Source organism: Hwanghaeella sp. LZ110 (assembly GCF_048892525.1).
In the GTDB taxonomy this organism is placed as follows: Bacteria; Pseudomonadota; Alphaproteobacteria; order UBA8366; family Aestuariispiraceae; genus Pacificispira.
In genome coordinates, this window is record NZ_JBLZHT010000004.1 from 1 (window position 1) to 57671 (window position 57671).

Below are 57671 nucleotides of genomic sequence, written 5' to 3' on the forward strand. Positions count from 1 at the left end.
CGACCGATGGTGAGAGTGGCGATACCAGCACCGTCACCGACACACTGAATGTCACTGTTGAGGCCGTTGCGGATGCGCCGACGCTCTCTGTCGATGCGGCAAGCGGCAGTGAAGACACAGCCATTGCGCTGGATATCTCCTCTGCCCTCACCGACACCGATGGCTCGGAGACTCTGTCTGTTGAGATCAGAGGCATTCCCGACGGGGCTATTCTGACCGCCGATGGTGAAGCGGTTACTGTCACCGATGGCGTTGCGACGCTGACGCCTGATCAGCTTGCCAATCTCTCCATCACGCCGCCGGCCAACAGCAGTGATGACTTCGATCTCACGGTCACCGCGACCAGCACTGATGGCAGTGACACCGCGACGACGACCGCGACCCTGCCGGTCTCTGTGACCGGTGTTGCCGATGCGGCGACTGTTGCGACAGTGGATGCGGCTGGATCAGAAGACACCGCCATTGCACTCGATATCGATGTCACCGGTGTTCAGGATGGCGATAGTGCGTCGATCACGATCAGCGATATCCCAGCTGGGGCAACCCTGTCTGCGGGGACCGTCCATGAGGATGGGTCTGTCACCCTGACACCTGCTGAACTCGAGGGGCTGACGATCACGCCGGCGGCTGACAGTGATGCAGACTTCACCCTCTCTGTTGCGGTCACCACGACCGATGGCGAGAGTGGCGATACCAGCACCGTTACCGATACGCTGGATGTCACCGTCGATGCCGTTGCCGATGCACCGACGCTCTCTGTCGATGCAGCAAGCGGCAGTGAAGATACAGCCATTGCCCTGGATATCAGTTCAGCCCTCACCGACACCGATGGGTCCGAGACTCTGTCTGTTGAGATCAGCGGCATTCCAGACGGCGCGGTTCTGACGGCGGATGGTGAAGCCGTCACGGTGACCGATGGCGTTGCGACGCTAACACCGGCGCAACTGGCGAACCTGACGATCACGCCGCCTGCCAACAGCAGCGATGATTTTGATCTGACTGTTACCGCGACCAGCACTGATGGTTCAGATACAGCCACCACGACGGCCACCCTTCCCGTCTCCGTGACCGGCGTCGCTGATGCGCCGACCCTCTCTACTGAAGCAGCAAGTGGTTCTGAAGATATAGCCATTGCCCTGGACATCTCCTCGGCACTGACCGATGACAGCGAGACCCTGTCTGTTGAGATCAGCGGCATTCCAGACGGCGCGGTTCTGACTGCAGATGGTGAAGCTGTCACGGTGACCGATGGTGTCGCGACGCTGACGCCGGCGCAACTGGCGAACCTGACGATCACGCCGCCTGCCAACAGCAGCAATGACTTTGACCTGACTGTTACCGCAACCAGCACTGATGGAACAGACACCGCGACGACAACAGCGACCCTGCCGGTTGCCGTCACGGGTGTTGCGGATGCGGCGACTGTTGCGACAGCGGATGCGGCGGGCAGTGAAGACACCGCCATTGCACTCGATATCGATGTCACCGGTGTTCAAGACGGTGATAGTGCCTCCATCACGATCAGCGATATCCCGGCCGGGGCAACCTTGTCTGCGGGGACCGTCAATGAGGATGGCTCTGTCACGCTAACACCGGCTGAGCTGGAAGGTCTAACGATTACCCCTGCGGCGGACAGTGATGCAGACTTCACGCTCTCTGTCGCGGTGACCACGACCGATGGCGAGAGTGGCGATACCAGCACTGTTACCGATACGTTGGATGTCACCGTCGACGCCGTTGCCGATACACCGACGCTCAGTGTTGATGCAGCAAGCGGGGCAGAAGATACAGCCATTGCCCTGGATATCAGCTCTGCCCTCACCGACACTGATGGGTCCGAGACTTTGTCTGTTGAGATCAGCGGCATTCCAGACGGCGCGGTTCTGACCGCCGATGGTGAGGCTGTCACGGTGACCGATGGCGTTGCGACGCTGACGCCGGCTCAGCTTGCCAATCTCTCCATCACCCCGCCGGCGAACAGCAGCAATGATTTTGACCTCACGGTTACTGCCACATCGACCGATGGCAGCGACACGGCGACGACAACGGCCACCCTGCCCGTCTCCGTAACCGGCGTCGCCGATGCGCCGACCCTCTCTGCTGAGGCAGCAAGCGGCAGTGAAGATACAGCCATTGCCCTGGACATCTCCTCGGCACTGACCGATGACAGCGAGACCCTATCTGTTGAGATCAGCGGTATTCCCGACGGCGCGGTTCTGACTGCGGATGGTGAGGCTGTCACGGTCACCGATGGCGTTGCGACACTGACACCAGCGCAATTGGCGAACCTGACCATCACGCCCCCTGCCAACAGCAGCGATGATTTTGACCTGACCGTGACCGCGACCAGCACCGATGGCAGTGACACGGCGACGACGACAGCGACCCTGCCGGTCTCTGTCACCGGTGTGGCCGATGCGGCGACTGTTGCGACAGCGGATGCCTCTGGCAATGAAGATACAGCCATTGCACTCGATATCGATGTCACCGGTGTTCAAGACGGTGACAGCGCGTCGATCACGATCAGTGATATTCCGACGGGGGCAACCCTATCGGCTGGTACCGTCAATGAGGATGGCTCTGTCACCCTGACGCCTGCTGAACTCGAGGGGCTGACGATTACCCCTGCGGCGGACAGCGATGCAGACTTCACCCTCTCTGTTGCCGTCACCACGACCGATGGTGAGAGTGGCGATACCAGCACCGTCACCGACACACTGGATGTCACCGTTGATGCTGTTGCTGATGCGCCGACGCTCTCTGTCGATGCGGCAAGCGGCAGTGAAGATACAGCCATTGCCCTGGATATCAGTTCAGCCCTCACCGACACCGATGGGTCCGAGACCCTGTCTGTTGAGATCAGCGGCATTCCCGACGGGGCTATTCTGACCGCCGATGGTGAAGCGGTTACTGTCACCGATGGCGTTGCCACACTGACGCCGGCGCAGCTGGCCAATCTGACCATCACGCCGCCTGCGAATAGCAGTGATGACTTCGATCTCACGGTCACCGCCACATCGACCGATGGCACGGACACCGCGACGACAACAGCGACCCTGCCTGTGTCGGTTACCGGTGTGGCCGATGCGCCGACGCTCTCTGTTGAAGCGGCTTCGGGAGTGGAGGATTCGGCGATTGAACTGGATCTTTCGGCAGCCTTAACTGATGACAGCGAGACACTGTCTGTTGAGATCAGCGGCATTCCCGACGGGGCTATTCTGAAATCTGGTGAGACAGTTATCACTGTGAATGATGGCGTCGCCGACTTAACACCGGCGCAACTGGCCAATCTGACCATCACGCCGCCCGAAAACAGCAGCGACGATTTCACCCTGACCGTAACAGCCACCAGCACCGATGGGACTGATACCGCAACTACGGTTGGCAGCATTCCGATCACGGTGACCGGTGTTGCCGATGCGCCGGAATTGGATGTTCACGCTGCCAGCGGGGATGAAGACAGCGCAATTGATCTGGATATCAGCGCCGCATTGTCTGATTCCGATGAGACCCTGACTGTTGAGATATCCGGCATTCCCAATGGGGCGACGCTGACAGCCAATGGTGTCGCCATTGCAGTCACAGCAGGTGTTGCCACCTTGACGGCGGGCCAGTTGGAGGCCTTGGCCATCACACCGCCCGCCAACAGTTCTGATGATTTCATCCTGACTGTAACCGCGACCAGCACCGATGGCACCAGCACGGCAACCACCGAAGGCACCATTCCGGTCACGGTCAATGCGGTTGCAGATACACCCAATATGACCGTGAGTGCAGCCAGTGGTACCGAGGACCACGCGATTGCCTTGAATATCACGGCCAACAGCGATGATTCCGGAGAGACACTGAGTATTACGATCGGGGATATTCCTGACGGGGCCGTCTTGATGTCTGGCACCACCGAGATTTCCATCACGGATGGCGAGGCAACTCTAACGCCCGCACAATTGGCCGATCTATCCATCACGCCGCCGAGCAATTCCGATGAGGACTTTGATCTATCCGTCACGGTCACCTCAACGGATGGCAGCAGCACGGCGACACAGTCTGGAACCCTGTCGGTATCTGTTGACCCCGATGCAGACACACCCAGCCTGACCCTGTCGGGCAGCACTGCCGTTATCGACTCCGTCACTGTTGCGCTAACTCTACCTGATAGCCTTTCGGATAGCCTTACCAACGCGACAGGACCTTATGACCTGCCAGCGGGTAGCGGCTTGTCTGGACAGATATTTGATACCAATGGTTCAATGAATTCCCTGTCCGCCGCCGATGCCCTGATCGCAGCGGGGGGACCAGACGTTTCCTTCACGGCAACAACCGTTGACTATGATGGCGGCAGCACCGTTGGAGGGTTCCTGGGATCAGATGGCAGCGGCGCAACAGGCACCACTGGTGCCACTGCAGACACCTTTGTTGTTAAGATTGTGGGCTATATCAAAATTGAAGCCGGCAGTCATAATTTCAGCGTCACCAGCGATGATGGATTCCGCCTAAAAATTGGTGGCGAAACCGTCACAGAATTTGTCAGCGACCGCAGCCCTGAAACAAGCAATGGCAGCTTTAACGCCCCGGAAGACGGCCTGTACCCAATTGAAATCGTCTATTGGGAAAATGGCGGCGGACAGGAACTGAACGTTCAGATGGATGGGACAACGCTGGGCGGCAATATTCTGTATAGCACCCTGCCTGAAGGCGTGATTGCCAATGGGGATGGGTCCTACAGCATTCCGGAGACTGTTGACACTTCGACCAGCCTGACAATTTCTGATCTGCCCGATAATGCGGTCCTTTCGGCTGGCACCAAGAATGCTGACGGCACATGGACAGTAACACCAGAACAAGCTGAAGGTCTGACCGTAACCTATCCCGATGGTGCCATTCACACCGTCACGGCAACCGTTACCGACAGCTATGGGGCAGAACTGGCAAGCGCCGACATCATGACCGGCGCATTACAGACATTCACCGCAGAACTGAATATTCAGTCCGCTCTGGTTGATATTGATGGATCTGAAACGCTGAGTATTCAAATCAGCGCGGATAGTATTCCGGATGGGGCCATCTTCTCCGCCGGTGACGTTCAGGCGGATGGATCGGTCATTCTGACAGCAGATGAACTGGATGGCCTAACCGTTCAATTCCCCGTTGGGACCGAAGATTTCAGCCTGTCTATAACAGCGACATCGACGGACGGATCCGACACGGCAAGCATTACGCAAAGTCTGACCGTTACGGTGCCGGATGTACAAGGTGGCACTTACATTGGCACCGAAGGCGCAGATACGATTGTAGGTTCGGCGGGCAACGACGTGATCTATGGCGATGGCGATCCCAATGCCCCCCCTGAAATTGTCGAGACCCCCGTCAATGGAATCTTCCATTTTGCGATGGAGGACACGACCTGGGGCAGCAATGAAACGGTCACGGACTCCCTGAATGGCATTACCGGTACGGCTAAAGGTGACACGGGAAGCAGTACCGGGAAAAATGGCAATTCGGCACAGTTTGACGGCAGTGGCGACTATGTTGTTGTGCCTCATTCCGAGGCCATGGAACTGACCAAGGGCACATTTTCGATTGATTTCATCGCCTGGAATAATGGTACGTTGGCGTCTAAGGACTCGTCAGGATTTGATGATGGCGGGCATTTCGACCTGAACATCAATTCCAATCATGTTGTTGAATTGCGCGTTCAGACGGAAGATGAATCCTTTACGTTGAGCGGCGGCAGTATCAATTACGAAGACTGGCAAAATGCCAGCGTCACCTGGGATGGCGAAACCGTCACGCTTTACGTTAATGGAACCGCCGTGGATTCCGTCGCCTCCGACTGGAACCTGTCGGAAAATGAAAATCCATGGACCTTTGGGGCATCGCAAATCAACAGTGGCGATAATGTCGCCAACAATCTGACGGATTATCTGAACGGCAGGATTGATAACCCGACCCTTCTGGATCAACCGCTGTCTGCGGAGCAGATTGCGGCGATGCATACCAATGGAATACCCGCCACATTGGCATCCGGATTGACCGTTTCCTCCGAAGGCGATGACACAACGGGGTCCACCACGCTTCTGTCTGAAGATTTCAGCAATGGCAGCGGGTCCTTCACTTATTCAGACGGTGTGTTTGGAACCAGCAACGGATATTATGAATCCGGTGCCAGCGGCGCATCAAATGGGGAAACCGGCGGTGGGCTTTCTGTGACCCTGGGGGGCCAGAACAACAATTCTGTGTCCGATATGTCCGGTGGTTGGACGACAACAATCAATGTTGACGATGCGACAGAAAATACGACCCTGACATTCAAGGTCAGAATGGTTTACCCCGCCGATTCCGAATCCGACGAGGCTGCAGAAGTACGGGTTGCGGTGGACGGGCAATTGGTAGGCGCAGGCGGCCAAGATTATGTCATGCGATATGAAGGCGATGGCGATGGCGGCAGCGATTATGACAGCGGCTGGCAGACGATAACCCTGGATCTGGGCAGCCTGCCTGCCGGGGAACACACGATCACGCTGGGCGGTTACTACGAAGGCAAGACGACGTCGGATGAAGAAGTAAACATCTTCTTCGATACCGTGTCTGTTACTGGTGACTCTGTATTTTCTGGAACCACACAAGTCGCCGATAGAACGGAGATGTTCCATACGACCTTTGAAGATAAGAATGATGGCTTCCATGACTCTTCAGATGGTTGGCAGACAAATTCCGATAAAATTGAGGTTCGTTCGGATACATCCGATAATTTTGGTGCGGCAACAGACGGCCATAACTACATCGAATTGAATACAGATCCTGATGACATCTATGCGGATGCTGCCAGCATTTATCGGGATATTCAGACCGAAGCCGGGCGCGTCTATGAACTGACATTCAGCTATTCCGGTCGTCCCGGCTATGATGACTCTGTAAATTCAATGCTGGTCTCGGCAAATGGGACATCACTGGGCACCTTTACGCATGATATGGAGAACAACTCCTCGCTGGACTGGCAGACAGTGACGGTTCGGTTTACCGGCACGGGTGAGAGCATGCGGCTGGAGTTCGCTGAGAACTCAAATGCCGATGTAGATGGCGGCCGTGGTATGATGCTGGACGACATCACATTGGTTGATACTGGATACGGCCCCAGCATGGCAGATACCATCGACGGCGGTGCAGGATCTGACACGATCTTTGGCGGCGTGGGTGATGATGTCATAGATGGCGGCACAGGCGACGATGTCATCAATGGTGGGACTGGCGCCGACACGATTGATGGTGGTGCCGGATCCGATACCATTGATTACTCCAGCAGCGACGAAGGCGTTATCATCGACTTCCAGAACGGTATTGTTTCGGGCGGCGACGCAGAAGGTGATTCCCTGACCGGTATAGAAAACATCACTGGGTCCGCCCATGATGATACTCTGACCGGCGATGCAGGCGATAACCGCATCCAAGGGGGCGCAGGCGCAGACACCCTGGACGGTGGTGCCGGCAACGACACATTGGATTATTCTGATAGCGATGAGGCCGTCACGATCAATTTCGAAAGTGGTACGGTCACCGGCGGCGATGCCACTGGCGATCAGATCGCCAACTTTGAAAACATGCTGGGGTCCGACTTCAACGATACATTGGTTGGAGATGACGGCGACAATCGCATCGATGGCGGCAAAGGCAGCGATCTGCTGAGCGGCGGGGATGGTGCGGATATCTTCGTGCTGGGCAGCCCTGGCGATGGAATAGACACCATCACCGACTTCAACATTGCCGAGGGTGATCGGCTGGACGTTTCCAGCGTGGTCAACATGAATGACGTGGATGATATCGCCAACTATCTGAAGATAGAAGACGATGGCGCAGGCAACAGCACCGTCATGGTCAATACCAGCGGAGACGGAGAAGCCGCGCACTTCACCGCCGTCGCCAGCCTGGAAGGTGTGACCAACATCGATATCAACAGCATTCTGCAGGACCAGAACCAGAATGGGGAAAATGTCTGATCTTTAGGATCAGGCCTTTTCCCCTAACCCTCTGGAGGGCGGTTCACGGCATCCAGGGCCTTTAGCACATCCTGAAGGCGCAGGACCATTTCCGGATTGGCGACATTTTGTTCCAGCCCACTGCGCACAGTGTCCAGGGCGGCCTGACTTTTGGTTGCCTGGGCATTGAACCACTCCGTTGTGACGCTGGACATTGGGACTTCTTTCGCGCCGGGCTGGGTCGAGACCGCAACCTCAATCTCGCCCGGACGCAAGGCCGCCCCTATCGGGGGGGAAACCTTGTCTTCTGCCCTGATTTCCGTCTCTGACAGGATAAAGCGGCGCAAAACATCGGTCAGTCCCTGAACCCCGGCCCAGATCTGCTTATCGCTGGCACTGCCATCCTGGATATGACCAATCAGATCTTGCGTTAGGGTTTTGACGGATTGCAAGGCGCGATCGCGGCTATCCGCCTGTGCCTGTTGAGAAATCAGACCAGAAGACATCAATATGAATGCCAAAATCATCAATGGACGCAGCAGTTTACACACCCTGTGACTTCCTTTCATGAAGATCGAACCCAATCCATAACCAGGCCAATCTGATAGGCATCCATCAATGCGGGGGCATGGCCGCATCCGGAAACTTCGATCAAATCCGCCTTTGGACCGGTTCTGGTCATTTGTTCTGCCGTCTCACGACTCAGTAAATCAGAGTCTTCCCCTCTCAGCACCAAAGTGGGTGTGGAAATCTGTGCCCAGAACGGCCACAGATCGATATCGGTGATTTCTGTATTCTTAAAGGCGTCGGCGATGCGCGTATCATAGGCCATTACCCATTTACCATCGGCCTCCTGCTTCAGGGACAATTCCGCCAGATACCGCCAGTCTTCTTCCGTTTTCAGACCAAAGGGCGCATAGGCCTGGCGCACATGATTCAGGGCCAGATCAAAACTGTCGAATCGCCAGGGAACCCCGACATAATCTCCGATACGCTGCAGCGCCTCTTTAGGCACATGTGGCCCAACATCATTCAGCAGCAACCGCTTTATGGGATGTCCGGTCATAACGGCTATGCTCATTCCAATCAGCCCCCCCATGGAGGTCCCGATCCAATCCACATTGCGCAGGCCTTCGGCCGCCAGCATGACGGTTATATCGTTGATATACTGCGCAATCTCATAGGAGGCCAACGGCCCCAGATGATCGGATCTGCCCCGTCCGACAATATCAGGGGCCAGAACACGATACCCGGTCCGCGCCAGTTCCATCGCCAGTCGATCAAAATCACGGCCATTCCGGGTCAAGCCATGGACGCAAACAATTGCATAGGCGCCCGTCCGAGGACCCCAATCAGAATACACCATGTCATGAAATCCACCGACATGGGCGCAACGCACTGATTTTTCGGCAAAAGCAGGGGCTTTCGTGGTCACAGGGGCGGTTCCTTTTCCAGAGCATTCCCACGCAAACTGAATCCTCCATGACGACGCAGCCGCCAGATGACCATGCCGAAACCGAAGGCTGCATTCAATCGCTCAATAGGCTAAAACAATACAACAGGATGAAAATCATCACGCTATGGGGCAGTCGATGCGTTTGGTAAAATGGTTCATTATTTTTCTGACCGGCGGCCTTTTAGTCACCGGTGCGATCCTTGCTGCCATTCTGTGGGTGGCTGGATTGCGCAGCGTGCCGAGTGACAATGACAGCGCCCGGTTGCCTGACCTGTCCGCCCCGGTGGATATCCTGTTCGACACAAGGGGCATTCCAACAATTCGCGCCAAGACCATGCGGGATGCCTATCGCTCACTTGGATATCTGCATGCCCGGGACCGGCTATGGCAAATGGAGTCGATGCGCAGGATTGGCGCAGGCCGAATGGCTGAAATTGTGGGAAGCCCAATGCTCCCCTATGACACTTTGATGCGCCAATTGGGGCTGTACCGCCAGGCAGAGGCGCAACTGGTCCTGATGGACGAGGAGGAGCGCCAGGACCTGCAGGCCTATGCCGATGGGGTGAATGCCTACCTGACGCAGCACAGGCACCCCTTTCCCATCGAGTTTCAACTGACCCAGTTTCAGCCGGAACCCTGGACAGTGGCCGACAGTCTGGTATGGGGACGCCTGATGTCCCTGCAATTATCCGGCGATGCATTCAAAGAAGCCCAGACCGCAGCCCTTATCGGCCTGCTGGGCAAGGAGAAAGCACAGCAACTGATGCCCCGCCATAGAAATTCCCTGGCAACCATGAATGACGAAAACAGGGATGGGTGGATTTCCCAATACGACGCCTCAAATGCCTGGGTTCTGAGCGGCGCTAGAACCGAAAGCGGCAAGCCCATTCTGGCCAACGACCCGCATTTGGGTCTTCAGATTCCGGGCCAATGGTACCTGGCCCGCGTTGAAACTCCGGACCTTACCCTGGTCGGTGCAACCGCCGCAGGTGTCCCGATCCATATTCTTGGGCATAATGGAAAAATCGCCTGGGGCATGACAACAACCCATGCCGATACGCAAGACACCATAACCCTGGACCAGCGCAGCCTCAGTTCCGCTATCACCCGCACGGAAACCATTCACGTCCGCTTCGGTGACCCAGTTCATATCATTGTTCGGGAAACAGATTTCGGGCCAGTCATCACCAGACTGGGGGAAACGCCTAAAGCCATGATCTGGACCGGATTTTCCGATCGGCAACGTGCGGCGACAGCACTCTATCAACTGAACCGGGCCAAAAATTGGCAGGATTTTCTGGACGCGCTTTCACAATTCGACGATCCGGCACAGAATATATTTTACGCAGATATCGACGGCCATATTGGAATGAAGGTGGTTGGCAGCCTGCCAATCCGCGCACCGGGTCAGGACGGAACGGTCCCTCTTTCGCTGTTTGATGATCCCTGGCATGGCGTTGTCCCCCCATCCGAATTGCCTGGCTTGTATGACCCCGATAACGGCCTGATTTTCAACGCAAACAATCGCATCATCACAGAGTCTTATCCCTATCTGATTGCCGACCGGTTTCCGGCTGAGTATCGCGCCCTGCGCCTGCAAGAACGTCTGGCTGAAACCCCGACAAATCACCGATTGGAAGACAGTATGTCTATCCAGACCGATAGTGTCTCCATTGCGGCGCAACGGCTGGTTCCTTTGTTTCTGAAAGCGGAACCAAATACCGAACAGGCAGCAGAAGCCCTGCAACTGCTGCGGGACTGGGATTTTTCGATGGATCGCAAGCGGGCAGCGCCTGCCATATACATGTCCATGCTGAATGAAGTTGTTCGTGTCCTGGCGGAGGATGATCTGGGTTCGGACGCCTTCATGGATTTTTGGCGGGCGGATGCGGATTTCACGGAACTGGCCCTCGGTCAGGTGCCACACTGGTGTGACGATATTCGAACAACCCCGGTCGAAAGCTGTAAATGGGCGTTATCGACTGCATTGGATCGTGCTGTTTTTAAGCTTTCTCAAGATCAGGGCAGCGCCGTTGCGGACTGGCATTGGGGTGATATGCATACCGCCCCTATGAAACATCAATTGCTGTCGCTGGTTCCGGGTCTCGCCTTATTGGGGAACCGCCCGATTGAAACATCCGGTGGGGACCACACGCTGAACCGGGGTCAAAGTCGCGGCGGAGATGGCGACACCCCCTTTTCCCATGTTCACGGGGCAGGATTTCGCGCGATCTATGATCTCAGCAATCTGGACAACAGCTTGTTTGCTCTGGCCGGGGGGCAATCGGGCAATCCATTCTCCGATCATTATGCAGATTTGTTGAAAGATTGGCGCGACGGTCGTTATTTCAGGATTCCCGGGCGCGCGGAAGATATCCCGCAAGAGGGCGGAGCCCTACTAAGGTTATCCCCTTAACACATTTGTATTTTATCATAAGGAGCCGACCCCACCATGTTTCTGAGCGTCTTCGACCTCTTCAAAATCGGGATCGGTCCATCTAGTTCACATACTGTCGGCCCCATGGTTGCCGCCGCCCGGTTTGTCGAGCGATTGCGCCAGCAAGGAAGTCTGGATCGTGTGATCAGTGTCCGGTGCAGCCTGCATGGATCCCTGGCCTGGACCGGAAAAGGCCATGCCTCGGACCGGGCCGTGCTATTGGGCCTGGCAGGCGCGCAACCTGACACCATCGACCCGGAAACCGTCCTGACACTGGTCCATAAAATCGATGCGGAAGAGCAATTGTCCCTTGGCGGCACGCATCCCATACAGTTTAAGCGAGACGACCATCTGGTATTTGATTTCGGTCCTCCCCTGCCCGGACATGCCAATGGCATGATTTTTGTCGCCTTCGATGCCCAGGGCGATATGCTGATCGAAGAAACTTATTATTCCATCGGGGGCGGATTTGTTTCTACTGCAGACGAATTGGCCAACCGCGCGGGCGCGGGCTCCCTGCCACAGGATGATGTTCCCTTCCCCTTTAACTCAGCCAAGGAAATGCTGGAAATGGGGGGGAAAAGCGGTCTGACCATTGCTGAGATGAAGCGACAGAATGAATGCGCCGTGCGCCCCGAAGCAGAGGTCATTGGCGGGCTGGACAATCTGTGGCGCGTCATGAGGGCCTGTATCAATCGCGGATTGGGTCAGGATGGGCGCCTTCCCGGCGGGCTGGACGTAAAGCGACGGGCCAAGGCGATCCTGCAGGAACTGGAAAAAAACCGGCAATCAAACCGGCGCTACTATCACGACATTATGGACTGGATCAGCCTGTATGCCATTGCGGTGAATGAAGAAAACGCCGCGGGGGGAACCGTTGTGACGGCCCCGACCAATGGTGCCGCAGGCATTATTCCAGCCACGATGCGATATTATGAGGCTTTCATTCCAGATGCGAACCAGGAAGGCATTCGCACCTTCCTGCTGGCAGCCTCTGCGGTCGGGGGCATTATAAAGCACAATGCGTCGATTTCCGGTGCGGAAGTCGGATGTCAGGGAGAGGTTGGATCAGCCTCCGCTATGGCCGCTGCAGGCTTGGCTGCCGCCCTGGGTGCCACGAATATGCAGATTGAAAATGCCGCTGAAATCGCCCTGGAACATCATCTGGGCATGACCTGTGACCCAATTGGCGGGCTGGTTCAGATCCCCTGTATCGAACGCAATGCGATGGGCGCGGTTAAGGCGGTGAATGCCTGTTCCCTGGCGATGAAGGGCGATGGAACGCATTTCGTGCCCCTGGATGCCGCCATCAAAACCATGAAAAAGACCGGTGAAGACATGCGTTCCGAATATAAGGAAACCAGCCAGGGCGGGCTGGCCGTCAATGTCGTTGAATGTTGATCTGTCAGACCTTTAATCCGGCATAGCACCCGGCATAATATAGCAGGGGCCGGGCGGTCTTATCTTCAGTCACCACAATGCGCCGCACCCGTCCGATCAAAATCGTGTGATCGCCGCCGGGAACCGTATTGTCGCGATCACAAATGATTGTGCACAGACAACCTTTCAGCAGCGGGGGCTCCCCCGCCTCCCCGGTCAGCAAGGGAACATCTTTGAACCGATCCTCATCCTTAACAAAGGAGAACCGATCCGATATGGTCTGTTGTTCCGCTGACAGGACATTGATCGCAAACCGGTCGGCGGCAGTAATCGCCGCATAGGAATTTGCCCCCAGATCAATCGAAAACAGCACCAGCGGCGGGTCCAACGACACTGAGGAGAACGAATTGACGGTCAGCCCCCAGCGCTTCCCAGACTCCTCCTGGACTGTGACCACCGTCACCCCGGTGGCGAACCGCCCACAGGCGAAACGAAAGGCGGCGGAAGTTATGTTTTCGGTCCCGGTCATGGCTTTGTAATTTCCTAGAATTAATTCGTCTGCGCGGGCATAACATGGCGCGCTATTGAGGGAAAGCGAGAGCCGTAATGGATTTTAAAGGGCGTCGCCGACTGATCATTGCATTTCTGTCTGAATTCGTCGCGGCAGCAGTGACTGTTGGCGCCGTTCAAATCTATTTTTCATTGTTTGGCAGTGACATGCCGCTGGTTATTAAACTCGTGATCGCGGGGACAGTTGCCGGCGGTGTTGCCTATAGCCTGCGGGCGACTTTGATATGGTGTGTTTTTCTTGCCCTGCTGCCCATCCTTCTTGTGGGGGCGTTAAATCTACAACTTCCATTTTGGGTGCCATTGCTGGTTCTGGCTGCCCTGTTCCTTGCAATGCGCAACAGCTTTAGGGAACGGGTGCCACTGTATCTTAGCAATCAGAAGACTCTGGACCTGCTCTGTGGGTTGATTCCCAAGGATACCCCCGTCTCCATGATCGATCTCGGTTGCGGATTTGCCGCAGTCCCGGTGGCGCTGGCACGGCGCAACACCCATCCAGACAGTCAATTTATCGGGGTTGAAAATGCGCCCCTACCCTATCTTGTTGCCAAGATTCGGGCCTGGCGAACAGGCGATACCCGCATTCAAATTCAATGGCAAAGCCTATGGGCTGTTGATCTGGGCCGCTATGATCTTGTCTATGCCTTTCTCAGCCCTCACCCTATGCCACGCCTGTTTGAAAAGGCCCAAAAGGAAATGCGATCTGGCGCACAATTTATCAGCAATTCCTTTTCGGTACCCAATCATCTACCAGACCAAACCATCCCGATTGGTGTTGGTCGCGCAACAGAGTTGTTGATTTGGACAATGACCGTGCAAGAACATATTCCAAGTGATAGACATGCCTAGGCGATTCCGACTAGGATTGGACGAGTTTAGAGGCGCACAATAACTTTTGGATCAATCGCTTCTAGCGGCTGGCATCAATCAGACAGAAGGTCGATCTTCTTCTATGTTCGTTCTTATTGGAATTATCTTAGTCATTGTTGCAGTTCTTGGGTCGTACATGGCGATGGGTGGAAAGCTCGGCGTCCTTAATCAGCCATTTGAATTCACGCTAATTTTTGGGTCCGGTGCAGCCGCTTTCTTGATCGCTAACCCCATACGCGTTGTCAAAAGCGCGGTCGGACGTCTGGGCGGGATTTTCAAAGGGCCGAAATACAAGAAAGCCGATTACCTGGAATTGCTGACAATGCAGTATCAGGTCTTTAAGCTGATCAAACAGAAGGGCGCTCTGGCGGTGGAGCAACATGTGGAGAACCCCCATGATTCCACGCTGTTTCAGCCCTTCACGAAATTCCATAAAGATCATCACGCTACGGAATTCTTCTGCGATTATCTGCGACTGATGACTCTAGGAACCGACAACCCGCATGAGGTTGAAGCCCTGATGGATGCCGATCTTGAAGCGCATCACGTTCACGACCACCAGGTCGCCCATGCACTGACAGCTCTGGCAGAAGGTTTTCCTGCCTTGGGGATTGTGGCCGCCGTGTTGGGGGTCATTAAGACCATGGGCTCGATCAATGAGCCGCCGGAAATCCTGGGTAAACTGATCGGTGGCGCGTTGGTCGGGACATTCCTGGGGATTTTGCTGTGTTATGGCTTCTTCGCCCCCTTTGCTTCGAATGCGAAGGCGATTATGGAAGAGGAAGCGACCTATTTTAACTGCATGAAGGCCGGGATTCTGGCGCATCTGGCCGGTTATGCACCGTCGGTTTCCACTGAATTTGCGCGAAAGAGTTTGGCGCCGCATAACCGACCGACCTTTGCTGAGGTCGAAACAGCGGTTGAGTCTCTGCCGCCTGTTTCCGGATAAGTCTGGGCGCGGTTGAGGACCATTCACCACTCCGTGTGACGGAACCGAGAATAGCCGTGAATGCGACGCGAACGGGTAAGGGATTTTAAGACGGCATGGCAGACGGGCTGCAGGGAGAAGCGGTTAAACCGCTGATTCTGAAAAAGAAGATAAAAATTGCAGCGGGAGCCCATGGCGGTGCCTGGAAGGTAGCCTATGCCGATTTCGTGACTGCGATGATGGCTTTTTTCCTTTTGCTGTGGCTTTTGAATGCAACGACAGAAGAACAAATGACCGGCCTGTCAGATTACTTCGCCCCTCCCAATGCCGGCGCGGAAGATCAGGGGATCGGGGAAGCGTTGGCCGGCATGGTCGCCTCTGCGGAAGGCGCGATGCGATCTGCGTCTTCGCCGCCCAGCACCACGATTGTCATTCCCAGCTATGGGTCTGAGGCAGCCGGTCAGGAGACCGGCGAGCAACGCGAAGCAATACAGGAAACAGAAATAAACAAGGGCAAAGCCAGTGAGGTTCAGCAGGAACAGGAAATGCTGGATGACGCGCTGAACAAGCTGAAACAATCGATCCAGGAAGACCCGCTTGTGCGGGATCTGCAGGACAGCATTCTGTTTGATGTCACAGAAGACGGCTTGCTGATTCAATTGCTGGATTATCAGAAGCGGGAGATGTTCGAACCAGGCACGGATATCCTGACCCGTCGCGCCATTCGATTGCTGGCCCTGATCAGTGGCATTACGGTCGAACTGCCAAATGATGTCGCCATTACCGGCCATACCGATTCCGGAGCACAGCCAAATGCGACCCCGGACTATACCAACTGGGAGCTATCCGGTGACCGCGCCGCTGCCAGTCGTCGGTGGATGCAGGAAAATGGCTTCCCGGCAGGCCGATTGGTTCGGGTTGAGGGTAAAGCCGATACCGAATTACTGGACCCGCGCAATCCGGAGGATGAGCGCAACCGGCGCATTTCCATTCTCCTGTTACGCGATCACCCCCCGGAAACGCCCAGCCCTGCGGTCCCTGGCGCAACTCCACGCGATGGGAATGTCCCGGACACCATGGCTGGTCCCGCCCCAGCCCTAGACAACAGCGGGGCCGCACCGCCGCCCCTGCCGAAATTCTAGGGGCGGCACCATGGCGGACCTTGAGCAACAGATCATTGTCAAGAAAGTGAAGGTGAACCAGGAAGGGGCCCATGGGGGCGCCTGGAAAGTCGCCTATGCAGATTTTGTGACCGCCATGATGGCGTTCTTTCTGTTGCTGTGGCTGTTGAATGCGTCAGAGCAGGAAGTTCTGGACGGGCTTTCAAACTATTTCACGCCAACCACCCTCACCTCTTCCTCTCCCTCAGGATCGGGCAATGTGTTTGGCGGTTCAACGCCCAATGATCCCGGCCCGTCCGACAGTAAAATTGCGCAGGCCGCCAATGCGACAGGGGGAACATCCCAGGGTGACCTGAATGCACAGGATCAAGGCAGCGGCGCTAAGGATGAAGACAGCACCGGTACTGTTGGAGAAGTAAATTCGGAAGAAGAGGAGAACCGGTTCAACGTCGCGCGCCGGAATTTGGAAACCCAAATCAATGAGTTGCCCCCCGAACTGAAGGCGCTGAAAGATACGATCAAAATAGATGTGACCGATGAAGGTCTGCGCATTCAGTTGATTGATAATAACAATGAAGCGATTTTTAAACGCGGTACGGACGAATTGACGGATCATGCAAAGCTGGCACTGCAGCTTCTGGCTGATATCGCCATCAATCTTCCAAATCCGGTTTCAGTTACGGGTCACACTGGCGCTACCGAAGGCGTCGAGAATGTCTGGGAATTGTCCGTTAATCGGGCCAATGCAATTCGCCGTGGTTTAACCCGCAATGGATTACCCGGCCAAAGATTTGAAGCCGTGGTGGGGGTGGCCAACACAGAACCCCTAATTCCGGACAATCTGGACTCCCCCCAGAACAGGCGCATGACCATTGTCCTGTTGCGTCAGGCCCCGTTACGATAAAATCCGGTTTGATAGACCCCGGCTTGCAATCTGATCCAAAATTCCCATTTGAAATCAAAGCAAATGCGGAAGGAAATTGATTTTAAATGAACCAGTCGAATGAAAAGCCAATTGATGCAGGATTCACCCTGCGCCCACAGGATGATGCCCGCTTTGATGACCCGGTTTACTGGGAAGGAAGCGTCCTAAAGCGCCTGTTTGGATACATTGTCGATGTGATGGTATTGGCCGGTCTTTCAATGGGGATATGGATCATTACCGCCTTGACGCTGGGTTTGTTGGCCCCGCTTGCCGCCGCGGCAACCACAATCCTGCCCTTCGTTTATCACACAATGTTGATTTCCATGCGCGGACAGACCATCGGTCAAAAGCTGGCGGGTATAAGGGTTGTCGACGCGCCAACAGGAAGCAATCCCAGCCTGATTCAGGCCTTTTTGCTGACCGTCCTGTTCTATATCAGCCTGTCACTGGCCTTTATTCCGCTGCTGTATATCCTGTTCGATCCCCGGGATCGTTTCCTGCACGATATCCTCAGCAACACCCGGGCCTTGAACGCTGAAACGCTAAACAAGGCAGTTTGAATTCCCAATTCATTGGTTTGCTGTTGTATTCCTTAGATTACCTCGCATACTACCTGTAACAAGAATGATATGAACAGGTTAGGTGCGGGGTCTCACTAGGGGCGCTTCCACGGTAAAAAACCGGGTTGCGAGACAAAGGTAAATGGGAGACATCATCGAAGGCTCGATGGGATTATCAGGCTACGATTCACAAGGGTTCTTTTGCGAAATCGTCAGCGCAGCAAATAAGGGCATGATCCCACAATCCGTTGTGGAGCGGCTGCAGGGTCTGGATGCGGTCGAATTAATGGCGCGGTCCGACGCCGCATCGCGTGAACTGTATAATCTGGGCATAACCTTCACGGTCTATAGCGACCGGATGATGATTGATCGCATCCTTCCCTTCGATGTGCTGCCCCGTGTCATTGGGGCCGATGAATGGGTCGATGTCGAACGCGGGGTGACACAACGTGTTGAAACCCTGAACAAATTCATCTGGGACATCTATCACGATCAGAAATGCATCAAGGACGGTATAATTCCGGCCGAACTGGTCCTGGGGAATAAGAATTACCGACCCCAAATGGAAGGTGTGTCGGTGCCCGGTGGAACCTATGTTCATGTTTGCGGCATTGATCTGGTCCGGGATGGCGATGGCGTTTTCCGTGTTCTGGAAGACAATGCGCGCACCCCCTCTGGCGTGTCCTATGTCGTTGAAAACCGCCACATGATGCAGCGTGCCTTTCCGGATCTGGTGGATGCCTTCGGGATTCGATCCGTTGATGATTATGGCCCGCGTTTGCTGAAGGCGATGCTGGATGTCGCCCCAGAACATGTCGGGGACCCCCAAGTCTGTCTGCTGTCCCCCGGCGCGTATAATTCTGCTTATTTCGAACATATCTTTCTGGCGCGCGAAATGGGCATCCCCCTGGTGGAAGGGCGCGATCTGGTGGTCGAAAATGATCGCGTCTATATGCGCACGACGGAAGGGAATGAAGAAGTCCATTGCCTGTATCGCCGCATTGACGATGATTTCCTGGATCCGCGGGCCTTCCGGGAAGACAGCCTTTTGGGTGTACCGGGCATTTTTGATGCCTATCGCAAGGGCAATGTCACATTGGCCAACGCGATTGGGACCGGCGTTGCCGATGACAAGGCGGTCTATGCCTATATGCCGCGCCTGATTGAATATTACCTTGGGGAAGAAGCCATCCTGCCTAATGTTCCGACCCATATCTGCCGCGAACCGGACGGTTTGAAATATACCCTGGATCACCTGGAAGAACTGGTGGTCAAGCCGGTCGGGGAATCGGGAGGATATGGCATCTTGATTGGTCCCCGCGCCAGCAAGGCGGAACTGGCGGAATTTCGCGCCAAACTGCGCGATGATCCGGCCAATTTTATCAGCCAGCCAATGATCGATCTATCGGTCTGTCCCACCCTGCTGGAGGGCAGGATCGTGCCACGCCATGTCGACTTGCGGCCGTTCTGTGTGACCGGTAAATCCAGTTGGGTCCTGCCAGGTGGCCTGACACGGGTCGCCCTGCGGGAAGGGTCTTTGGTTGTGAATTCCAGTCAGGGGGGTGGATCCAAAGATACCTGGGTCCTGATGGATTGATATGAGGAAAGTCGCAAAATGACACAGCTCACTCTATTGGCCCGCTTCGCCGAAGAAATTTCCTGGATGGCCCGATACATGGAACGCGCGGACAATCTGGCGCGCCTGCTGGAAGTGAATGAAGTCTTTGCCAGGGACCGTCGTGGCGAACACAATTGGGACGCCATTATCGACCTGAATGCGGATCGGGAGCTGTTTGAAAAACAGCATGGCGCGACAAGCCCGTCCAAAACCGCCTATTTCTACATGCTGGACAGGGACAACCCGAACTCGATTATCTCTTCTGTCCGTTCGGCCCGCGAAAATGCCAGGTCGTTGCGTCCGCTGATCTCAACCGAGATGTGGACCCATCTGAATGTCTTTTTCAACGAATTGCAGGCGATTAGCGCGACGCCCGATAACATTCCCAATATCGCCCGTTTTTGTGAACGTGTCCGCACCGCCTGCCAGGCCCATACCGGCATAACCGAAGGGACATTTTATCGGGATCAGGGCTGGTATTTTTATCAATTGGGGAAATATCTGGAACGGGCCGACCAGACGACGCGATTGGTGGATGTCAAATATCACACACTCTTGCCCAGACCCGATGATGTCGGGTCGATCCTGGATCTCAGCCAATGGAATGCATTGTTGCGATCAGCGGCGGGCTATCACGCCTATCGACGGGTGCATCCACGGGGCATTGACCCGATCGGCGTTGCGGAGTTTCTGGTTCTGAATAACCGTTTTCCCCGTTCCGTCCGATACTGTATCGGCGAAGTGTCAAACCTGTTGTCCCAATTGATCTACACATTCCAACTTAACCGGGGTGATCGCGTCGCCGAGGCTGTGGATGTCATTCACAAGCGACTGGAAGACACCGACATGCAATCCATTATTGATTTTGGCATGCACGAGTTTCTGGATGCGATTCAATTGGATTTGATTGCCGTGGCGAAGGCGATGGATGTAGCATATTTTGGTCAGCTTGAAGAGGATGATGTCGCCGCATAGGCCGCTACATTGATCGCATAACTAACAGCGTGGCTGCATCCCCCTGCTGTATGGCCTGTATAAGGATTTGGATGATATGAGCCATCAACGCCCCTTGGGGCCCATTGTTTTTCATCGCTCTGGCCCGATGTCCTGCCCTTACCTGGATGGTCTGGTGGAACAACAGCTTTTCATGGAGCTGGGCGGCCCGAATGCACAGGAAACTTTTGAACATTTAAGTCTGTATGGGTTTCGCCGGTCGCATCACATTGTATATCGTCCCACCTGCAATGCCTGCCAATCGTGCATTCCTGTTCGAATCCGCGTCGCTGATTTTCAGACCAAACGCCGGTATCGCAAAATCTGGAACAGAAATGCCGACCTGACGGAGGAAGATGTCGGTCAAAAAGCCACTGAAGAACAATATAAGTTGTTCAGTCGCTACGTTAAATCCCGCCATGGCGATGGCGATATGGCAGGCATGTCGATTCGCGATTATTCAAATTTGGTGGTCGCAAGCCCTGTTGACACAGGATTATTGGAATGGCGGACGCCATCAGGATATTTGATGGCGACCTGTATAACCGACCGGTTGGGGGATGGTTATTCTGCCGTATACAGTTTTTTCGATCCCACAGAAGAGCGTCGCAGCCTTGGCGTATTTATGATTCTAAGCTTGATCGAACTTGCGATTAAAGCCGATAAACCATTCGTATATTTGGGTTTTTGGGTTCCTGGCAGCCCAAAAATGGATTACAAGGCATCCTTTGAACCCATCGAAGGATTCTATCGTGGCGCCTGGAGTGAAATTCGTGACAAAGAATCCTGGGGACCTGTGACAACCAGTCCCTGTGGCAAAACACTTTGAACCTATTGCAGGGTAATAAATTTACGGTATAAACAAGGTAAGCGATTTTGTTAACAAGATCGAATAACAAAGCCGATCACATAACGGGCAATTCTTGGATTGTACCGAGGTGGGAGGTCTAAACTTCGTGGTTGTCAGAATTTGGCGCGAGGCCGAAGAAAGCAACCCCGAGAGGGAAGCCAAGAAAAGGGAGAATTATGAAACGTCGCGATTTTCTTAAAGCTGGAACTGTTGCCGCAGGCGCGGCTGCCGTAACTGCAGCATCAAACTTTGCTAAGCCTGCCATTGCGCAGCAACGCATTGAAATGAACATCGTCTCCACCTGGCCACGGGATTTCCCGGGTCTGGGTACCGGGGCACAGCGTTTTGCACAGCGCGTTCAGGACATCACTGATGGCCGCATCCAGGTGCAATACTTTGCCGCTGGCGAGCGCGTCGGCGCGTTCGACGCCTTCGATGAAGTAGCCTCTGGGAATGCACAGGCCTATCACGGCGCAGATTACTACTGGAAGGGCAAGCATCCGGCATGGGCGTATTTCACGACCGTTCCGTTTGGTCTGACCTATACCGAAATCAACGCCTGGATCCGCTTCATGGGCGGCCAGCAACTGTGGGATGAGCTGGGCGCAGAATTCGGCCTTAAAGGCCTGATGTGCGGGAACACCGGCGGTCAGATGGGCGGTTGGTTCAACAAAGAAATCAACAGCGCCGATGACCTGCGTGGCCTGAAAATGCGTATGCCAGGCCTTGGCGGTGACGTGATCGCCAAATTGGGGGCCTCTCCGGTTTCCCTGCCTGGTGGTCAGATTTATGAAAACCTGGTTTCTGGTGCCATCGACGCGACCGAATGGGTTGGTCCGTGGAACGACTACGCCATGAAACTGTATGAAGCAGCCAAATACTACTATTACCCTGGTTTCCATGAGCCGGGCTCGATGTTGGCTGTTGGCATGAACAAGTCCTGGTGGGAAGGCCTGTCGCCAATGGATCAGATGCTGATCGAATCCGCCGCGACCGTTGAAAATGACGTGATGATGTCAGAATTCAACGCCAACAACGGTACCTATCTGACCAAGCTGGTTAAAGAGCAAGGCGTTGTCGTGAAGAAATTCAACGATGATGTGTATGACGCGTATGGTAAGGCATCTGCTGAACTGTTCGAAGAAGTGAAAGCACACAGCGATCTGGCTGCACGCGTTCATGAAAGCTTCTTTAACACCCGTGCCGAGCTGGGTTCATGGGGTAACCTGCAGGACGTTGAATACGTTGTGCAGCGCAACCGCGTTTTGGGTCTGTAAGACCTTTGAGAATGATTTGGATTGCAGGCGGGGCTTTTGTCCCGCCTGCAGGCCAAAACAAAAAGTGCTCTGGCAATTCAAGACTGGAGACATGGACGAGATGGAAAAATCCGCCGTCCAATAATGAACGAACAGGTACATTTGGGGAGTTGCTATGAGCGCAGTTTCAGACGGCGTGACACCTGAATATTCAGATGTCGGCTCGAACGGGGTGTTGCCGAAGATTGCCCGCATTGTCGGTTGGATACTGTCGTTTACAACCCTGGTTTATATCATCAACAATTATCTGAATGTCTGGTGGGGTTGGCCAGGGGCCGCCGCAATTTTGGGTGATAATGCTGATAGTCACTTATTATCGGGCATTCAGAATGTTTTCTATCTTCTTGGTTTTGCTGCCGTTATTTTGTTTGTCTTCAGAACGCCTGATCGCTCTCTGCGCAAGGATTCCGAATCCCTTCGCGGGATTGTGAACTATATTATCCGGGCTGCATTCTGGGCCGTGATTTTTATTGGCGTGGTGGATGCCATCATTTCCTTCCTGCGGGTGGAAGACATTCTGCCCGCCCTGGTGGGGGATCAAATGACCTCCGATCTGGGACGGTCCCATTTTCGAGGTCCCTATGTTCATTTTCCTTTGATCATTTTGTCCCTGATCGTCGCCGCACGCACCAAAACACTTGGATTCCAATGGCTGGCGCTGTTGGTCGTTGTCGCCGAAATGTCGATTGTGGTGACACGCTTCGTGTTCTCCTATGAACAGGCATTTCAAGGCGATTTGGTCCGGTTCTGGTATGGTGCCCTGTTCCTGTTTGCCAGCGCTTACACGCTGTTCGAGGACGGTCATGTGCGCGTTGATGTTTTGTATGCCGGCTTTTCCACGCGCACCAAGGGCATCATCAATACATTTGGATGCATCGTCCTGGGTACCTCTTTGTGCTGGGTCATATTGATATTTGGCATGTGGGACCAATCCAGCATCATCAATACATCCATATTCAATTACGAAGTCTCACAGTCAGGCTTTGGCATGTATGTGAAATTCTGGATGGCCGGTTTTCTGGCAGTGTTTGCCGTATCAATGACCGTTCAGTTTTGCAGCTATATGATGGAAAGCGTTGCGGATATTCTGGGGGAACCCGGCCATCGTGAGCCGCCGCCCACAGGGGGCCCGGCTTAAACATCCAGCATTTTCTGTCGCTGTTTCAGCGGCTTGTAAAGACATCAACTTTGGACACTGTACGCTATGGAAATCTTCTTTTTAGTTATGTTGCTCGTGCTGATGGCTGGCACACTCGCTTCTGGATTTCCCGTTGCCTTCTCCCTTCCTGGGTCTGCGATCATTACCGTCTGTGTCGCAGCCGCGGCCGGGTATTTCATTGAAGGCAATCCTGACGCTTATTTTGCCCAAGGCGGCGCGTCCAATTGGTTGAGCGCCGGGGTCACAAACTTTCGGGGCGTTTACTGGGATGTTGATCGAGATACATTAATAGCCATCCCGCTCTTCGTCTTTATGGGCATTATGCTTCAGCGATCCAAAATCGCGGAAGACCTGCTGATCACCATGGCGCAGTTATTTGGTCCGGTTCGCGGTGGCTTAGGGATTTCCGTGGTGTTTGTGGGCGCACTGTTGGCTGCGACAACGGGGATTCTGGGCGCGACTGTGGTGGCGATGGGCATGATCTCCCTGCCCGCCATGATGCGGAACAACTATCAGAACTGGTTATCGACCGGCACAATTGCCGCATCGGGTACGCTGGGTCAGATAATTCCGCCGTCTATCGTTCTGATCATTCTGGCCGACCAGTTGTCGAACGCTGTGGATCAGGCGGGCGCATTGCGTGCTGCCGCATACAAAACCGCAACCGGCGAATTTTCTATGCCCAGCGAATTCGGTGTGACTTCCACCAGTGCCGGGGACATGTTCATGGGGGCGATGGTGCCAGGCCTGGTTCTGGTCGCGGTTTACATGCTGTTCATTCTGGTTGTCGCCTTCATCAAACGCGATGTCGCCCCGCCGGTCCCTTTCACAGGAAAGTATGATCGAAAGTTTGCGGGTAATGTCATATTGGCACTTTTCCCTCCCTTGGCGCTGATCTTCGTCGTGCTGGGATCGATCATCACCGGTATCGCAACCGTTAACCAGGCCGGTGCTGTCGGCGCCGTGGGGGCCATGGTGATGGCAGGCTATCGTCTGTATGAAGGGCATCGCCGCGCCTTCTGGCCGGCCGCAATAACCTGCGCCGCCGTCCTGGTCATTATGATCCTGACGTCACTGTACACGATTAACGTCAAAGCCATCGAAACGGTCGAGGATGAGATCGTTATCGGATTTGCCGTTCTTGCGGTCATCGTTTTCCTGGCAGGGGTTCTGTGGAGCGGTGCCCGCACCATGCGCATCGACAACACCTTGCAAGGCGTCTTGATGGAGACGGCAAAGACGACATCCCTGGTCTTCATCATTCTGCTGGGTGCGGCAATGCTGACCGCCGCCTTCCGCGGTTTTGGCGGTGAAGAACTGGTGCGCGAATTCCTGACCGGCCTGCCGGGTGGGTTCTGGACGCAGTTCATCATCGTCATGGCAGTGATCTTCTTCCTGGGGTTCTTCCTGGACTTTATCGAAATTGCCGTGGTCGTGGTGCCGATTGTGACACCGATCCTGTTGGCTGACCCATCGGCGAACGTTTCTGCGGTCTGGTTGGGCGTGATGATTGGTCTGAATATGCAGACCTCCTTCTTAACGCCGCCCTTTGGATTTGCCTTGTTCTATCTGCGCGGAGTTGCCCCGCCGGCGGTCAAGACAATACAGATGTATAAGGGGGTCGTTCCCTTCATCTCCCTGCAATTGCTGGCGCTGGTAATCGTCGGCATGAATCCGGCCCTGGTGAATTATTTGCCAACCCGCGTGTCTTTGCTGTCCGAAACAGCACCGCCGCCTGCCAATCCACGTTTGCAGAACTGCATTCAGGAATATGTCTGGGGCGAATTCCAAACACGCGGCGATGATATCAAAGCCGCGATTGCCCAGGCTCAGCAGTGGGATCTGGCAACCCTGCCGCCAGCCTTGCAAAATGACGTTGCAGAAAGCGTCACACTGGCAATGGGGTCCTTTGATGCGCTGAAAACAGCACGGGACGCGACAGATGCAAAAAATGAAGCTGCTGTCGTCTATAAGCCCCTGTTGGAGCAAGTTCGCATCATCCAGAAAGATATCGCCGATCACAAGGCAGAGCTGGATGAAGACAAACAAACCCTGGGCCGGCTGAAGCGCAATGGCGATGATCCAGAGCGAGAAGAACGCCTTGCCGCCCGAATCGAGATCCTGGAAGCTGAGATGAAGGAATTGACGGCAAGCATTCCAAGCGATTGGGCAGAAACTCGGAAGGTCTTCTCTAAATACCTGTCGGAAGAAAAGCGGGCCTATGGTGTGTATCGCCGCACCGTGGATGGGGCCTATGAGCCGATCAAGGTATTGTTGAGCACCCTCAAAGGATCAGATGATCTGGTGGCCGCCCGCCAGGATGTTGCCGATCTGGAAGACGTGATCCGGAATGCCTCTAAGGAGGAACTGGAAGCCCGCTTTAAAGAGGTCGAAAGCGAGGTCGGGGCTGTTGCCGGCGCCGGGGATATTCGCAATGCCCTGTCAGATGCGCGGCGCGCTATTGCCTCCAGCAACACTCCGGACAAGGAGGCCGCTTTAAGCTCCCTGTCTAAGGCCCTGACACTGATGGACTCCGAAATTGCCTGGCGTACAAAGGCATCTGCGGCGCTACAGTCCGACGTTGAATCTTATGAACGTAGCATTCACGACACGATCGGCGTACGGGAACTGGACCGCCTGCCCCGCCATATCGCGCTGTATGTCACCGGATGCAGTGCGGGTCATACGGATATCTCGCTGTATTTCTAAGATTGGCCAGGCAGCGCCAACAAAGTACAGGGGCTGTGGCGGAAACGTCACGGCCCCGTTTTCTTTTATGAAGGAAGATCAAACAAGTGGATCCATATTTCGGTTGATCCTGTTGAGATCCGCAGCCCGCCCGGCTTATCGTACGGACAATCCAGTTCATCATTTCTAAGCCGAAGGAGGTCGCAACAATGAAGTGCTTGCGCATCTATGCCACCCAAGATGGGGAATCGCATTTCGGAGAGGTCGAAATACCAACAGAAAAGGCATCGGTCCACCCCGACGCCACGCCGTTCGACATATCTGCCAGTTATCCTGCATCCCGCATTCGCTTCACCCGGATCCCGGCGGGCATGCGCCAGGTCGATTGGCACACCGTGCCAGATCGAGAACTGACAGTGAGACTAAATGGTACGGTAGAGTACGAAACAAGCGATGGTGAGGTCCGGAAGGTTTCTGCGGGGGAATTCGTTCTGGTTGAAGACACCCATGGCAAAGGCCATCTATCCCGCCATTCCCAAAACGCTCAAATGGTTCTCTGGATATCTTTGCCGAATGGTTTGGATGATCCGCAATCGGCATAACGCGGACACAATGATCCTAAACACGGCACAATCCGCCAAAGAAAAAGGCCGCACACTGTCCGTGCACGGCCCTTAACAAAACAGTCGATAGAATCAGTGCGTTATCCGCGCATCTTCCCCAGGATTTTCCAGCCAAGCGGCAGAACCGCAGCGGCCAGGGCAGATTTAACGATACCGCCCAGAATAAAGGGGGCTACACCAGCAGAGAATGCAATCGGAACCGCAGCAGCGAAGTCCAGACCTTTTGCAACGGCAATAACCTGGGTCAGCCACAGAAAACCGAATCCAAAAATTAGGACCGTACCAAGGATATTCGCAGCGAAGGTGCTGGGAATGTTGCGCCAACCGCGTTCAGCCAGCCATCCGACAATAAGTGCCGAAAGCACAAAGCCGAAAAGATAGCCGCCCGTCGGGCCAGCCATATAGGCCAAGCCACCGCCCCCTGCGAAAACCGGAAGCCCCAAGGCACCTTCGGCCAAATAAGCGATGATGGTCGCTGCGCCCAGGCGCCAACCATAAGCCATCGCAATCAAGAGAACCGCAAAAGTCTGCATGGTCATTGGGACGGGAAGCATCGGCACGTTGATCGTGGCAGAAATGGCTAAAATCGCTGTTCCAGCCAAGACCAGAACCACATTGCGCATCCAACGGGCGGCACCTTCGGCCTGCCATACTGTCTGTGCCAATGTAGGCTGCGTTGCAATCGCATTAGACATTTTCAATTTCCTTCCAACATTTAAAAACAGTTCCAATACTGTCGGCAATTTGGATAGCAGAATGTACGCTGCTTGCAAATCACCTCTAAGGCACAAGGTTTCAGGCTGGCTGAGTCCCAAATTCCGCGGGGGAGACGATTTCCAGTAACTCACAATCATCGCTACAGCGCAGCAATTCATGGCAAATGCCGGGGGGCTGATGCACGCAGGCCCCCGCCTCCATCGATACTTCGCCCTGCCCCTCATACCAGAATGTTACCCAGCCCTTCAGCACATAGACCATTTGGAAGTCCAGGCTGTGCGTATGGGCGCCGGTGCCGTCTGTGCAGGCTTCCCGGGCACGGATGACCTGGGCATGAAACTGGCCATCGGTCGCCTCCCCCATACCCAGATCCCGGTATTCAAAGAAAGAGCGTAGGCCCTTATCGTCAAAAACACCGTCCTTGGCATGTTGCACAGAGAATTTCATCGCATTCCCCTAGTACCTAGTACCTAGTACCTAGCTGAACTTGTTAGAGCGTGGAAAGCCTGCCGGCGGCATCCGACCAGCCTGGGCCCGCTTCCCGATCCAGCCGCTTAAATCATGCTCTGTGCGGGTTCGATCACCGATCTGCCAGGTCAGGCCTTCGGCTTTGGCAAAGGTTTTTATATCGCTTAAACCGCCATCCCGGTATTTCTGCAGGATAACGCCTCGCCCTCTCGCCATTTCGGGCAGTTCTTCCATATCAAACACCAGCAACTTGCGATTTTTACCGATCACCGCGACGCTGTCGTGATCCGCATCAATAATGCGGCACCCCATCGCCTCTACCTTGCCAGACACATTCAATATCTGCTTCCCGTTTCGAGTCTGGGCCAGCACATCATTTTCCGGAATCATAAAACCTCGGCCATCTGTTGAGGCAACCAACAGCTTCCGATCCGCCTGATGCACCATCAGGCTGACAATCTCATGATCATTGGGCAGGTCGATCATCAGGCGCAGCGGCTCCCCATTGCCGCGTCCACCGGGCAATTTATCGGCCCCAATGGTGTAAAACCGACCATTGGTGCCAAAAATCAGTACCTTATCGGTGGTCTGGGCCGGGATAACGAAGCGCGGACCGTCATCTTCCTTGTACTTAATTTCCGCATCGGAGGCCAAATGACCCTTCAGCGCCCGTATCCAGCCCTTTGCAGAACATACGATGGTGACCGGCTCTTTCTCTATCATCGCCTCCAGCGGAACGATAACAGCCGTCGGTACAGATCCCATTTCCGTCCTACGACGGCCCAGCGGTGTTGTGGGGCCATAGGCTTTCTTCAAGTCGCGCATTTCGTCGGCGATATGCTTCCAGCGCATCTCCCCATCGGCCAATAGGGTCACAATCTCTGACAATTCCGTTTCCAGGCCATCATACTCTTTCTTGATTTCGAACTCTTCCAAACGGCGCAAGCTGCGCAAGCGCATGTTCAGGATCGATTCCGCCTGCAAATCCGACAGGGCGAATGTATCCATCATCACCTGCTTTGGATGGTCTTCTTCGCGAATGATGCGAATGACTTCATCCAGATTGAGGTAACAGATCAGATAGCCCTTCAGGATTTCCAATCGCCGCTCGATCTGGGCCTTGCGGTGTTCTGAGCGTCGGATCAACACATCATGGCGGTGATCCAGAAAGGCCTGCAAGGCCTCTCTCAGATTGACCACTTTCGGTACCCGACCGCCCTCGGTCAGAACATTCATGTTCAGGCTGAAACGGGTTTCCAGGTCCGTATAGCGAAACAGACTTTCCATCAGCATTTCAGGATCGACATTGCGCGATTTCGGCTCGATCACGATGCGCACATCTTCCGCAGATTCATCCATGATATCGCCCAAAATGGCGATCTTCCGCTCCTGGATCAGTTCCGCGATACGCTCAATCAAGCGCGATTTCTGTACCTGATAAGGAATTTCCGTGACAACGATCTGCCAGGTTCCACCCTTTAACTGCTCCACTTCCCAGCGCGCGCGAATGCGGAAAGAGCCCCGTCCTGTCCCATAGGCCTCTGCAATCGCCTCCCGGCTTTCAACCAGAGTGCCGCCCGTCGGGAAGTCTGGCCCTGGAATAAAGTCCATCAGCTTCGCGACGGAGGCATTGGGGGTCTTGATCAGATAGATCAGGGCTTCGCACAGCTCTGCGACATTATGGGGGGGAATAGAGGTCGCCATCCCAACCGCAATCCCAGCCGCACCATTGGCCAGCAGATTGGGGAAGGCGGACGGCAGAACAACGGGCTCGCGCCCTTCCCCGTCATAAGTGCCGCGAAAATCAACGGCATCGTCATCTATGCCCTGCAGCAACCGATTGGCGGTTTCGGTCAGCCGTGCCTCAGTATACCGCATGGCCGCTGGGTTATCGCCATCGACATTGCCGAAATTCCCCTGACCATCGACCAGGGGATAGCGCACAGCAAATTCCTGCGCCAGACGCACCATGGCTTCATAGATCGAGCTGTCGCCATGGGGGTGATATTTACCCATGACATCCCCGACGATACGCGCGCATTTCTTAAAGCCGCTTTCGGGGTTCAGCTTCAATTCGCGCATCGCAAATAACAGCCTGCGATGCACTGGCTTCAACCCGTCCCGCGCATCGGGCAAGGACCGCGACGTAATTGTCGACATGGCATAGGCCAGATAGCGTTCGCTTAACGCATCGGCCAGCGGTATCTGGCGCAAGGCCACTGCGGGCGCGTCGTCTGTCATTCTTCAAGTCTCCTCAGATATCACAGTATAGTGTATCCGCTGGAGCCCAGAACGCAAGATATCGTGTGACCTATTCCGCAGGCTGTGCGCGATTGATGCGCCCTTGCAGCAGCAGAACACAGACCAATGCCACCAGGATCGGTCCAGTGATGCTGAGTGTCACAGTTCCCCAGCCATAGGCCTGTTGCAGAGCACCAGACAGGAAGCTGGCAATCGACACAGCGCCAAAGACCAACAGATCATTCACACCCTGAACCTTTGCGCGTTCTTCCGGCGTGGCAAATTCGGTCAGCATGGTTGTGCCGCCAACAAACATAAAATTCCATCCCACGCCCACCAGAACCAGGGAGGAGAAGAATTGAATCATGTCGATACCGGTCATATTGATCACAACAGAGCCCAGATACAGCCCCGCCCCCACCAGTATAATACGGGGTGCAGAATATCTGGCGATCAGACTGCCGGTGAAGAAACTGGGCGCGAACATGGCAATAACATGGCCCTGTATCACAAAGGCCGCATCGTCAAATAGATGGCCGCAATCAATCATCGCCAAAGGAGTCGCAGTCATCATAAATGACATGCTGGAATACCCCACCATCCCTGCCAGCACTGCGATGACAAATTTAGGATCCTGCGCCAACTGCTTGAAACTGCGCCCTGTAGAATCGCCCTTCTTGCGCTTTGGCGGCGTTGGGATGCGGATAAACTGTAACACCGCCACAGCCATCAAGGCGAGCATCGCCACTGAAATATAGGCCCCGGCAAACAGGACCGGCGCAAAGATATCTCGCGTATGTTTCGCAATCTCAGGACCAAAAATGCCAGCCACCAAGGGCCCGATCATCACATAGGACACAGCCTTAGGCTTGAATTCCGCCGATGCGGTATCGGCAACGGCAAAGCGGAACTGCTGCCAGAATGCATTGTGAAAACCAATCAAGAACCCAGCCAAGACGAACAGCCAGAAATTCTGATCAAACAGGGCATAGGTCGCCAATCCCGCTGCGCCGAATCCGATCAACTGGCCGACAGAAAAGCCGGCACGTCGACCGATACGGGCCATCAGCAAGGCGGCGGGCGGTGCCGCCATCATCGTCCCAATGAATTGCATCGACAGTGCCAGAGTGCTGAGCGCCCGCTCCGAAAACGTGCCGATCAGGGGCAATGAATACATAACCTCCGGCCGCGCCAGATAGGCACCGGCTAGAGCCGTCACGGTCATGATCAGAACCGCGCCCGTGTTACTGACCGCCAGGGATGCGCATAACAGCATCGTGTTGCGGATCGTTGGATCACCCTTTGGGAACAACATGTCTTAATACCCTATCGCACTGCCATCTTTGCGCGGATCAGACCCAGCGGTCAGAATGCCCTGTTCCCAATCAATGAAGATCGCCTGCGACCCACCAACCGGCCCACGGGGTTGAACCAGTTTATGCCCGCGGGCTGTCAATTCATCCTGAATATCCTGCGGCACGGCCCCTTCCATTTCCACCTCACCCGTGAACGGGTCGGGCATGAAGCGCGGCGCATCCATTGCTTCCTGGATATCCAGGCCAAAGTCAAAATGCCGTGTCAGGAACTGCATATGGCCGAAGGCCTGATATTCGCCCCCCATAACACCAAATGGCATCACGGCGCGATCCCCCTTGGTCAGCATGGCCGGGATGATCGTATGCAAGGGACGTTTTCCGGGCGCAATCGCGTTTGGATGCCCTGATTGCAGGCTGAAACCCATTCCTCTGTTCTGCAACAAAACGCCGGAATTGGGGGCCATCAGGCCGCTGCCAAATCCATAGAATACCGTATTGATGAAGCTACAGCAGTTGCGGTCCTTATCGACGACGGTGATATAAACCGTGTCCTTATGACGGGGCAGGTCGACTGCTGTTGTCGGATCCGCCGCACGTTTTGGATCAATCGCGGCGCGCACCGATGCGGCATAGTCAGCCGACAGTAATTCCTCAACCGGAACCGGGTTGAAATCAGGATCTGCGAGATAGAGATTTCGGGCTGTATAGGCCAGGCGTCCTGCCTCAATTTCCTGATGGATGCGGTCTGCCGTGATTGGGCCTTTTGCGGCGTCGACGTCACATCCCCCCATCACATTCAACAGCAACAGTGCGATCACGCCCTGGCCATTGGGCGGGCATTCCCAGACCTTATAGCCCCGGAAATCCGTTGAAATCGGCGTGACAAAATCCCCTTTAACAGAGGCGAAATCCTCCATTGTGTGAAGGCCGCCCTTGGATTGCAGATAGGTCACGATATCCTCTGCAACTTCACCGGTATAAAATGCATCGCGACCGTGATCGGCAATCAACTGCAATGTCTTGGCAAGCTTTGGCTGCGAATGGCGGCTGCCAATGGCAGGGACTTCCCCATTGACCAGAAATGTCTCAGCCATTGACGGTTCCGCGGCCAAAAGCGCCTTTTCCACTGAAAAGTCACGATGCACCCGCGATGAAATAGGATAGCCATCCCGCGCATAACCGATCGCCGGTGCCAGCACATCGGCCCAGGGCATATGGCCAAATTTCTGGTGCAGTTGCCACCAGGCATCAACAGCGCCTGGTACTGTGACCGCATGAACGTCGCGCTGAATTTTTGTGATCCCCAGCTTCTGATAATAGTCGACCGTCGCCCCGCTGGGCGCCTTGCCAGAACCATTAAACGCGGTGATATCCGCACTGCCCGCTGGCGCATACAGACAAAAATTATCCCCGCCAATACCGGTTGAACCTGGTTCAACAACGCATTGCACCGCACAGGCCGCAATGGCCGCATCCATGGCGTTCCCACCGGCCTGCAGGATTTGAACCGCCGTCTGCGTGGACAATGTGTGTGAGGTCGATGCCATGCCGGTAGGCGCATGAACAGGTGAGCGGCCAGGCCGTTCCAAGTTTCTCATAGGGGTAAAGTCTCCGTCCCAGGAAGCAAATCAGGAATTTTTTATGTCCGATGACAGCCGACAATACCGATTTAGGGCATCCTTGCCACGGGAAAAATGTCCTTGATAAAGCCGTTAGCTTTTTTGCTTAAAGGCATTCTGTATCAGCACATCATTTACCACGCCACGGCCCAGAACACGCCCGCTGATTACAAGCATGCGACGTTTCAGGCTTTTCACCAGAATGCGATCTTCAACCGGGACAACAGCGAAATATCCATTCAAATCTGTCAGAAAAGCATTGCGCAATCTTGGCATTAGCTTTTGTGCAAAGGCCTCATTGTCGGGCCCGATGGTTTCCAACGTGACATTCAAAATCACATAATTCACCACGACGCCGCCGCGAATAACGGGGATGCGCAGGGGATCAAGCTCTATCAATCTTGTGTCCGGCGGTGGCGGCGGTGCGGGTTCCGCCATGTCATTCTGGGTCGGCAGAACGAAGAAATAATAATAGCCCCCGCCGCCGCCTGCCAGCAGAACCAAAACGACGACAATGATGATCAAAATCTTCATAGGGCCAACGCGTTAAAAAGCATCACACACGATACTCTAAAGACAGTCATAGCCCAGCACTAGCTGTGACGGAAGCCCACATGCGTGAAGGTTAGTTCTTCACCGTCTGCATCATGGACAACCACACGGTCGCCTGAAACGATCTCCCCGATGCGGGTCACACGACAGCCGCTGTCGGCTGCGGCGGCTTCGATATCTGGGGCCCGTCCGGTGATCAGCAATTCATAGTCATCGCCACCGGTCAGCAATTCCAGATACAGATTGGGCTGATCAGCAACCAATTCAGCCGCACTGGCAGAAAGCGGCACGGATTGCGCGCGTAATACGGCACCGACGCCTGATTGTTCACAGATATGCGCCAGGTCGCCGATCAGGCCGTCTGATACATCCATCGCCGCATGGGCCCGCCCTACCAGGGCCAGACCCAAGGCGATACGCGGGTCCGGGCAGCGATAGCGTCGCAGCATGGCGTCCGCTTCCGGTCCATAGGGTAATTGTCCTTGGGCGGCCAGAAGGCCCAGAAATCCATCCCCAATCCCGCCAGAGACGTATATCGAATCTCCAACCTGTGCGCCTGACCGCCGCAAGGCCTGTCCCACAGGCACAGTGCCCAAGGCAGTGACCGCAATGGAAATCGGGCCGGGGGTGGAGGTTGAATCACCCCCCATCAAATGCCAATCAAATTCCAACTGATCCGCGGCCAAGCCATGGCAGAAAGCCTCAATCCAGGAATCATCTATGCGCTTTGGCAGGCTGAGGGACAGGAAATAGCCAAGCGGCGTCGCCCCCATGGCGGCCAGATCCGACAGGTTCACCCGCATCGCCTTGCGCGCCAACATGTCCGCTGCTTCATCCCCGATGAAGTGAACGCCTTCGACAATCGTATCCAGGGTTACGACCAGCTCACGCCCCGGCGGAACGGCAAATACCGCTGCATCATCCCCCAGGTTAAACGCGCCTGGGGCCCCTTTCGCCAGGGGTCGGAAATACTGTGCTATGCGATGAAACTCGCCGGTTGCCGGGGAAGGCTCTTTCTGTTTATCAGCCATGATCCGCATCGGGGGCGATCAAATCCACATCGTCCTGACGCAGCACCGTCGCCAGTCGATCCAGAATACCGTTCACAAAACCGGTTTCCGCCGTATCATAGAATGCGGCAGCAATGGTCAGATATTCGCTGATCACCACGGGCGGGTCGATTTCATCGCGCCGCGCCATTTCATAGGCCCCTGCCCGCAGGATTGCCCGCAGCACGGTTTCCAGGGATGCGACCTTGCGTCCCTTTTCAATCGCGGCCTCAATCACGCGATCCAGGTCTTGCCTGCCGCCCGTAACGCCCAGCACGATTTCAGTGAAGAACGCGCCATCGGCCTGAATTGTTTCCCCATCCAGATCTGCCGTGCCGCCCCGTTCTCGAAAGCTGTCAATTGCCTTGCGCGCGTGATGGCCCGAAATTTCCATCTCGTACAAGGCCTGGACCGCCGCCAAACGGGCTGCCCGACGCTGCGCACTTTGGGAGGGCGAAAGTGATGTATGAGGGCTCATGATAGGCTGTTCCAATCAGGTAAGGTCAAAATTGCGACGCAGGGCGATCATACGCAGGCACGCCGCTGCCGCATCCTTGCCCTTGTTCTTTTTATCCCGCGATGCCCGCGCCCAAGCTTGCGCTTCATTTTCTACCGTCACAACACCATATCCAATCGCCAGATGATGCTGCACGGACAGATCCATCAGACCGCGCGCGCTTTCGTTACAGACATAGTCATAGTGGGTTGTCTCCCCCCGAATGACGCATCCCAGGGCCAGATAGCCATCATAGCGACCCGGCTGTCCCGAATGGGCCATGGCGATGGCAGCGGGCAGTTCAAACACACCAAAAACCGTCACACGGTCATAAGTTGCCCCCTGCGCTTCCAATTCCGCAATGGCACCCAGGCCCAGTTCCTCAGAAATCGCCGCATAATAGGGCGCTTCCACGATCAGTATATGTGCCACAATTGACCCTTTCTTTGCGCGCTTCTCAGCCCAACGCCTTGCGACCAACGATTTTTAATCCATAGCCTTCCAGACCGATCACGGTCTTATCGGTATTGGACAGCAAGACCATATCATGCACGCCCAGATCGGCTAAAATCTGTGCGCCAATGCCATAATCGCGCAATTCGCCGGTGGCATCCTCTGTCGCCTTATTCTCACGCCGACGCACGCGGTCAGACAGAGAGGTCGCATGCGGTTCCCGGATCAGGACCACGACGCCACAGCCCTCTTGCCCGATCAGGTCCATGGCTTTCTGCAAATCACCGGCCTTGCCGCCTTCTGAGTCCATCAGAACATCATCCAGAATGCTCAGCGCATGCATGCGCACGAATGCGGGCGTACCAGCCTTCAAATCCCCCTTCACCAGGGCGACATGTTCGGCATAGTTCAGGCGATTGACATAAACATGCATGGTAAATTCACCGCCATGCACTGATGTCAGGGTCGTGCTTTCCGTCCGATCTACCACACGGTCATGCTGGCGACGATGGGCAATCAAATCCGCAATGGCACCAACTTTAAGTCCATGAAATTGCGCAAATTTAATCAGGTCTGGCAGGCGCGCCATTTCACCGTCATCATTCATGATCTCACAGATCACGCCAGCCGGGCTTAATCCCGTCAAACGCGCCAGGTCTACCGCAGCTTCCGTATGCCCCGCGCGCACCAAAACACCGCCATCCCGGGCCAACAGTGGAAAGATATGGCCTGGCGTCGTGATGTCTTCCGGTGTCGCATTGGGGGCGACTGCGGCGGCAATCGTGCGCGCGCGGTCCGGTGCGGAAATCCCGGTAGTGACCCCTTCCCGTGCCTCAATCGATACGGTAAAGGCGGTCCCAAAGCGGCTGGCATTCTTTTGCGGCATCAGTTCCAGGCCCAGACGCTTAACCTGCTCCCCCTGAAGCGCCAGGCAAATCAGCCCACGGCCATATTTCGCCATGAAGTTAATAGCTTCCGGGGTCGCCATCTGGGCTGGGATCACCAGATCGCCCTCGTTCTCGCGGTCCTCATCATCCACCAGAATGAACATCCGGCCATTGCGGGCTTCCTCAATGATCTCATCAATAGAAGACAGGAAGCGCGTATCACCCGCCGCACGGGCGATGTCCTGTTTTGATAACACAGAGGGGCTGTCTTTACTCATCCGGGCATTATCCTTCTTGACCAAGCAGGCGCGCAACATATCGGGCCAGCGCGTCCCCCTCAAGGTTCACCCGATCCCCCGGCTTGGCGCGACCAAATCCGGTTTCTGAAAAGGTATGTGGGATGATGTTGACGCCAAAGCTGTCTTCACCAACCTCGTTGATTGTCAGGGAAACACCATCCAGGACAACAGATCCTTTCGGTGCAATATATTTCATAAGATTAGCGGGCGGGCGAAAACTAAAGCGCCAGCTATCCCCGTCCCGCTGACGGTCGACAATGTCGGCGACACCATCCACATGGCCCAGCACGAAATGGCCGCCCAGTTCATCACCCAGGCGCAATGCGCGCTCCAGGTTCAGGTGCGATCCGACGGACCAGCCATCCAATGTCGTCTTCGACAGGGTTTCACCAGAGGCCTCAACAGCAAACCAGCCTTGGCCCTGTGGGGTGCGCCCGGTTTCGATCACCGTCAGACAACAGCCGGAACAGGCGATCGATGCGCCCAAAGCAATGTCTTCAACCTGATAGCGGGTTTCAATGACGAAGCGGGTATCGCCACGGTCTTCCCGCACAGATACCCGTCCTTGATCGGTAATGATGCCGGTAAACATTTGCCTTATCCTACAGACTTCACATTCAGGCCTGTATTTACGCTTCTCAGCCGATAAGGCAAACCCAGTCTACCCTAAACGCGTGCGAATTTCGTCCAGCATCGCCAAACGCTTCTTCTTCAACTCTTCCAGATGCATGTCATCCATGGGTTCGACATCCGTCTCACCCCGGTGAATTTCTCGGTTCAGCTCGTGATATGTTTCCGTCAGCTTATGGAAATGCGGATCGCTTTCCCGAAGATTGTGCAAAGCCTCCGTGCTGTTTGGAAATTCTTCTGCCAGTTCGTGGGGGGTATGGGACATTGGTATTCTCCAGTGCTAATGATCAATATCGAAAGAATTCTGACCTGATTTGATCCACAGCGCCTTGCGCTGGATCAAGAAGGACGGGCTCGACAGCGCCTCCTCACACCTGACATGGGATGTAAGAAACCGCATTTAAAGTTATGATTTTAATGATTTTTAAGAAATATATCGACCAGGCTTGATCCGACCGCACGGGATGAAATCAATTCAAACCGTGTCGCATCAGCAAGTGCAGTAACGGCAAGGTCCGCAATTCCCGCACGCGCGTCTGCCCCCAGAACAAGGCCGGACCGATACCAGACCACCCGATCAACACAATCCGCCTGCAGGAAGGATGCCGCGACCTGTCCGCCCCCCTCCACCATCAGGCGTGTGATGCCATTCCCCGCCAAGGCTGACAGCACATCCGGCACCGATAGACCGCTTTGACTCTGAGGTACAGCGATCCGGGTCACACCTTTCGGTACAGCTGTATCACAGCCCTGCGCGACGAATTGCAGGGTTGGGACCGTGCCGTCGCATAGTTTCACGGTCTCTGGAAGCCGCCCCTGCCCGTCCATCACTATCCGCAAGGGCTGATCCTGAATTCCCTGCAGACGGCAGGTCAGTGCGGGATCGTCGGCCAGGACGGTGCCGATTCCAACCAGAATGGCATCATGGGTCATGCGCAGCAGTTGCGCGTCCTGACGTGCTTCCGGCCCCGTAATCCAGCGACTTTCACCAGATGCCGTTGCGATCTTGCCATCCAGGCTGGTCGCCAGCTTTAGCGTCACCATGGGACGGTTCCGGGTGCGCGACAGAACGAACCCCTGGTTCAAAAGCAAGGCCTCGCGTTCAAGTACGCCCAATGTGACTGGTATTCCGGCAGCCTCTAAAGCTGCGACGCCGCCCCCGGCAACGCGGTTGTCCGGATCGATCATCGCGATCACGACACGTGCCACCCCGGCCTCGATCAAGGCTGTTGAGCACGGGCCGGTCTTTCCGGTATGGCTGCAGGGTTCCAGGCTGACATAGGCGGTTGCCCCCTTTGCCGCAGATCCGGCGCGGCGCAGGGCCTCCGTTTCCGCATGGGGACGACCACCGGGCTGGGTCCAGCCGCGCCCGACGACCTGACCATCCTTAACCAGCACACAGCCCACCGCCGGATTGGGTGCGACCCGCCCCAGACCGCGCTGCCCCAGAGCCAGGGCGACGCGCATCCAGCGGCGATCCTGGGCCGTTTCGGGGCTTGCGGTCATGGGTCAGTCTTCAGTTAGAGATCATCTTCAAGTTTGGAGACGTCACGCTGCACGAAATCCGTGAAATCCTTGGCCTCGCGGAAGTTCCGATAAACCGACGCGAACCGGACATAAGCGACCTGATCCAATTGCAGCAGGGCTTCCATCACCATTTCGCCAACCGTTGAAACCGGTACTTCGCTTTCGCCGGAGCTTTCCAGCCGGCGCACGATGGAATTGACGATCCGCTCTATCCGGTCCAATTCCACATTGCGCTTGCGACACGCGATCTGCATGGAGCGGATCAGCTTGTCGCGATCAAAGGGCTCGCGCTGACCGTTTTTCTTCACCACGGTCAATTCACGCAATTGAACGCGCTCAAAGGTCGTGAAGCGGGCCCCGCAATTCAGGCACATTCTCCGACGGCGAATGGCTGAGTTATCCTCAGTTGGCCTGGAGTCCTTCACCTGGGTGTCATCATTACCGCAGAACGGACATTTCATTGCTCTAAAGCCCCCTCACAGATGTCCGGGACGGGCCAGCCCCGCCCCGGATGTCGCCTTATGCGCCTGGATCGCCTGGGCGATCAATAAGGCGCATCATACAATGGGAAACGCGCACACAGCGTTTTCACACGCGCATGCACAGACTCTTCAACCGCAGTATTGTTTTCCCGATTCGCAGCCAATCCGTCCAGTACTTCTACGATCAGCTGTCCCACTTCGCGGAATTCAGCCTCGCCAAAGCCCCGCGTTGTGGCAGCAGGCGTCCCCAGACGAATACCACTGGTAACCATCGGCTTTTCCGGATCGAACGGAATGCCATTCTTGTTACAGGTGATCCCGGCGCGCTCCAGGCTCTTTTCGGCAATATTGCCGGTCAGGCCCTTCGGGCGCAAATCGACCAGCATCAAATGCGTATCGGTGCCACCGGACACAATGTCCAGCCCCCCTTCAACCAGCGTTGCCGCCAACATTTTGGCATTGCGCACGATGGCCGCCGTATAGGCCTTGTATTCGGGGCGCAAAGCTTCACCAAACCCAACCGCCTTGCCTGCGATAACATGCATCAAAGGACCGCCCTGCAGGCCTGGGAAAACAGCGGAATTGAATTTCTTCGCCAAGGCTTCGTCATTGGTCAGGATGATGCCACCGCGCGTGCAGCGCAGCGTCTTGTGGGTCGTCGAAGTTGCGACATGAGCATAATCCAGCGGGTTTGGATGCTGTCCACCAGCCACCAGCCCCGCGAAATGGGCCATATCGACCATGAAATACGCCCCCACGCTGTCGGCAATCTCCCGGAAGCGTTTGAAATCAATCAGGCGCGGATAGGCTGAGCCCCCCGCGATGATCAGTTTGGGCTTATGTTCCTGCGCCAGGCGCTCCACCTGATCGAAATCGATCAGGTTGTCTTCTTTACGCACATCGTATTGAACCGCATTGAACCATTTGCCCGATTGGTTCGGGGCCGCACCATGGGTCAGATGCCCACCGGATGCCAGCGACAGGCCCATATAGGTGTCGCCGGGCTGTAACAGCGCAAAGAACACTGCCTGATTTGCCTGGGCGCCGGAATGTGGCTGCACATTGGCAAATTTACAGTCAAACAGCTTGCAGACCCGCTCAATCGCCAGTTCTTCGACAACATCAACATATTCGCATCCACCATAATAGCGACGCCCGGCATAGCCTTCAGCGTATTTATTGGTGTTTACAGAGCCGACAGCCTGCATAACGGCGCGGCTGACAATGTTTTCAGACGCGATTAGTTCGATCCCGTCATTCTGGCGATGCAATTCATCCTCAAGGGCGGCATAAACAGCGGGATCGCTGTCTTTCAGGTCATTTTGAAAAAAACCGGTATAGCCATATAAATCCTGCTTTTCTGCTGTGCTCATTCCTTAAGGTCCTTTTGCATGTTAGGGCTGGCTTAAACTAAAAACAGACCACGCCCCAGGGTTACGCGATACCCTTGCACAGGGTACAATCAATCGTATCACATTACGTCCGGCATTCTGACGGTCGGGGTCATTTTCTCAACCCGCCTGGCATGCCGCCCGCCCTCAAAATCAGTCTGCAGGAATACAGTAAGGGACTCCAAAGCGACTTCGATCCCCATCGTGCGTGCGCCCAAAGCGATAACATTCGCGTCATTATGCTGGCGCGACAGACGCGCATCGGTGCTGTTATGGCACAGGGCTGCGCGAATATGACTATGACGGTTCGCCGCAATTGAAATGCCAATCCCGGTGCCACAGACCAAAATGCCCCGCGATGCCCGGTCATCTGCCAAGGCCTGCGCCATCAACTCCGCGAAATCCGGATAATCCACACTGTCGCCGGAATGGGTGCCCAGATCCAACGGATTCAGACCCAATTGTTCCAGAACCGGCAACAGGGCCAGTTTCATTGGCAAACCCGCGTGATCGCAAGCCAGCGCCACCGTCTTAGTGTCATTCTTATCTGTCACACCATACCCTCGCCTCAGCGGAAGAGGCCGGGATGTAACACAATGTCGATGGCATTGCCAGAAAAACCCCCACAATTAGGGTCAGCCACCGTATCTGTGAGTTTATTCAGCGCACCATAAAGTGAACTGCGCGATCGTAGATCAGCCCCGATGACGATAAAAATCTCTGGACAGAAAAACACTGCATATTGTGCAGAAATAAAATTCATCCACTACAAATTGAGAAGTAAAAAATTTAACTAACATTGCTTTTTAGATATCTAACAAGATTTACTGAATCTATATTGATTTACATGCCTTTCTTTGCTTTAGTTTCGTTTGGAACGCCCAAAAACTATACAGTAATTGCAGTTGATGACTGCATTATCGAAGAGTGTTGGGACGTCGGGGCTGCGGTTTTAGGAACGCGATACCATCACGTGCCGGTCTGTTTACGGGTTTGCACCAGGGGGAAGTAGATTATGCCAACACTGAAATCTGACACTGCAACGAAATCAGCGGACGCAGGAAGTTCTGCAACGCGGGGCGATTTGTTGCAAATGACAGCGGGCGTCGTTTCCGCCTATGTCGGCAACAATCCGGTGGAAAAAGCCGATATCAGCAATGTGATTGGTGAAGTATTCACGAAATTTGCATCCCTCAGCAATACACCGCCGCGCACCCCTTCCCGTCCGCTGCGCCCAAAGGCTTCTGTCGCGCCCAAAAATTCTATCACCCCCGATTACCTGATTTGTCTTGAAGACGGTAAGCGCCTGAAGATGCTGAAACGGCACTTGCGCACCGCCTATAATCTGACGCCGGAACAGTATCGCGCGAAATGGGGCCTGCCGCCAGAATACCCAATGGTTGCCCCGAACTATGCCGCACAACGATCTGATTTTGCGAAGAAAATCGGCTTGGGGAAAACCACGGGGCGTGGCGGGCGTTAAGCTTGAAAGACCCTTATAGGTCCCAACCGCTGGGCGTTTCTGCGCGTCTGGCACGCAGTATGACGCGATCCTGATCTTTCTCTCGCACATTCTTGTCAAACTTGCTCTTATAGACCATGCGCTCCAGCTTGCGCAGCGCCTGGACGGACAGGATGTGCTCCCCTGCGGTAATGTCCCCAACGATCGATACTTCGATATAGGTAACAGGATCAACCGCACAAACTTTCACATAGCGGCCCTGGGGCACGAATTCTATCAGTGCACCCTGCGGCAGGACAGTACTGTTTCCAGGCATCATTTTTCGGCTCATGCGCCAATTTACTGCTGCTTCGCGAAACCGCCAAGCATTTGCTGCATGCGTTATTGTTTTAAGCTTAAAATAAAACTTTACTCTTGGTATGGACGCGGCTAGCACTTGACCATAGATTATCGCCAGCACACTTCATTGAGATCAAAGGAACCCCATCATGAGCGATCGCAAAGTCCGCGCCCCATTCGATTGGCAAGACCCTTTTCTGTTGGAAGGCCAATTGACCGAAGAAGAACGGATGATCCGCGATACGGCCAAAGACTATTGCCAGGAGCAATTGATGCCGCGCGTTCTAATGGCAAACCGTCATGAAAAGTTCGACCGGGAAATCTTCACCGAAATGGGTGAACTTGGTCTGCTGGGCATGACGGTAGATCCTGAATATGGTGGCGCCGGGGTCAACTACACCTCTTATGGGCTGGTTGCGCGCGAGGTTGAACGGGTCGACAGCGGGTATCGGTCTGCCATGTCGGTGCAAAGCTCCCTGGTCATGCATCCAATCAACGCTTATGGCTCGGAAGAACAGCGCCGCAAATATCTTCCCAAGCTGGCCAGTGGCGAATGGGTCGGGTGTTTCGGCCTGACCGAGCCGGATCATGGGTCCGATCCAGGCTCCATGGTGACGCGCGCAAAAAAGGTAGCGGGCGGATACAGCCTGTCTGGATCCAAGAACTGGATCACCAATTCCCCCATCGCCGACATTGCCGTGGTCTGGGCAAAGACTGAAGATGACGTGATCCGCGGTTTTATCGTTGAACGCGGCATGAAGGGCTTCGAAACGCCAAAGATTGAAGGCAAATTCAGCCTGCGTGCCTCTGTCACCGGGATGATCATGCTGGATGAATGCGTCGTACCGGAAGAAAACCTGCTGCCCAATATCAGCGGTCTTGGTGGCCCGTTCGGTTGCTTGAACAATGCCCGCTACGGCATTGCCTGGGGTGCCCTGGGTGCTGCAGAATTCTGCTGGATGCAGGCCCACAGCTATGTCATGGACCGTAAGCAGTTTGGTCGCCCCCTGGCCGCCAATCAGTTGATTCAGAAAAAGCTAGCTGACATGCAGACCGAAATCTCTCTGGGCCTTCAAGGCTGCCTGCAGGCGGGTCGTCTGAAAGACGAGGACCGCTGCCCCGTGGAACTGATTTCCCTGATCAAGCGCAACAGCTGTGGCAAGGCGCTGGACATCGCCCGCGTCGCGCGCGACATGCATGGCGGCAATGGGGTTTCAGACGAATACCACGTCATTCGCCACGTCATGAACCTGGAAGCCGTGAACACCTATGAAGGCACCCATGACGTGCATGCCCTGATCCTTGGGCGCGCGCAGACCGGGATCCAGGCCTTCATGTGAGTAAGGATGCAGAAACAGCGGGACGAAAATCTGCGGGACTGACGGTAGACTCGATTACCTCGACCCTGCCACAGGGCGTTCAGGTTCCCCCCGCCCCCACCCGAAAGGTTCCAACCCAGGCCTGGATCCTGCTGTTGGCCCTGATGTTTTGTTGGGGCGCAATGTGGCCCCTGATCAAGATCGCGACAGCGGAAGTTCCGGTGCTGTCCTTGCGCGGCCTGTCCGCCCTGATCGCGGCGATTGTTCTACTTGGGTCAGCCGTTGTGACCCGCAAAGGCCTGCTGCCCATTGCGAATGAATGGAAGAAAATAGCACTTTGTTCGATATTCCTGGTCTTCGCTTGGTTCTATTTCTCCGCGCTTGCCGTCAGCTTGCTGCCGGCAGGCCGGGCCGCCCTTCTGGCGTATACGATGCCATTCTTCTCTCTGGTCATCGGGGTGATTTTCCTGCATGAGAAAATCACGTCAAAGCGGTTGATTGGGGTGATATGTTGTCTTTCCGCTGTGCTGCTATTGGCCTGGAACGATTTACAATCCATCGCGTCGCAGGGCATCCCCGTTGGCATTCTTGCGATCCTGGCTGCGGCTTTGATCTGGAGCATTGGATCAACCCTGCAAAAGCAGTTTAACTTTCAAACACCCGTTACCGTGACGCTTGGGTGGATGTTGATCATCGGGGGCGTTCCCCTTTCTATCCTGGCTTTGCTTCTGGATCCAACCGAGTGGGTCTTCACAGCCTCGAACCAGGCGCTTCTGGCGACCCTGGCTATTGCCGTTCTCAGCCAGGCCTTCGGGTTTTGGTGTTGGTCGACGATATTGAAACTGACCGATGTCGCCTTTGCCTCCATCGCCGTCCTGTGCGTCCCGATGATGAGCCAGGCTATGAGCTTTATTCTGGTGGGTGAAGCTTTTGGATTGGTTGAGTTTTCAGGCCTGCTGCTGATCACGCTGGGCCTTGCCACTGTTTTGCCACTAAGGGGGCTTAAAACAGCGCTGAGAATTCAGCAGGGTCACACCTCAAAGAATTGAATTATATTGCACAGCACAACACTGTGTCTTGCGCCCGGAGTGTGATAATACTAAGACCTGTCCTTTAAAACGTATCTTTGATGCGCGATGACCAGGAGAGACCGAGATGATCCGCCTCAGTACCGCATTATTTGTCCTTTTCCTATTTCCCTCGGTCGCGAGCGCCCAAACGGATCCAGACGCCGCCGCCCAGTTTATCTCGAAACTGGGTGATAAGGCCGTAGACGTTTTGCAGGATCAATCAACATCTCTGGAATCCCGCGAAGAACGGCTGCGCGGCATTGTTGCAGAAAGCCTGGATATCAAAACCATTGGAGAATTTGCAGTAGGGAAGTCATGGGACCGGGCCTCTGATGAGGAAAAAGAAGAATATATGGAGCTTTTCTCCGTCTATCTTCTGCAGATTTATACCCAGCGCCTGGGGGGGTATACCGGTCAAACGCTTCAGATTGACGCCAGCAGTGCCTATAAGGATCGCGACGCCGTTGTCGAAACGACAATCGTGCAGGAAGGGTCTGACAATATTGATGTAAAGTGGCTGGTTCGCGATGGCGACAGCGACAGCAGCAAAGGTATGCGCATTCTGGACGTTATCGTTGACGGTAAAAGCCTGGCATTGGCTCAACGCAAGGAGTTCACAAATATTATCGCCCGTGAAAAGATGAGTGGTTTGCTGAACCTGCTGCGGTTGAAGGTGTCCAAATATTCAGCGCAATCTTAGCAGGATCGGTTGTGCAGCGCAGTATAGATAAGTATTTATGGGCCCTTGCCCAAGGCCCTGCTTGATCGCATAATATGAGTCTGGGGGATTGTATGAAATGACAGGGCTTTGGTGTAAGAAATTGACGCTGTGCTGTCTGGCATTGATTGCGACCATTTGGGGCGCAACACCCTCCTATTCTGCTGATTTTCAAGATGGCTGGAACGCCTATCAGCGGGGTGATTTCACCGAAGCACGGAAAGTTTGGACTACCCTGGCAGAGGCTGGCAGCGCCAAGGCAATGTTCAATCTGGGTGTCTTGTATGATGAGGGACGCGGTGTCCCCCAGGACACCAAAACCGCCATCAAATGGTGGACCCAATCTGCCGAATCCGGAAATTCTCTGGCCATGCATAATCTGGCCCTGGCCTATATAGAAGGGCGCGGGATTAAGCAAAATTATGACCGCGCCTACGGCTGGCTGGAACGCGCGGCCTATCACGGGCTGGTCCGGTCGCAGTATTCGCTTGGAAAAATGTATGAATACGGCCTGGGCGTGGGTGAAAACCAGATCCGCGCCGCCTTGTGGATCGAACGGGCGGCCATCGCCGGGTTTGACCGTGCACAATACAATATGGGCAAGCGCTATCGCGATGGGCAAGGCGTTGAAAAAAACAAAGAAATGTCCGCTCGGTGGTTTCTGGCTGCCGCCCGTCAGGGATATTCCAAAGCCCAAAGCCGGGTTGGAACACGCTTTATGAAAGGCGATGGGCTTGAAAAGGACCTTGTCGAAGCCCTGAAATGGCTGCGCCTTGCGGCACAGCAAGGCGAAAAATCCGCTGCCGAGATTGCCGATAAATTGCAGGCAGACATGACCGATGAAGAACTGGCACAAAGCGAAAGGCGCATCGCAACCTTCACGCCGGAGCGTGCCTCCGTTTATTGAGGCTGTGCTAATAATCCCTGCACATGGCGTGCGATGGCCAGCGAGGCCGTAAGCCCCGGACTTTCCATACCATACAGGCATATCAACCCTGGTACAGTATGGGTCTGAGGGCCATCGATGCGAAAATCATCCGCGACACTGCCTTGGGGGCTGAGCTTTGGCCGGATACCGGAATATCCGGGGCTTATGGCGCCATCGGACAAGGCTGGATAGTAGCGCCTGACAGCGGCATAAAACCCTTCCGCCCGATCTGGGTCCACCGCATAGCGATTGGGATCCTCCAGCCCGTCAATCCATTCCGTATCAGGCCCGAACCGCAGGCCCCCCGCCATATCAATGGTCACATGAACCCCCAATCCCGCCTGCGCCGGTACAGGGTAGATCAAGCGCTGAAATGGAGAACGCGCTGCGGTGATAAAATAGCTCCCCTTACAGAAATACTGGCCCGGAATGGTTGAGGTCGGGATTCCATCAATCGCGCGGGCCACTGTTTGGCTGTGCAGGCCTGCTGCAATGATCACCTCGTTCGCGCACAGTTCCATCGGGTCCGCACCACCAATTGACAGAATAATCCCCTGCCCGTCCCGACGACCGCCCAGAACCGGGCTGTTGCAAACAATCATGGCACCACAGGATTCCGCATCGCCCTGATAGGCCTGCATCAAGGCATGGCTGTCGATGATACCGGTAGACGGCGATAGCAGGGCATTGGTGCAGAACAAGGCCGGTTCCAGTGCCATCGCCTGTTCCGCGGTCAGATATTTAAGATCCATCACACCATTGTTTTTTGCCTTCTGCACAATCTCGCTCAATGCGCTTTCTTCCTGGGGGGTCGTGGCGACAATCAATTTGCCGCAGCGCCGATAAGGAATGCCATGGGTGTCGCAATAGTCATACAGTGCAGCCTTTCCAGCCACGCAAAAGCGCGCTTTAAGGCTGTCCTTTGGATAGTATATGCCTGCATGAATGACTTCACTGTTGCGCGAACTTGTTTCGCTGCCAATGCTGTCAGCGGCCTCCAGGACGATGACCTCCCTTCCGGATTCGGCCAATGTCTTGGCACAGGCCAGACCGATCACGCCGGCCCCGATCACCACTGTTTCAATCCGTTCCATCGCACCTGAACACTCGGTAAGATTTGCAAATTCCCTAAAGACGCATAGGCTGAGCTGTCTTACAGAAAACGTCCCAAATACAGATAACAGTCAAGGTGGAATGTTCCGTGGCCAATCATAAGAAATTCAGCGATGACACTCTTGCCGTTCATGCAGGACGGCATCCGCAAGACAATTTTGGCGTGGTCAATCCACCCGTCTATCATGCCTCGACAATCCTGCACCCAACCTTGGACTCCTGGGAAGGGCGCAAGGTCGGCGGCAGCCATAAATCAGGTCGCCATTCAATCACCTATGGCCGGCACGGCACACCGACGCAATTTGCCCTGCGCGATGCCCTGACCGCCCTGGAAGGCGCCGCTGATACGGAATTGCTGCCCAGTGGCATGGCTGCCTGCGGCCTGTGTTTTCTGGCCTTTGCCGAACCCGGCGCGCATTTCCTGATCCCCGACAATGTCTATGAACCGGTGCGCAAGATGGCTCTTGGGCATTTGACTCAATTGGGCTGTGTCTCAGAATTCTATGATCCTGCCATTGGCGCGGGCATTGCCGATCTAATCCGTCCTGAAACAAAACTGATCTGGACGGAGGCCCCAGGCTCCCTGACCTTCGAAATGCAGGACCTGCCGGCCATTGTAAAAGCGGCGAAGGAAAAGGATGTGATTGTCGGGATCGACAATACATGGGGGGCCGGGTACTTCCTGAAGCCGCTGCAAATGGGGATCGATTTGTCCGCCCATGCGCTGACAAAATATCCCTGCGGCCATTCAGACGCGATGATGGGCAGTATTTCCTGCGCAACCGACGCCTTGTTCGCAAAAATTCAGGTCGCCAGCCGGGCCTATGGAAACAGCGTGTCACCGGATGATTGCTATCTGGTTCAGCGCGGCTTGCGCACCATGCCAACGCGCCTGCACCGTCATTTCGAAAGCGGCCTTAAAATTGCCCAATGGCTGGAACAACGCCCGGAAGTGTCGCGCGTTATGCATCCCGGCCTGGAAAGCCATCCCGGGCACGCCATCTGGAAACGGGACTTCACCGGGGCCTGTGGCCTGTTCAGCATCCTTGTCGACGCCCCGGACCGGGACCGTCTGGCTGCGATGATCGAAGGCTATGACCTGTTCGGGATCGGGGCCAGCTGGGGTGGATTTGAAAGCCTGGCTGTTACCTCCTATCCCAAACGTGCGCGCACCGCGACCACCTGGGAAGAAACCGGTCAGGTTGTGCGCCTGCATATTGGTTTGGAATCACCAGACGACCTGATTGCCGATCTGGAAGCGGGATTTGAGCGTCTTGCGGGTCATTGAAGCGGATTGGAAGGGTTTGTTGACATGATCACCCGTGCGGCGGCAGGTCTGGTTGCTGTTCTTGCTGCATTGCTGATATCCCCCGTGGTTTCCGCGCAAGAACCTGTTCGGGTTTTCGCCGCAGCAAGCCTGACGGAACCTTTGACCCTGTTGTTTGCTCAGCAGAATGGAGTTGATGGTGTTTTTGCCTCCAGCGGGACATTGGCGCGACAGATCGAAGGGGGTGCCCCGGCGGATATTTTTATCAGCGCCAACCCGAAATGGTCGGATTACCTGATTGAAAAAGGCATCGCCCGCCTGGAACAGAGTGCTGACTTTCTGCGCAATCGGTTGGTTGTGGTATCCCCAAAGGACTCAGCCATCCCTTTGATTTTTGACACGGCAGCCGGTGCTGCCTTCCTGCAGGATCGACTGGCGATTGGCGACCCGGACCATGTGCCTGCTGGCCGTTATGCCAAACAGGCCTTGCAGGCAATCGGCCTGTGGTCCGATCTGGAAACCGTTGCTGTGCGTGCCGCCAATGTCCGCGCCGCCCTGGCCTTTGTTGAGCAAGGGGCCGTTGGATACGGCATCGTCTATGCGTCGGATGCGTCGGCCAGCGATAAGGTCACCGTGGTGGCAACCATTCCTGAAGATCTGCACCAGCCGATCCTCTACACCATCACCCTGCTGTCTGACAGGCCGGAAGCAAAAGCCATCCTGGCACATTTGAAAGATGCTGACAGCGCAGATGTCCTGAAACGCTTCGGCTTTCAGACGCTCCCTTAAGCCTGATCATGCTGACCCCCTTTGAAACCGAAGCACTACTGCTCAGCCTGAAAGTTGGCGGCATCGCCACGCTGGGCGCACTGATCCCCGCCATACTGATCTCGTATCTTCTGGCACGGGGGCGCTTTCCCTTGAAATGGCTGCTGGATGGAATTGTCCATGCGCCGCTGGTGGTGCCGCCCGTGGTGATTGGCTATCTGTTGTTGATCGGCCTTGGTCCGCGCGGGCCGATTGGTGCGCCGCTGAAAGACTGGTTCGGGATCAGCATTGCCTTCACCTGGCAGGGTGCCGCCGTGGCAGCCGGTGTCATGGCCTTTCCCCTGATGGTGCGCGCAATCCGCCTGTCCCTGGAACAGGTCGATATGCGTCTGGAACAGGCGGCCACCACATTGGGGGCCAGTCGGTTGGATGTGTTCTTTACCATCACCCTGCCGATGATCGCGCCAGGGATCGTCGTTTCCGTGATCCTGGGATTCGCCCGCGCATTGGGTGAATTTGGCGCGACGATCACTTTTGTCGCAAATATCCCAGGCGAAACCCGCACCATGCCACTGGCCCTGTACACATTGGCGCAAACACCGGGTGCCGAAGCTCAGGCGGGGCGTCTGGCGCTGTTAAGCGTTATCGTTGCGTTAGTGGCGTTGATCGCATCTGAAGTGATCGCCCGAAAGACCCGACGCGCCATCGGTCTGCAGGGGGAGCATGCGCCGTGATCTCCATCGATGTTAAGACAAGATTGGGGGCATTTACTTTGGATGCCCAGATCGAAACGGGCGATGATAATCGCACGCTTGCCCTGTTTGGCAGATCCGGGTGTGGGAAGACATCGCTGGTCAATACCGTCGCGGGTCTGTTGCGACCGGATCATGGGCGGATCGTCATTGGGCAGGACGTGCTGTTGGACAGTCAGGCTGGAATTGAAATGCCCGCCCATGAACGACGTATTGGTTATGTCTTTCAGGAAGGCAGACTGTTTCCCCATCTCAGCGTGCACGGCAATTTGACCTATGGTCAAAAGCGCAATGGCGAAGGATCCATCCGCCTGTCCCAAGCCGTCGATTTATTGGATCTGGAGCCCTTGTTGGGGCGTAAACCCTATGCCTTATCCGGGGGTGAGAGACAGAGGGTCGCCATCGGTCGGGCCTTGCTGGCCAATCCCCGTCTGTTGCTGATGGATGAACCCCTGGCGTCACTGGATTCCCATCGCAAGGGGGAAATCCTGCCCTTCATCGCGCGGTTGCGGGACGAAATTGGCGTGCCCATCCTGTATGTCAGTCATGCCATGGAGGAAATCGCCCAATTCGCCGATCAGGTCGCCCTGATGGAAGCCGGACGGGTCATTGCGGTGGATACGGTTGAACATCTGACAGCGCGGTTGGACCTGCACCCGCTGACCGGCCGATACGAGGCAGGGGCATTCCTGTCTGCCCGTATCACGGAAAAGAACACCGCTGATGGATTGATGCGCCTGACCCTGAATGGCGGTGCAAAGCTGATGGTACCAATGGCTGATCGCCCGTTGGGAACCGAAATGAAGCTTCGGATCAGGGCACGCGATGTCAGTATCGCATTACAGGAGCCCCAGGATATCAGCATCCTGAACCGCCTACCAGGAACCGTGATTGATATCCGACCCGATACCGACGGCCCAATGGCGGAAGTCTTGATCGATGTCGGTGTTCCAGTTTGGTCCCGCATTACGAAGTTATCGGCATCCACCCTTAGCCTGTCACCGGGCAAGCCCGTTTGGGCGCTGATAAAATCCGTCGCGATTGATCGAACGGCGCCCGGGCGAACCAAGCCAAATTAAACTGATATGTGACCATACGCCTTTCAAAAATCCCGTTTAACAGTCTGACGCAGCATCCAAATTTTTGAATAGGTGGCTTTTGTTCCAAAGGAATGGCCCCTTAAAGTAGAACATAATAAATACAATTTATCTTTATTCCCCAATTAAGTGCTGTCATTCTATTGCACCCTTAAAAAGTGCATAGAGGTTCCAATGGCACGATTAAGCCTCACTCTGCTGGTGCTGCTGTTTGGTTTGAGCATCCCCTGCAGGGCGGAAACATCGCTGCGGATCGCGACATGGAACATCGCGCATCTGTATGACAGCTATCCCGACCGATACCGGGCCTATGCGCGAACGGATGAAGATTTCGCGCGGCTGAAAAAATATGCGGATCACCTGGACGCCGATATCATCGCCCTGCAGGAGGTTGAAAACGTGGCGGTCGCGCAGCGCGTTTTCGGGGATGGGTATGATTTTATCTTCTCGAACCGAAACAATGCACAAAGGGTTGGTTTCGCCATCCGCAAAGCCCTGGTTCCACACAGCGTAGCTACAGATTACACACCATTGGGACTGAACCGGGCAGCCCTGCGCTATGGGTTGGATTTGACCCTTAACCTGGACGGACAAAGGCTGCGCCTGTTGAACGTTCATTTGAAATCTTTTTGCCATGACAAACCGCTGACCAGCAGAACACATCATTGCGCACGCTTAAATCAGCAGGTCACCCCCTTGGAATCCTGGATTGATGCCCGCGTACGCGCCCAGGATCCCCTGATCGTTCTGGGTGACTTCAATCGCAGATTTGATGAAGAAGGGACCGCCCCTAATGGAAAATGGATGTGGCCGATTTTAAGCGATGAAAATCCCCCGGACCAAAAATTGCTGAGGGTTACCCAAAACAGGCACTCAACCTGCTGGGCGGGCCAGTATCCAGGCTATATCGATCACATAATACTGGATGTAAGAAGTGCGAAATGGCTGAGGCCCGATAGCTTTCGACAGATCGTCTATACCGATCCGAAAACGCTGCAAAGGAAACTGTCCGATCACTGCCCCATCTCGATTGACCTGTTGATCAGAGAACCGAACTCCTAATGCCCCCAGGCAAACATTAAAATTATCAAATGGCTGCCGATTTCCACTTCACATGCCATAAATACGATATAAACTTCAACTCAGTTCTGGAGGGGGCGACTATGAAGCGTTGTATTGCCATTATGATTGTTTGTCTGATCGCAGTCTTGACCAATCCGGTCAAAGCGCATGCGATTGATGTCGTTACCGGTAACAACTACTTTCCCTACAGCGATGAGCGCCTGCCGGATGGCGGATTAGGGACCCTGTTGGTTAAGGCAATCATTGAAAAAATGGGGGTGCCCGTAACGGTCGCCTTTCTGCCTTGGGATGAGGGCTATCAGCAAACCCTGTCCGGGCGCTATGTGGCGACTTTTCCCTATATCAAAACCCCGGAGCGCGAGGCTGATTTTCTGTATTCAGACGAATTGTTTACTGTGCGCCCCTATCTTTTCACAAACTTTGAACGCGCGACAGGCGTTACCCAGGCCAGCGACATGATTGGCAAGACCCTGTGTGTTCCAAAAGGGTGGGAAGTGGATGCATATCTTAGTGAATATGCAAAATCCGGTCAGATGCGGGTCTATAACAAAACCGGTGTTGGTGGATGCTTCAAACTGTTATCCGAAGGCAAGGTTGATGCCGTTTCAATAGATCGTTTTCTGGGAACAATCGCCGCCCGCAGCATCAATAGCGCCCCCTGGTTCAAGGCCCGACGCCTTGCCATCGATGCCAGCCCGAATTACCTGATCGTGCCAAAATCCATGCCCGGTGCAGATCGCTGGATCGCCCGCTTTAATGAGGCCCGACAGGAATTGCGCAATGATGGGACCATCGCCAATCTGACCAATTCCTATTTCGAAGCGTATAAGCAGGATTGAAGACTAAACCATCAGGTGCTTGCGCACTTCTGCTTCGTCCATATCGCCGATGGGGCCTGCGACGACGACTTCGCCGCGGTCCATGACGGTGTACATGTCCGCCAGATCCCGGGCGAATTCAAAATATTGTTCGACCAGCAGGATTGCCATATCGCCACGGTCCCGCAGATAGGCAATCGCGCGCCCGATATCCTTGATGATGGAGGGTTGAATACCCTCTGTCGGTTCATCCAGCACCAACAGGCTGGGGCGCATGGTCAGCGCCCGCCCAATGGCCAATTGCTGCTGTTGGCCCCCGGACAGGTCCCCTCCCCGACGGCCCAACATGGATTTTAGAACCGGGAACAGTTCGAACACATCATCCGGAATAGAATGATCCTTGCGGGCCAATGGTGCATAGCCGGTTTGCAGATTTTCCTTCACCGTCAACAGCGGGAAAATCTCCCGCCCCTGTGGGACATAAGCGATGCCACGTTGGGCCCGCTGATGGGGTGGCATCGTCCCTAATGTTTCACCTTGCCAGGAAATGACCCCTGACGTGATCGGATGCTGGCCCACAACTGCCCGCAACAGGCTGGTTTTACCCACGCCATTGCGCCCCAGAATGCAGGTGACCTTGCCAACCTGAGCAGAAACCGACACCCCTTTCAGGGCCTGGGATGCGCCATATTGCAGGCTGATATCCGTGACTTCCAGCATGATCCTAGCGCCCCAAATATACTTCGATTACACGCTCATCCGCGCTGACCATATCCAATGGACCATCGGCCAGGACCGATCCTTCATGCAGCACCGTCACCTTCACATCCAAATCCCGCACGAAGGTCATGTCGTGTTCAACGACGACAACCGAATGGGTCTTATTGATTTCTCGCAGAAGGTTTGCGGTTTCCACTGTTTCCGCATCGGTCATGCCGGCCACCGGCTCGTCCACCAAAAGAAGCTTTGGATCCTGCGCCAGTAACATGCCGATTTCCAGCCATTGCTTCTGACCATGGGACAGATTACCCGCCAGTTCATCGCGCACAGAACCCAGGCGGATGATGTCAAACAGCCCCTCAATCCGTTGTGAAATCTCGTTCGTCTTTTCGGCAAACAAGGCAAAGAAGACACCCCGCCCGCCTTTCAGGGACAGATACAGATTATCCTCCACCGTGTGATGTTCAAACACGGTTGGCTTCTGGAATTTACGACCGATGCCTAGCTGCGCAATGGCTGCCTCATCCATCTGGATCAGATCATGTTTGGAATCAAAGATCACATCGCCTGTATCCGGCCGGGTCTTGCCGGTGATCACATCCATCATGGTGGTCTTGCCCGCGCCATTGGGTCCGATGATCGCGCGCATTTCGCCTGGTTGCAGGATCAGCGACAGATTGTTCAGCGCCTTGAACCCGTCAAAGCTGACACTGACGCTGTCGAGATACAGGATGGAGCCATGGGCCGTCATTTACTCAGCCTCCGACGGTTGAGAGCTGGGATCAGGTGTTCGCTTTGTCTCACGCGGCGCACGGGTCTTCTCAAAACGTTGCCGCAGCATGCCATACAGACCCAAAACCCCTTTTGGCAGGAACAGCGTCACCCCAACGAACAAGGCCCCCAGAGCGAAAAGCCAGACTTCTGGAATGGCCCCTGTAAAGAATGTCTTTGCCCCATTGACCAGGATCGCGCCCAGAATGGGCCCATACAGGGTTCCCCGCCCGCCAACAGCGACCCAGATCACCATTTCAATTGAATTTGCCGGGGCAAATTCGCCGGGATTGATGATCCCGACCTGCGGCACATACAGCGCGCCCGCAATACCAGCCAGCGCCGCCGACAGCGTCCAGACAAACAGCTTATAATGCTCCACCCGATAGCCCAGGAACCGGGTGCGGCTTTCTGCATCGCGCACCGCGACCAGAACCTTGCCCAATTTTGAGGCAACGACGGCCTTGCAGATAATCAGCCCCAGACACAGCGCGCAGGCAGACGCCGCAAATAATCCCATGCGGGTCCCATCGCTTTGAATATCAAAACCCAGAATTTCTTTAAAATCTGTCAGCCCGTTATTGCCGCCAAAGCCCATATCATTGCGGAAGAAGGCCAGCAGCAGTGCAAAGGTCATCGCCTGGGTGATGATCGACAGATAAACCCCCGTCACCCGTGACCGAAAGGCCAGCCAACCAAAGACAAAGGCCAATGTGGCAGGGGCCAGCACCACCATGATCGTGGCAAACCAGAACATGTCGAAGCCATACCAGAACCACGGCAATTCCTTGTAATTCAGGAACACCATGAAATCCGGCAGGATCGGGTCGGCATAGACGCCGCGGCTTCCGATCTGGCGCATCAGATACATGCCCATCGCATAGCCGCCCAGCGCAAAGAATGCGCCATGGCCCAGCGACAGGACGCCGGCGAACCCCCAGACCAGGTCCACCGACAGCGCCAGCAGCGCATAACACAGGTACTTGCCCATCAAGGACACCGCATAGGTCGGCACATGCAGGAAACTGCCCGGTGGCACGATCAGATTGCCGATGGCGATTAAGACCACCGACAGCAGGGTCGCTGTCAAAAAGGCCACCAATCGCCCATCCAAGCCCCGCAGAATAAAGCTGGAAATCATGACTCAACCGCCCGGCCCTTCAGGGCGAACATGCCCCTGGGACGCTTTTGAATGAACAGGATGATACAGACCAGAAGGATGATCTTGCCCAATACCGCACCGGCAAAGGGTTCCAGGAATTTATTGGCGATGCCCAGAGTCATGGCCCCCACCAATGTCCCCCACAGATTGCCAACACCGCCAAACACGACGACCAGGAAACTGTCGATGATATAGGACTGGCCCAGATTGGGACTGACATTGTCAATCTGGCTTAGGGCGACGCCTGCAATCCCGGCTATGCCCGATCCCAATCCAAAGGTCATCGCATCGACCCAATTGGTCTTGATACCCATGGAATTGGCCATTCTGCGGTTCTGCGTCACAGCCCGCATGCGCAATCCAAATGAGGTCTTGCGCAAGACCAGCATCAGCACCGCCAGCACAACCAAAGAGAAGATCACGATCGCCAGCCGATTATAAGTGATCGTCAATTGGCCCAATTGGAAAGCCCCTGCCAGGAAATCCGGGGTCCCGACTTCCCGGTTTGTGGGACCAAAGATGCTGCGCACTGTCTGTTGCAACAGCAGCGCAATGCCCCAGGTCGCCAGCAATGTTTCCAGCGGGCGTCCATACAGCCATCGGATCACGCCGCGTTCAATGACGACGCCAACCGAGCCGGCAACCAGAAAGGCCAGCGGCAGAGCGATCAGCAGCGAATAGTCAAACAGGCCC

51 protein-coding genes (1 of these 51 running past the window's edge) are annotated in these 57671 nt (G+C 55.1%); 26 read left to right on the plus strand and 25 right to left on the minus strand.

Annotated features, from left to right (window positions below):
* A partial coding sequence (locus ACOSDM_RS08675; RefSeq protein ID WP_420724115.1) for a LamG-like jellyroll fold domain-containing protein occupies nt 1-7994 on the plus strand: 7994 nt, incomplete at its 5' end.
* Nucleotides 7995-8017: 23 nt separating this feature from the next.
* Here the strand turns inward: ACOSDM_RS08675 and ACOSDM_RS08680 are convergent.
* Both ACOSDM_RS08680 and ACOSDM_RS08685 read right to left on the minus strand, forming a co-directional pair.
* A complete protein-coding gene (locus tag ACOSDM_RS08680; RefSeq protein ID WP_420724116.1) occupies nt 8018-8479 on the minus strand; it encodes a hypothetical protein in 462 nt (153 codons plus the stop codon).
* A 59-nt stretch (nt 8480-8538) separates the two neighbouring features.
* Entirely contained in the window at nt 8539-9408 is an 870-nt protein-coding gene (locus ACOSDM_RS08685) for an alpha/beta fold hydrolase (RefSeq protein ID WP_420724117.1), read from the minus strand.
* Between the two features lie 157 nt (nt 9409-9565).
* Here ACOSDM_RS08685 and ACOSDM_RS08690 point away from each other — a divergent pair, with 157 nt between their 5' ends.
* Together ACOSDM_RS08690 and ACOSDM_RS08695 are read left to right on the plus strand one after the other, a co-directional pair.
* Nucleotides 9566-11845 carry a penicillin acylase family protein gene (locus ACOSDM_RS08690; RefSeq protein ID WP_420724118.1) on the plus strand — a complete coding sequence of 760 codons (2280 nt, stop codon included), beginning with the start codon at nt 9566-9568 and terminating at the stop codon, nt 11843-11845.
* A gap of 36 nt (nt 11846-11881) precedes the next feature.
* On the plus strand, nt 11882-13267 hold the full coding sequence (locus ACOSDM_RS08695; protein ID WP_420724119.1) for an L-serine ammonia-lyase: 1386 nt from the start codon (nt 11882-11884) through the stop codon (nt 13265-13267).
* 4 nt (nt 13268-13271) lie between these two features.
* Here the strand turns inward: ACOSDM_RS08695 and ACOSDM_RS08700 are convergent, their stop codons facing one another.
* The gene (locus ACOSDM_RS08700; protein ID WP_420724120.1) at nt 13272-13775 is read right to left on the minus strand and encodes a flavin reductase family protein; all 504 of its coding nucleotides are present in this window, start codon (nt 13773-13775) and stop codon (nt 13272-13274) included.
* Nucleotides 13776-13852: 77 nt separating this feature from the next.
* On the opposite strand from ACOSDM_RS08700, the gene ACOSDM_RS08705 reads away from it, so the two are divergent.
* The 12 genes from ACOSDM_RS08705 to ACOSDM_RS08760 all read left to right on the plus strand — a co-directional run bounded on the left by ACOSDM_RS08705 (nt 13853) and on the right by ACOSDM_RS08760 (nt 27443).
* Nucleotides 13853-14662, plus strand: a complete 810-nt coding sequence (locus ACOSDM_RS08705) for a hypothetical protein (protein WP_420724121.1) — start codon at nt 13853-13855, stop codon at nt 14660-14662.
* Between the two features lie 103 nt (nt 14663-14765).
* Complete coding sequence (gene motA / locus ACOSDM_RS08710; RefSeq protein ID WP_420724122.1) at nt 14766-15632, plus strand: flagellar motor stator protein MotA; 867 nt, start codon at nt 14766-14768, stop codon at nt 15630-15632.
* Between the two features lie 95 nt (nt 15633-15727).
* On the plus strand, nt 15728-16753 hold the full coding sequence (locus tag ACOSDM_RS08715) for a flagellar motor protein MotB (protein ID WP_420724123.1): 1026 nt from the start codon (nt 15728-15730) through the stop codon (nt 16751-16753).
* A gap of 10 nt (nt 16754-16763) precedes the next feature.
* Nucleotides 16764-17636 (plus strand): flagellar motor protein MotB, encoded by an 873-nt coding sequence (locus tag ACOSDM_RS08720; RefSeq protein WP_420724124.1) that lies wholly within the window; start codon nt 16764-16766, stop codon nt 17634-17636.
* An 86-nt stretch (nt 17637-17722) separates the two neighbouring features.
* Nucleotides 17723-18217, plus strand: a complete 495-nt coding sequence (locus tag ACOSDM_RS08725; RefSeq protein ID WP_420724125.1) for an RDD family protein — start codon at nt 17723-17725, stop codon at nt 18215-18217.
* A 142-nt stretch (nt 18218-18359) separates the two neighbouring features.
* Complete coding sequence (locus ACOSDM_RS08730) at nt 18360-19814, plus strand: circularly permuted type 2 ATP-grasp protein (RefSeq protein ID WP_420724126.1); 1455 nt, start codon at nt 18360-18362, stop codon at nt 19812-19814.
* Nucleotides 19815-19832: 18 nt separating this feature from the next.
* Entirely contained in the window at nt 19833-20810 is a 978-nt protein-coding gene (locus tag ACOSDM_RS08735) for an alpha-E domain-containing protein (RefSeq protein WP_420724127.1), read from the plus strand.
* Nucleotides 20811-20886: 76 nt separating this feature from the next.
* The gene (locus ACOSDM_RS08740; protein WP_420724128.1) at nt 20887-21657 is read left to right on the plus strand and encodes an arginyltransferase; all 771 of its coding nucleotides are present in this window, start codon (nt 20887-20889) and stop codon (nt 21655-21657) included.
* A 197-nt stretch (nt 21658-21854) separates the two neighbouring features.
* A complete protein-coding gene (locus tag ACOSDM_RS08745; protein ID WP_420724129.1) occupies nt 21855-22955 on the plus strand; it encodes a TRAP transporter substrate-binding protein in 1101 nt (366 codons plus the stop codon).
* A 154-nt stretch (nt 22956-23109) separates the two neighbouring features.
* On the plus strand, nt 23110-24132 hold the full coding sequence (locus tag ACOSDM_RS08750; RefSeq protein ID WP_420724130.1) for a TRAP transporter small permease subunit: 1023 nt from the start codon (nt 23110-23112) through the stop codon (nt 24130-24132).
* Nucleotides 24133-24234: 102 nt separating this feature from the next.
* On the plus strand, nt 24235-26862 hold the full coding sequence (locus ACOSDM_RS08755; protein WP_420724131.1) for a TRAP transporter large permease subunit: 2628 nt from the start codon (nt 24235-24237) through the stop codon (nt 26860-26862).
* Between the two features lie 188 nt (nt 26863-27050).
* Nucleotides 27051-27443, plus strand: a complete 393-nt coding sequence (locus ACOSDM_RS08760; protein WP_420724132.1) for a hypothetical protein — start codon at nt 27051-27053, stop codon at nt 27441-27443.
* A gap of 101 nt (nt 27444-27544) precedes the next feature.
* Here ACOSDM_RS08760 and ACOSDM_RS08765 read toward each other — a convergent pair whose 3' ends face one another.
* From ACOSDM_RS08765 to rpiB, 16 genes are all read right to left on the minus strand, one after another.
* Nucleotides 27545-28159: a biotin transporter BioY gene (locus ACOSDM_RS08765; protein ID WP_420724133.1), complete on the minus strand. Its 615-nt coding sequence runs from the start codon at nt 28157-28159 to the stop codon at nt 27545-27547.
* A 100-nt stretch (nt 28160-28259) separates the two neighbouring features.
* Complete coding sequence (locus tag ACOSDM_RS08770) at nt 28260-28628, minus strand: cupin domain-containing protein (RefSeq protein ID WP_420724134.1); 369 nt, start codon at nt 28626-28628, stop codon at nt 28260-28262.
* Nucleotides 28629-28658: 30 nt separating this feature from the next.
* Nucleotides 28659-30890, minus strand: a complete 2232-nt coding sequence (parC, locus tag ACOSDM_RS08775) for a DNA topoisomerase IV subunit A (protein WP_420724135.1) — start codon at nt 30888-30890, stop codon at nt 28659-28661.
* A 70-nt stretch (nt 30891-30960) separates the two neighbouring features.
* Nucleotides 30961-32205 (minus strand): MFS transporter, encoded by a 1245-nt coding sequence (locus tag ACOSDM_RS08780; RefSeq protein ID WP_420724136.1) that lies wholly within the window; start codon nt 32203-32205, stop codon nt 30961-30963.
* Between the two features lie 3 nt (nt 32206-32208).
* Nucleotides 32209-33753 (minus strand): gamma-glutamyltransferase, encoded by a 1545-nt coding sequence (gene ggt / locus ACOSDM_RS08785; RefSeq protein ID WP_420724137.1) that lies wholly within the window; start codon nt 33751-33753, stop codon nt 32209-32211.
* Nucleotides 33754-33918: 165 nt separating this feature from the next.
* Nucleotides 33919-34359 (minus strand): flagellar basal body-associated FliL family protein, encoded by a 441-nt coding sequence (locus tag ACOSDM_RS08790; protein WP_420724138.1) that lies wholly within the window; start codon nt 34357-34359, stop codon nt 33919-33921.
* A gap of 59 nt (nt 34360-34418) precedes the next feature.
* Entirely contained in the window at nt 34419-35408 is a 990-nt protein-coding gene (gene thiL, locus ACOSDM_RS08795; protein WP_420724139.1) for a thiamine-phosphate kinase, read from the minus strand.
* Nucleotides 35401-35904, minus strand: a complete 504-nt coding sequence (nusB, locus tag ACOSDM_RS08800; RefSeq protein WP_420724140.1) for a transcription antitermination factor NusB — start codon at nt 35902-35904, stop codon at nt 35401-35403. Before nusB ends, thiL begins: the two co-directional genes overlap by 8 nt.
* A 15-nt stretch (nt 35905-35919) precedes the next feature.
* A complete protein-coding gene (gene ribH / locus ACOSDM_RS08805) occupies nt 35920-36354 on the minus strand; it encodes a 6,7-dimethyl-8-ribityllumazine synthase (protein WP_420724141.1) in 435 nt (144 codons plus the stop codon).
* A 25-nt stretch (nt 36355-36379) separates the two neighbouring features.
* The gene (gene ribB, locus ACOSDM_RS08810) at nt 36380-37540 is read right to left on the minus strand and encodes a 3,4-dihydroxy-2-butanone-4-phosphate synthase (protein ID WP_420724142.1); all 1161 of its coding nucleotides are present in this window, start codon (nt 37538-37540) and stop codon (nt 36380-36382) included.
* A gap of 7 nt (nt 37541-37547) precedes the next feature.
* Complete coding sequence (locus ACOSDM_RS08815; RefSeq protein ID WP_420724143.1) at nt 37548-38153, minus strand: riboflavin synthase; 606 nt, start codon at nt 38151-38153, stop codon at nt 37548-37550.
* Between the two features lie 69 nt (nt 38154-38222).
* Nucleotides 38223-38456, minus strand: a complete 234-nt coding sequence (locus tag ACOSDM_RS08820) for a YdcH family protein (RefSeq protein ID WP_420724144.1) — start codon at nt 38454-38456, stop codon at nt 38223-38225.
* A 149-nt stretch (nt 38457-38605) separates the two neighbouring features.
* Complete coding sequence (ribD, locus tag ACOSDM_RS08825) at nt 38606-39697, minus strand: bifunctional diaminohydroxyphosphoribosylaminopyrimidine deaminase/5-amino-6-(5-phosphoribosylamino)uracil reductase RibD (RefSeq protein ID WP_420724145.1); 1092 nt, start codon at nt 39695-39697, stop codon at nt 38606-38608.
* A 14-nt stretch (nt 39698-39711) separates the two neighbouring features.
* Complete coding sequence (gene nrdR / locus ACOSDM_RS08830; protein WP_420724146.1) at nt 39712-40179, minus strand: transcriptional regulator NrdR; 468 nt, start codon at nt 40177-40179, stop codon at nt 39712-39714.
* Nucleotides 40180-40262: 83 nt separating this feature from the next.
* Nucleotides 40263-41573, minus strand: coding sequence for a serine hydroxymethyltransferase (gene glyA / locus ACOSDM_RS08835; RefSeq protein WP_420724147.1), 1311 nt, complete (start codon nt 41571-41573; stop codon nt 40263-40265).
* A 98-nt stretch (nt 41574-41671) separates the two neighbouring features.
* Nucleotides 41672-42145, minus strand: coding sequence for a ribose 5-phosphate isomerase B (gene rpiB / locus ACOSDM_RS08840; RefSeq protein ID WP_420724148.1), 474 nt, complete (start codon nt 42143-42145; stop codon nt 41672-41674).
* Nucleotides 42146-42606: 461 nt separating this feature from the next.
* On the opposite strand from rpiB, the gene ACOSDM_RS08845 reads away from it, so the two are divergent.
* Nucleotides 42607-43074, plus strand: a complete 468-nt coding sequence (locus ACOSDM_RS08845) for a MucR family transcriptional regulator (RefSeq protein WP_420724149.1) — start codon at nt 42607-42609, stop codon at nt 43072-43074.
* 13 nt (nt 43075-43087) lie between these two features.
* Here ACOSDM_RS08845 and ACOSDM_RS08850 read toward each other — a convergent pair whose 3' ends face one another.
* Nucleotides 43088-43384, minus strand: a complete 297-nt coding sequence (locus ACOSDM_RS08850) for a DUF6898 family protein (RefSeq protein ID WP_420724150.1) — start codon at nt 43382-43384, stop codon at nt 43088-43090.
* 157 nt (nt 43385-43541) lie between these two features.
* Between ACOSDM_RS08850 and ACOSDM_RS08855 the strand changes: the two genes are divergently transcribed.
* The 4 genes from ACOSDM_RS08855 to ACOSDM_RS08870 all read left to right on the plus strand — a co-directional run bounded on the left by ACOSDM_RS08855 (nt 43542) and on the right by ACOSDM_RS08870 (nt 47406).
* Entirely contained in the window at nt 43542-44732 is a 1191-nt protein-coding gene (locus ACOSDM_RS08855) for an acyl-CoA dehydrogenase (protein WP_420724151.1), read from the plus strand.
* Complete coding sequence (locus ACOSDM_RS08860) at nt 44729-45760, plus strand: DMT family transporter (protein WP_420724152.1); 1032 nt, start codon at nt 44729-44731, stop codon at nt 45758-45760. The genes ACOSDM_RS08855 and ACOSDM_RS08860 overlap by 4 nt, the downstream gene beginning before the upstream one ends.
* A 106-nt stretch (nt 45761-45866) precedes the next feature.
* Nucleotides 45867-46481 (plus strand): MlaC/ttg2D family ABC transporter substrate-binding protein, encoded by a 615-nt coding sequence (locus tag ACOSDM_RS08865; protein ID WP_420724153.1) that lies wholly within the window; start codon nt 45867-45869, stop codon nt 46479-46481.
* Between the two features lie 97 nt (nt 46482-46578).
* The gene (locus ACOSDM_RS08870) at nt 46579-47406 is read left to right on the plus strand and encodes a tetratricopeptide repeat protein (protein ID WP_420724154.1); all 828 of its coding nucleotides are present in this window, start codon (nt 46579-46581) and stop codon (nt 47404-47406) included.
* Here the strand turns inward: ACOSDM_RS08870 and ACOSDM_RS08875 are convergent.
* Complete coding sequence (locus ACOSDM_RS08875; RefSeq protein WP_420724155.1) at nt 47400-48521, minus strand: NAD(P)/FAD-dependent oxidoreductase; 1122 nt, start codon at nt 48519-48521, stop codon at nt 47400-47402. The two genes, ACOSDM_RS08870 and ACOSDM_RS08875, sit on opposite strands and share 7 nt — an antisense overlap.
* Before the next feature lie 107 nt (nt 48522-48628).
* Between ACOSDM_RS08875 and metC the strand changes: the two genes are divergently transcribed.
* From metC to ACOSDM_RS08905, 6 genes are all read left to right on the plus strand, one after another.
* A complete protein-coding gene (gene metC, locus ACOSDM_RS08880; RefSeq protein ID WP_420724156.1) occupies nt 48629-49828 on the plus strand; it encodes a cystathionine beta-lyase in 1200 nt (399 codons plus the stop codon).
* A gap of 24 nt (nt 49829-49852) precedes the next feature.
* A complete protein-coding gene (gene modA, locus ACOSDM_RS08885; protein WP_420724157.1) occupies nt 49853-50596 on the plus strand; it encodes a molybdate ABC transporter substrate-binding protein in 744 nt (247 codons plus the stop codon).
* A gap of 8 nt (nt 50597-50604) precedes the next feature.
* Entirely contained in the window at nt 50605-51309 is a 705-nt protein-coding gene (gene modB, locus ACOSDM_RS08890) for a molybdate ABC transporter permease subunit (protein WP_420724158.1), read from the plus strand.
* Nucleotides 51306-52406: a molybdenum ABC transporter ATP-binding protein gene (gene modC, locus ACOSDM_RS08895; protein WP_420724159.1), complete on the plus strand. Its 1101-nt coding sequence runs from the start codon at nt 51306-51308 to the stop codon at nt 52404-52406. Before modB ends, modC begins: the two co-directional genes overlap by 4 nt.
* 192 nt (nt 52407-52598) lie before the next feature.
* The gene (locus ACOSDM_RS08900) at nt 52599-53486 is read left to right on the plus strand and encodes an endonuclease/exonuclease/phosphatase family protein (RefSeq protein WP_420724160.1); all 888 of its coding nucleotides are present in this window, start codon (nt 52599-52601) and stop codon (nt 53484-53486) included.
* A 101-nt stretch (nt 53487-53587) separates the two neighbouring features.
* On the plus strand, nt 53588-54346 hold the full coding sequence (locus tag ACOSDM_RS08905; RefSeq protein WP_420724161.1) for a substrate-binding periplasmic protein: 759 nt from the start codon (nt 53588-53590) through the stop codon (nt 54344-54346).
* A gap of 3 nt (nt 54347-54349) precedes the next feature.
* Here ACOSDM_RS08905 and urtE read toward each other — a convergent pair whose 3' ends face one another.
* The 4 genes in view from urtE to urtB are tightly spaced (at most 4 nt apart) and all read right to left on the minus strand, a layout consistent with a single transcriptional unit that may run on beyond the window.
* Nucleotides 54350-55045 (minus strand): urea ABC transporter ATP-binding subunit UrtE, encoded by a 696-nt coding sequence (urtE, locus tag ACOSDM_RS08910; RefSeq protein WP_420724162.1) that lies wholly within the window; start codon nt 55043-55045, stop codon nt 54350-54352.
* Nucleotides 55046-55049: 4 nt separating this feature from the next.
* Nucleotides 55050-55796: an urea ABC transporter ATP-binding protein UrtD gene (gene urtD, locus ACOSDM_RS08915; protein ID WP_420724163.1), complete on the minus strand. Its 747-nt coding sequence runs from the start codon at nt 55794-55796 to the stop codon at nt 55050-55052.
* Nucleotides 55797-56957, minus strand: coding sequence for an urea ABC transporter permease subunit UrtC (urtC, locus tag ACOSDM_RS08920; RefSeq protein WP_420724164.1), 1161 nt, complete (start codon nt 56955-56957; stop codon nt 55797-55799). It abuts the gene before it with no gap.
* On the minus strand, nt 56954-57671 hold the end of the coding sequence (gene urtB / locus ACOSDM_RS08925; protein WP_420724165.1) for an urea ABC transporter permease subunit UrtB. Its footprint extends 905 nt past the window's final position; only the last 718 of its 1623 coding nucleotides appear in the window; its start codon lies off the right edge, out of view; it ends in the stop codon at nt 56954-56956. Before urtB ends, urtC begins: the two co-directional genes overlap by 4 nt.

What these genes read in the sequence shown, in the direction of transcription:
- ACOSDM_RS08680 (WP_420724116.1), bottom strand. Translation starts at nt 8,479, where the DNA reads ATGTCTTCTGGTCTGATTTCTCAACAGGCACAGGCGGATAGCCGCGAT.
- ACOSDM_RS08690 (WP_420724118.1), top strand. Translation starts at nt 9,566, where the DNA reads ATGCGTTTGGTAAAATGGTTCATTATTTTTCTGACCGGCGGCCTTTTA.
- ACOSDM_RS08695 (WP_420724119.1), top strand. Translation starts at nt 11,882, where the DNA reads ATGTTTCTGAGCGTCTTCGACCTCTTCAAAATCGGGATCGGTCCATCT.
- ACOSDM_RS08700 (WP_420724120.1), bottom strand. Translation starts at nt 13,775, where the DNA reads ATGACCGGGACCGAAAACATAACTTCCGCCGCCTTTCGTTTCGCCTGT.
- ACOSDM_RS08705 (WP_420724121.1), top strand. Translation starts at nt 13,853, where the DNA reads ATGGATTTTAAAGGGCGTCGCCGACTGATCATTGCATTTCTGTCTGAA.
- motA (WP_420724122.1), top strand. Translation starts at nt 14,766, where the DNA reads ATGTTCGTTCTTATTGGAATTATCTTAGTCATTGTTGCAGTTCTTGGG.
- ACOSDM_RS08715 (WP_420724123.1), top strand. Translation starts at nt 15,728, where the DNA reads ATGGCAGACGGGCTGCAGGGAGAAGCGGTTAAACCGCTGATTCTGAAA.
- ACOSDM_RS08720 (WP_420724124.1), top strand. Translation starts at nt 16,764, where the DNA reads ATGGCGGACCTTGAGCAACAGATCATTGTCAAGAAAGTGAAGGTGAAC.
- ACOSDM_RS08725 (WP_420724125.1), top strand. Translation starts at nt 17,723, where the DNA reads ATGAACCAGTCGAATGAAAAGCCAATTGATGCAGGATTCACCCTGCGC.
- ACOSDM_RS08730 (WP_420724126.1), top strand. Translation starts at nt 18,360, where the DNA reads ATGGGAGACATCATCGAAGGCTCGATGGGATTATCAGGCTACGATTCA.
- ACOSDM_RS08735 (WP_420724127.1), top strand. Translation starts at nt 19,833, where the DNA reads ATGACACAGCTCACTCTATTGGCCCGCTTCGCCGAAGAAATTTCCTGG.
- ACOSDM_RS08740 (WP_420724128.1), top strand. Translation starts at nt 20,887, where the DNA reads ATGAGCCATCAACGCCCCTTGGGGCCCATTGTTTTTCATCGCTCTGGC.
- ACOSDM_RS08745 (WP_420724129.1), top strand. Translation starts at nt 21,855, where the DNA reads ATGAAACGTCGCGATTTTCTTAAAGCTGGAACTGTTGCCGCAGGCGCG.
- ACOSDM_RS08750 (WP_420724130.1), top strand. Translation starts at nt 23,110, where the DNA reads ATGAGCGCAGTTTCAGACGGCGTGACACCTGAATATTCAGATGTCGGC.
- ACOSDM_RS08755 (WP_420724131.1), top strand. Translation starts at nt 24,235, where the DNA reads ATGGCTGGCACACTCGCTTCTGGATTTCCCGTTGCCTTCTCCCTTCCT.
- ACOSDM_RS08760 (WP_420724132.1), top strand. Translation starts at nt 27,051, where the DNA reads ATGAAGTGCTTGCGCATCTATGCCACCCAAGATGGGGAATCGCATTTC.
- ACOSDM_RS08765 (WP_420724133.1), bottom strand. Translation starts at nt 28,159, where the DNA reads ATGTCTAATGCGATTGCAACGCAGCCTACATTGGCACAGACAGTATGG.
- ACOSDM_RS08770 (WP_420724134.1), bottom strand. Translation starts at nt 28,628, where the DNA reads ATGAAATTCTCTGTGCAACATGCCAAGGACGGTGTTTTTGACGATAAG.
- parC (WP_420724135.1), bottom strand. Translation starts at nt 30,890, where the DNA reads ATGACAGACGACGCGCCCGCAGTGGCCTTGCGCCAGATACCGCTGGCC.
- ACOSDM_RS08780 (WP_420724136.1), bottom strand. Translation starts at nt 32,205, where the DNA reads ATGTTGTTCCCAAAGGGTGATCCAACGATCCGCAACACGATGCTGTTA.
- ggt (WP_420724137.1), bottom strand. Translation starts at nt 33,753, where the DNA reads ATGGCATCGACCTCACACACATTGTCCACGCAGACGGCGGTTCAAATC.
- ACOSDM_RS08790 (WP_420724138.1), bottom strand. Translation starts at nt 34,359, where the DNA reads ATGAAGATTTTGATCATCATTGTCGTCGTTTTGGTTCTGCTGGCAGGC.
- thiL (WP_420724139.1), bottom strand. Translation starts at nt 35,408, where the DNA reads ATGGCTGATAAACAGAAAGAGCCTTCCCCGGCAACCGGCGAGTTTCAT.
- nusB (WP_420724140.1), bottom strand. Translation starts at nt 35,904, where the DNA reads ATGAGCCCTCATACATCACTTTCGCCCTCCCAAAGTGCGCAGCGTCGG.
- ribB (WP_420724142.1), bottom strand. Translation starts at nt 37,540, where the DNA reads ATGAGTAAAGACAGCCCCTCTGTGTTATCAAAACAGGACATCGCCCGT.
- ACOSDM_RS08815 (WP_420724143.1), bottom strand. Translation starts at nt 38,153, where the DNA reads ATGTTTACCGGCATCATTACCGATCAAGGACGGGTATCTGTGCGGGAA.
- ACOSDM_RS08820 (WP_420724144.1), bottom strand. Translation starts at nt 38,456, where the DNA reads ATGTCCCATACCCCCCACGAACTGGCAGAAGAATTTCCAAACAGCACG.
- ribD (WP_420724145.1), bottom strand. Translation starts at nt 39,697, where the DNA reads ATGACCGCAAGCCCCGAAACGGCCCAGGATCGCCGCTGGATGCGCGTC.
- nrdR (WP_420724146.1), bottom strand. Translation starts at nt 40,179, where the DNA reads ATGAAATGTCCGTTCTGCGGTAATGATGACACCCAGGTGAAGGACTCC.
- glyA (WP_420724147.1), bottom strand. Translation starts at nt 41,573, where the DNA reads ATGAGCACAGCAGAAAAGCAGGATTTATATGGCTATACCGGTTTTTTT.
- ACOSDM_RS08845 (WP_420724149.1), top strand. Translation starts at nt 42,607, where the DNA reads ATGCCAACACTGAAATCTGACACTGCAACGAAATCAGCGGACGCAGGA.
- ACOSDM_RS08850 (WP_420724150.1), bottom strand. Translation starts at nt 43,384, where the DNA reads ATGAGCCGAAAAATGATGCCTGGAAACAGTACTGTCCTGCCGCAGGGT.
- ACOSDM_RS08855 (WP_420724151.1), top strand. Translation starts at nt 43,542, where the DNA reads ATGAGCGATCGCAAAGTCCGCGCCCCATTCGATTGGCAAGACCCTTTT.
- ACOSDM_RS08865 (WP_420724153.1), top strand. Translation starts at nt 45,867, where the DNA reads ATGATCCGCCTCAGTACCGCATTATTTGTCCTTTTCCTATTTCCCTCG.
- ACOSDM_RS08870 (WP_420724154.1), top strand. Translation starts at nt 46,579, where the DNA reads ATGACAGGGCTTTGGTGTAAGAAATTGACGCTGTGCTGTCTGGCATTG.
- ACOSDM_RS08875 (WP_420724155.1), bottom strand. Translation starts at nt 48,521, where the DNA reads ATGGAACGGATTGAAACAGTGGTGATCGGGGCCGGCGTGATCGGTCTG.
- modA (WP_420724157.1), top strand. Translation starts at nt 49,853, where the DNA reads ATGATCACCCGTGCGGCGGCAGGTCTGGTTGCTGTTCTTGCTGCATTG.
- modB (WP_420724158.1), top strand. Translation starts at nt 50,605, where the DNA reads ATGCTGACCCCCTTTGAAACCGAAGCACTACTGCTCAGCCTGAAAGTT.
- ACOSDM_RS08900 (WP_420724160.1), top strand. Translation starts at nt 52,599, where the DNA reads ATGGCACGATTAAGCCTCACTCTGCTGGTGCTGCTGTTTGGTTTGAGC.
- ACOSDM_RS08905 (WP_420724161.1), top strand. Translation starts at nt 53,588, where the DNA reads ATGAAGCGTTGTATTGCCATTATGATTGTTTGTCTGATCGCAGTCTTG.
- urtE (WP_420724162.1), bottom strand. Translation starts at nt 55,045, where the DNA reads ATGCTGGAAGTCACGGATATCAGCCTGCAATATGGCGCATCCCAGGCC.
- urtD (WP_420724163.1), bottom strand. Translation starts at nt 55,796, where the DNA reads ATGACGGCCCATGGCTCCATCCTGTATCTCGACAGCGTCAGTGTCAGC.
- urtC (WP_420724164.1), bottom strand. Translation starts at nt 56,957, where the DNA reads ATGATTTCCAGCTTTATTCTGCGGGGCTTGGATGGGCGATTGGTGGCC.